Origin of the sequence: Kushneria phosphatilytica (genome assembly GCF_008247605.1) — a bacterium.
Lineage (GTDB): Bacteria > Pseudomonadota > Gammaproteobacteria > Pseudomonadales > Halomonadaceae > Kushneria > Kushneria phosphatilytica.
On sequence record NZ_CP043420.1, the window covers coordinates 56371 to 114041 of the forward strand.

53 protein-coding genes (2 of these 53 only partly in view) are annotated in these 57671 nt (G+C 61.6%); 34 read left to right on the forward strand and 19 right to left on the reverse strand.

Going from position 1 to position 57671, the window contains the following annotated elements; all coding sequences use genetic code 11:
* From gshB to ruvX, 3 genes are all read left to right on the forward strand, one after another.
* Nucleotides 1–577 carry the 3' portion of a glutathione synthase gene (gene gshB / locus FY550_RS00275; protein ID WP_070980336.1) on the forward strand. It extends 380 nt beyond the left edge of the window, so 577 of the gene's 957 nt are visible here — the last part of the coding sequence; the start codon falls outside the window, past its left edge; the stop codon is at nt 575–577.
* A gap of 193 nt (nt 578–770) precedes the next feature.
* Nucleotides 771–1328: a YqgE/AlgH family protein gene (locus tag FY550_RS00280; protein WP_070980338.1), complete on the forward strand. Its 558-nt coding sequence runs from the start codon at nt 771–773 to the stop codon at nt 1326–1328.
* Nucleotides 1329–1364: 36 nt separating this feature from the next.
* On the forward strand, nt 1365–1799 hold the full coding sequence (gene ruvX / locus FY550_RS00285; RefSeq protein WP_070980340.1) for a Holliday junction resolvase RuvX: 435 nt from the start codon (nt 1365–1367) through the stop codon (nt 1797–1799).
* A 136-nt stretch (nt 1800–1935) separates the two neighbouring features.
* Here ruvX and FY550_RS00290 read toward each other — a convergent pair whose 3' ends face one another.
* The gene (locus FY550_RS00290) at nt 1936–2979 is read right to left on the reverse strand and encodes an aspartate carbamoyltransferase (RefSeq protein WP_070980342.1); all 1044 of its coding nucleotides are present in this window, start codon (nt 2977–2979) and stop codon (nt 1936–1938) included.
* Nucleotides 2980–3181: 202 nt separating this feature from the next.
* Between FY550_RS00290 and FY550_RS00295 the strand changes: the two genes are divergently transcribed.
* The 4 genes from FY550_RS00295 (at nt 3182) to FY550_RS00310 (ending at nt 7456) form a co-directional block, all read left to right on the forward strand.
* A complete protein-coding gene (locus FY550_RS00295) occupies nt 3182–4030 on the forward strand; it encodes an SDR family oxidoreductase (RefSeq protein ID WP_070980344.1) in 849 nt (282 codons plus the stop codon).
* A gap of 359 nt (nt 4031–4389) precedes the next feature.
* Nucleotides 4390–5247, forward strand: a complete 858-nt coding sequence (locus tag FY550_RS00300; RefSeq protein ID WP_070980499.1) for an SDR family oxidoreductase — start codon at nt 4390–4392, stop codon at nt 5245–5247.
* A 126-nt stretch (nt 5248–5373) separates the two neighbouring features.
* Nucleotides 5374–6237 (forward strand): SDR family oxidoreductase, encoded by an 864-nt coding sequence (locus FY550_RS00305; protein ID WP_070980347.1) that lies wholly within the window; start codon nt 5374–5376, stop codon nt 6235–6237.
* Between the two features lie 412 nt (nt 6238–6649).
* Nucleotides 6650–7456, forward strand: coding sequence for a phosphatase PAP2 family protein (locus tag FY550_RS00310; RefSeq protein ID WP_070980349.1), 807 nt, complete (start codon nt 6650–6652; stop codon nt 7454–7456).
* Between the two features lie 191 nt (nt 7457–7647).
* On the opposite strand, the gene FY550_RS00315 is transcribed toward FY550_RS00310, so the two are convergent.
* From FY550_RS00315 to serA, 3 genes are all read right to left on the reverse strand, one after another.
* Complete coding sequence (locus FY550_RS00315) at nt 7648–8622, reverse strand: NAD(P)-dependent oxidoreductase (RefSeq protein ID WP_325062971.1); 975 nt, start codon at nt 8620–8622, stop codon at nt 7648–7650.
* An 88-nt stretch (nt 8623–8710) separates the two neighbouring features.
* The gene (locus FY550_RS00320; protein WP_070980352.1) at nt 8711–10195 is read right to left on the reverse strand and encodes a Na+/H+ antiporter NhaC family protein; all 1485 of its coding nucleotides are present in this window, start codon (nt 10193–10195) and stop codon (nt 8711–8713) included.
* Between the two features lie 341 nt (nt 10196–10536).
* Nucleotides 10537–11784: a phosphoglycerate dehydrogenase gene (serA, locus tag FY550_RS00325; protein WP_149054277.1), complete on the reverse strand. Its 1248-nt coding sequence runs from the start codon at nt 11782–11784 to the stop codon at nt 10537–10539.
* Between the two features lie 332 nt (nt 11785–12116).
* Here serA and FY550_RS00330 point away from each other — a divergent pair, with 332 nt between their 5' ends.
* The 6 genes from FY550_RS00330 to FY550_RS00355 all read left to right on the forward strand — a co-directional run bounded on the left by FY550_RS00330 (nt 12117) and on the right by FY550_RS00355 (nt 18469).
* Nucleotides 12117–12410, forward strand: coding sequence for an exodeoxyribonuclease VII small subunit (locus FY550_RS00330; RefSeq protein ID WP_070980355.1), 294 nt, complete (start codon nt 12117–12119; stop codon nt 12408–12410).
* A complete protein-coding gene (gene ispA / locus FY550_RS00335) occupies nt 12407–13306 on the forward strand; it encodes a (2E,6E)-farnesyl diphosphate synthase (protein ID WP_233350239.1) in 900 nt (299 codons plus the stop codon). The genes FY550_RS00330 and ispA overlap by 4 nt, the downstream gene beginning before the upstream one ends.
* Before the next feature lie 72 nt (nt 13307–13378).
* The gene (dxs, locus tag FY550_RS00340; protein WP_070980505.1) at nt 13379–15343 is read left to right on the forward strand and encodes a 1-deoxy-D-xylulose-5-phosphate synthase; all 1965 of its coding nucleotides are present in this window, start codon (nt 13379–13381) and stop codon (nt 15341–15343) included.
* Between the two features lie 66 nt (nt 15344–15409).
* The gene (djlA, locus tag FY550_RS00345) at nt 15410–16180 is read left to right on the forward strand and encodes a co-chaperone DjlA (protein ID WP_070980359.1); all 771 of its coding nucleotides are present in this window, start codon (nt 15410–15412) and stop codon (nt 16178–16180) included.
* Nucleotides 16181–16479: 299 nt separating this feature from the next.
* Entirely contained in the window at nt 16480–17682 is a 1203-nt protein-coding gene (locus tag FY550_RS00350) for an MFS transporter (RefSeq protein WP_070980362.1), read from the forward strand.
* 118 nt (nt 17683–17800) lie between these two features.
* Nucleotides 17801–18469 carry a class I SAM-dependent DNA methyltransferase gene (locus tag FY550_RS00355; protein WP_070980364.1) on the forward strand — a complete coding sequence of 223 codons (669 nt, stop codon included), beginning with the start codon at nt 17801–17803 and terminating at the stop codon, nt 18467–18469.
* A 48-nt stretch (nt 18470–18517) separates the two neighbouring features.
* Here the strand turns inward: FY550_RS00355 and ribA are convergent, their stop codons facing one another.
* Entirely contained in the window at nt 18518–19153 is a 636-nt protein-coding gene (ribA, locus tag FY550_RS00360) for a GTP cyclohydrolase II (RefSeq protein WP_070980366.1), read from the reverse strand.
* 195 nt (nt 19154–19348) lie between these two features.
* On the opposite strand from ribA, the gene hemE reads away from it, so the two are divergent.
* The 10 genes from hemE to FY550_RS00410 all read left to right on the forward strand — a co-directional run bounded on the left by hemE (nt 19349) and on the right by FY550_RS00410 (nt 31061).
* The gene (hemE, locus tag FY550_RS00365) at nt 19349–20410 is read left to right on the forward strand and encodes a uroporphyrinogen decarboxylase (protein WP_070980368.1); all 1062 of its coding nucleotides are present in this window, start codon (nt 19349–19351) and stop codon (nt 20408–20410) included.
* Nucleotides 20403–20903: a thiol-disulfide oxidoreductase DCC family protein gene (locus tag FY550_RS00370; RefSeq protein ID WP_070980371.1), complete on the forward strand. Its 501-nt coding sequence runs from the start codon at nt 20403–20405 to the stop codon at nt 20901–20903. Before hemE ends, FY550_RS00370 begins: the two co-directional genes overlap by 8 nt.
* 112 nt (nt 20904–21015) lie before the next feature.
* Nucleotides 21016–21879 carry a polyamine aminopropyltransferase gene (gene speE, locus FY550_RS00375; protein WP_070980373.1) on the forward strand — a complete coding sequence of 288 codons (864 nt, stop codon included), beginning with the start codon at nt 21016–21018 and terminating at the stop codon, nt 21877–21879.
* 357 nt (nt 21880–22236) lie between these two features.
* Complete coding sequence (locus FY550_RS00380; protein WP_149054278.1) at nt 22237–23268, forward strand: amino acid ABC transporter substrate-binding protein; 1032 nt, start codon at nt 22237–22239, stop codon at nt 23266–23268.
* Between the two features lie 123 nt (nt 23269–23391).
* Nucleotides 23392–24582, forward strand: coding sequence for an amino acid ABC transporter permease (locus FY550_RS00385; protein ID WP_070980375.1), 1191 nt, complete (start codon nt 23392–23394; stop codon nt 24580–24582).
* Between the two features lies 1 nt (nt 24583).
* Nucleotides 24584–25678: an amino acid ABC transporter permease gene (locus FY550_RS00390; protein ID WP_149054279.1), complete on the forward strand. Its 1095-nt coding sequence runs from the start codon at nt 24584–24586 to the stop codon at nt 25676–25678.
* 61 nt (nt 25679–25739) lie between these two features.
* Nucleotides 25740–26504: an amino acid ABC transporter ATP-binding protein gene (locus tag FY550_RS00395; protein WP_276204996.1), complete on the forward strand. Its 765-nt coding sequence runs from the start codon at nt 25740–25742 to the stop codon at nt 26502–26504.
* A 55-nt stretch (nt 26505–26559) separates the two neighbouring features.
* A complete protein-coding gene (locus tag FY550_RS00400; RefSeq protein ID WP_070980380.1) occupies nt 26560–26952 on the forward strand; it encodes a RidA family protein in 393 nt (130 codons plus the stop codon).
* Nucleotides 26953–27133: 181 nt separating this feature from the next.
* Nucleotides 27134–28990, forward strand: a complete 1857-nt coding sequence (locus FY550_RS00405) for a methyl-accepting chemotaxis protein (protein ID WP_070980383.1) — start codon at nt 27134–27136, stop codon at nt 28988–28990.
* On the forward strand, nt 28980–31061 hold the full coding sequence (locus tag FY550_RS00410) for a methyl-accepting chemotaxis protein (protein ID WP_149054280.1): 2082 nt from the start codon (nt 28980–28982) through the stop codon (nt 31059–31061). Before FY550_RS00405 ends, FY550_RS00410 begins: the two co-directional genes overlap by 11 nt.
* A gap of 13 nt (nt 31062–31074) precedes the next feature.
* On the opposite strand, the gene FY550_RS00415 is transcribed toward FY550_RS00410, so the two are convergent.
* Complete coding sequence (locus tag FY550_RS00415; RefSeq protein ID WP_070980511.1) at nt 31075–32115, reverse strand: hypothetical protein; 1041 nt, start codon at nt 32113–32115, stop codon at nt 31075–31077.
* Nucleotides 32116–32241: 126 nt separating this feature from the next.
* Between FY550_RS00415 and FY550_RS00420 the strand changes: the two genes are divergently transcribed.
* The 4 genes from FY550_RS00420 to nhaC all read left to right on the forward strand — a co-directional run bounded on the left by FY550_RS00420 (nt 32242) and on the right by nhaC (nt 35472).
* Nucleotides 32242–33021: a ferredoxin--NADP reductase gene (locus FY550_RS00420; protein ID WP_070980514.1), complete on the forward strand. Its 780-nt coding sequence runs from the start codon at nt 32242–32244 to the stop codon at nt 33019–33021.
* A 148-nt stretch (nt 33022–33169) separates the two neighbouring features.
* Nucleotides 33170–33772, forward strand: coding sequence for an FMN-dependent NADH-azoreductase (locus FY550_RS00425; RefSeq protein WP_070980922.1), 603 nt, complete (start codon nt 33170–33172; stop codon nt 33770–33772).
* Between the two features lie 60 nt (nt 33773–33832).
* Complete coding sequence (locus FY550_RS16815) at nt 33833–33985, forward strand: hypothetical protein (protein ID WP_168169348.1); 153 nt, start codon at nt 33833–33835, stop codon at nt 33983–33985.
* Nucleotides 33986–34068: 83 nt separating this feature from the next.
* A complete protein-coding gene (gene nhaC / locus FY550_RS00430) occupies nt 34069–35472 on the forward strand; it encodes a Na+/H+ antiporter NhaC (RefSeq protein ID WP_070980517.1) in 1404 nt (467 codons plus the stop codon).
* Between the two features lie 172 nt (nt 35473–35644).
* Here the strand turns inward: nhaC and FY550_RS00435 are convergent, their stop codons facing one another.
* From FY550_RS00435 to FY550_RS00445, 3 genes are all read right to left on the reverse strand, one after another.
* Nucleotides 35645–35983, reverse strand: a complete 339-nt coding sequence (locus tag FY550_RS00435) for a P-II family nitrogen regulator (RefSeq protein WP_070980519.1) — start codon at nt 35981–35983, stop codon at nt 35645–35647.
* 167 nt (nt 35984–36150) lie between these two features.
* A complete protein-coding gene (locus FY550_RS00440) occupies nt 36151–37398 on the reverse strand; it encodes an ammonium transporter (RefSeq protein WP_070980521.1) in 1248 nt (415 codons plus the stop codon).
* Nucleotides 37399–37421: 23 nt separating this feature from the next.
* Complete coding sequence (locus FY550_RS00445) at nt 37422–37760, reverse strand: P-II family nitrogen regulator (protein ID WP_070980523.1); 339 nt, start codon at nt 37758–37760, stop codon at nt 37422–37424.
* 411 nt (nt 37761–38171) lie between these two features.
* Between FY550_RS00445 and FY550_RS00450 the strand changes: the two genes are divergently transcribed.
* The 7 genes from FY550_RS00450 (at nt 38172) to FY550_RS00480 (ending at nt 47306) form a co-directional block, all read left to right on the forward strand.
* Nucleotides 38172–38540: an accessory factor UbiK family protein gene (locus tag FY550_RS00450; RefSeq protein WP_070980525.1), complete on the forward strand. Its 369-nt coding sequence runs from the start codon at nt 38172–38174 to the stop codon at nt 38538–38540.
* Between the two features lie 123 nt (nt 38541–38663).
* Entirely contained in the window at nt 38664–40733 is a 2070-nt protein-coding gene (locus FY550_RS00455; protein ID WP_070980528.1) for an OPT family oligopeptide transporter, read from the forward strand.
* Nucleotides 40734–40837: 104 nt separating this feature from the next.
* Nucleotides 40838–42349, forward strand: a complete 1512-nt coding sequence (locus FY550_RS00460) for a YifB family Mg chelatase-like AAA ATPase (RefSeq protein ID WP_070980924.1) — start codon at nt 40838–40840, stop codon at nt 42347–42349.
* A 259-nt stretch (nt 42350–42608) separates the two neighbouring features.
* Complete coding sequence (locus tag FY550_RS00465; RefSeq protein WP_070980530.1) at nt 42609–42812, forward strand: cold-shock protein; 204 nt, start codon at nt 42609–42611, stop codon at nt 42810–42812.
* A gap of 211 nt (nt 42813–43023) precedes the next feature.
* Nucleotides 43024–44691: an alpha,alpha-trehalase TreA gene (gene treA / locus FY550_RS00470; protein ID WP_084388223.1), complete on the forward strand. Its 1668-nt coding sequence runs from the start codon at nt 43024–43026 to the stop codon at nt 44689–44691.
* Nucleotides 44692–45016: 325 nt separating this feature from the next.
* A complete protein-coding gene (locus FY550_RS00475; protein WP_070980536.1) occupies nt 45017–46123 on the forward strand; it encodes an NADH:flavin oxidoreductase/NADH oxidase in 1107 nt (368 codons plus the stop codon).
* A gap of 145 nt (nt 46124–46268) precedes the next feature.
* The gene (locus FY550_RS00480; protein WP_199287826.1) at nt 46269–47306 is read left to right on the forward strand and encodes a sodium:calcium antiporter; all 1038 of its coding nucleotides are present in this window, start codon (nt 46269–46271) and stop codon (nt 47304–47306) included.
* A 139-nt stretch (nt 47307–47445) separates the two neighbouring features.
* On the opposite strand, the gene FY550_RS00485 is transcribed toward FY550_RS00480, so the two are convergent.
* From FY550_RS00485 to FY550_RS00530, 10 genes are all read right to left on the reverse strand, one after another.
* Complete coding sequence (locus FY550_RS00485; RefSeq protein WP_070980538.1) at nt 47446–48483, reverse strand: 2-keto-3-deoxygluconate permease; 1038 nt, start codon at nt 48481–48483, stop codon at nt 47446–47448.
* Nucleotides 48484–48636: 153 nt separating this feature from the next.
* A complete protein-coding gene (locus FY550_RS00490) occupies nt 48637–49569 on the reverse strand; it encodes a 3-hydroxyacyl-CoA dehydrogenase (RefSeq protein WP_070980540.1) in 933 nt (310 codons plus the stop codon).
* A 70-nt stretch (nt 49570–49639) separates the two neighbouring features.
* Nucleotides 49640–50284, reverse strand: coding sequence for a 3-oxo-tetronate 4-phosphate decarboxylase (gene otnC / locus FY550_RS00495; protein WP_070980542.1), 645 nt, complete (start codon nt 50282–50284; stop codon nt 49640–49642).
* The gene (gene otnK / locus FY550_RS00500) at nt 50277–51527 is read right to left on the reverse strand and encodes a 3-oxo-tetronate kinase (protein ID WP_070980545.1); all 1251 of its coding nucleotides are present in this window, start codon (nt 51525–51527) and stop codon (nt 50277–50279) included. The genes otnC and otnK overlap by 8 nt, the downstream gene beginning before the upstream one ends.
* A complete protein-coding gene (locus tag FY550_RS00505) occupies nt 51518–52330 on the reverse strand; it encodes a DeoR/GlpR family DNA-binding transcription regulator (protein ID WP_070980547.1) in 813 nt (270 codons plus the stop codon). Before FY550_RS00505 ends, otnK begins: the two co-directional genes overlap by 10 nt.
* A 256-nt stretch (nt 52331–52586) precedes the next feature.
* Entirely contained in the window at nt 52587–53534 is a 948-nt protein-coding gene (locus FY550_RS00510; protein ID WP_233350240.1) for a LysR substrate-binding domain-containing protein, read from the reverse strand.
* On the reverse strand, nt 53479–54552 hold the full coding sequence (locus FY550_RS00515) for a sulfite oxidase (protein WP_070980552.1): 1074 nt from the start codon (nt 54550–54552) through the stop codon (nt 53479–53481). Before FY550_RS00515 ends, FY550_RS00510 begins: the two co-directional genes overlap by 56 nt.
* 149 nt (nt 54553–54701) lie before the next feature.
* Nucleotides 54702–55682 carry a TDT family transporter gene (locus tag FY550_RS00520; RefSeq protein WP_070980554.1) on the reverse strand — a complete coding sequence of 327 codons (981 nt, stop codon included), beginning with the start codon at nt 55680–55682 and terminating at the stop codon, nt 54702–54704.
* A 161-nt stretch (nt 55683–55843) separates the two neighbouring features.
* Nucleotides 55844–57214 (reverse strand): alanine/glycine:cation symporter family protein, encoded by a 1371-nt coding sequence (locus FY550_RS00525; protein ID WP_149054281.1) that lies wholly within the window; start codon nt 57212–57214, stop codon nt 55844–55846.
* Between the two features lie 137 nt (nt 57215–57351).
* Nucleotides 57352–57671 carry the end of an aminotransferase class I/II-fold pyridoxal phosphate-dependent enzyme gene (locus tag FY550_RS00530; protein ID WP_070980556.1) on the reverse strand. 784 nt of this gene lie beyond the right edge of the window, so the window shows 320 of its 1104 coding nt (coding positions 785–1104); the start codon falls outside the window, past its right edge; the stop codon is at nt 57352–57354.

Consider the following 57671-nt stretch of genomic DNA (forward strand, 5'->3'; position numbering starts at 1 on the left):
CGAGAAGCTCTACGCCCAGCAGTTTCCGCAATGCCTGGTGCCCACCGTGGTGTCCTGTAACGAGGCCGTGTTGCGCGAGTTTCACGCCGAGCAGGGTGACACCATCTTCAAACCGCTTGATGGCATGGGCGGCAATGGCATCTTTCACGTCACCCCTGACGGGCGCAATATCGGCTCGATCATCGAACAGCTGACCGATCGTGGTGCCCGTCAGATCATGGCCCAGCGCTATATTCCCGAGATCAGTCGTGGTGACACCCGCATTCTGCTGATCGACGGCGAACCGGTGCCGCATGGACTGGCGCGTATCCCTACTGCCGGAGAGGTGCGCGGCAATCTGGCAGCCGGGGGCCGGGGTGAGGCGCGAGCACTGACCGAGCGTGACTACTGGCTGGTGGATCAGGTGAAGGACTCGATCCGCGAACAGGGCCTGATCTTCGTCGGGCTGGATGTCATCGGCGATTACATTACCGAAATCAACGTGACCAGTCCGACCTGCGTGCGTGAGATTGATGCCCAGACCGGCAGCGATATCGCCGGCATGCTGATGGATGCTATCGCCCGACGATTCGCATGATCTTCATCCACTGATGACAATGTCTCCAGCGTTGGTGAGTGCTCGCTTTTGAACAGATCCATGGGTAACGCCCCGGGTTGCCGACAAGTGTTACACTAGACGCATTAACCATGACGGCCAGGCAGCCCAGATGGCGCCGCGCCGTCCCGTGACTCCAACACTGCGTTGGCCTGACGCCACGTCCGGGAGATCTATGCAAACCCTGCGCGATCATTTCCTGATGGCGATGCCACATCTGGAAGATGAAAACTTCGCTGGCACCCTGAACTACATCTGTGATCACGATGAGACCGGCACGCTGGGTCTGATCGTCAATCGCCCGTTGTCACTGACGCTCGAAGGACTGTTCGAGCAGCTCGATATCGACGTCTCCGATTGCCCGCATCTCGAGATGCCGGTGCTTTACGGGGGACCGGTACATCGTGATCGCGGCTTCATCCTGCATCGGGGCAACGCCGATGAGTGGGACTCCAGCCTGCAGGTCTGTGAATCGCGTGCGCTGACGACTTCGATGGATGTTCTCCATGCGCTGGCCGAAGGGCGCGGACCGGAAGAGTTTCTGGTCTGTCTCGGCTGTGCCGGCTGGCAGCCCGATCAGCTGGCCGAGGAGATCAAGGAGAATACCTGGCTGAACGTGGCGGCAACGGATGAGATTCTCTTTCGTACGCCGCCGGAAACCCGGCTGGAGGCGGCCGCCAACCGGTTGGGCGTGGATCTGGCGCTGCTGTCACGCCATGCCGGTCATGGCTGAGCAGTCGCTGTTTTGCGCTCGCACCCGGAGGCGATCATGAGCCGCCCGGGCGAGCGGCTGATCATGGCCTTCGACTTCGGTTCACGTCGGATCGGGGTGGCGGTGGGCAACGAGCTGCTGGGCTCGGCTTCCGAGCTTGCGCCATTGCCCTGCCGTGATGGTATTCCTGACTGGGAGCGCGTCGCCCGACTGATCGATGAGTGGCAGCCGGCACTGTTTGTGGTCGGACTGCCGCTGCACATGGATGGCAGTGAATCCGAAATGAGCCTGCGGGCCCGCAAGTTTGCCCGTCGTCTGAACGGTCGTTTCGGCCGGCCATTCGAGATGTTCGATGAGCGGGGCTCCACCCGGGAAGCCAAGCGCATTGCGCATGAAGAGGGGCATGCGGGTAACTATCGCCAACATGGTGTCGATGGCATTGCAGCCGAACTGATCCTGAGCCAATACCTCTCCCACCTCGAGCACAACTGAAGCGCGCGGGCGCCCCGCCCTGCCGGGCGGATACCCGAGCCCTCTCCCGGATGTCCCTTTCCTGCTGTTCCTGCAGGCGCCGGTAGCGCCTGCCGACTCGTGTGTTCCCGGCTGTTGCCTCTTGACTCTGACAGGGTCAGGACAGGGCGTCGAAGGAGGCATCATCCGGACTCAGCTGGCTCGGCACTCGCCAGCTGACATCACGCATCGACTGCTCGATCAGATGATCAACGCCCATCAGCCAGGCAAAGATGGCCATGCGCACCGGAATACCGTTGTCAGTCTGACGGAAGATCGCCAGCCTCGGATCGCCGTTGAGATCGACATCCAGGTCATTGGCGCCGGGACGGCTATCGCGTGGCAGTGGGTGCATGACGATGGTGTCGGGTGGGCAGTAGCGGTCCAGAAAGGCCCGATTGACCCGGAATTCATCCGAGAGGGTCTGAAAACGTTCCAGCAACTCCTGCGTGAAGCGTTCCTTCTGGATGCGGGTGGTATAGACCACGTCGACCGATTCGAAATGTGTCTCGAGACTTTCCCGGCTTTCGATGCGATGTCCGCGGCTGGCCACCAGATCGACCAGTTCACCAGGCATTTCCAGGCCTGGCGGTGCCACCAGGGTAATGCGCAATGGCGGATGCAGGGACAGCAGGCGCATCAGTGAGTGCACCGTACGACCGTACTTGAGGTCGCCAGTCAACAGCAGGTGAGCGCCGGAGAGTGATTTGCCCAGCCGTTCGAATTCCTGACGAATGGTATAGAGATCGAGTAATGCCTGACTGGGGTGCTCGCCGGGGCCATCGCCGCCGTTGATCACCGGCACGTTGATGGCGCGGGCAAATTCGGCCACCGAGCCCTGATCAGGGTGGCGCAGCACAATGGCATCGACATAACCGGCCATCACACGGCTGGTGTCGTAGAGCGATTCACCCTTGGCCATCGAGGAGAAGGTGAACCCGGTGGTATCGCAGACGCTGCCGCCCAGCCGGCTGAAGGCGGCGTGGAAGCTCATGCGGGTACGGGTGCTGGCTTCAAAGAAAAGATTGCCGAGTACGGCGCCTTCCAGCACCCGGGTGATCTTCTGACGGCGCGCAACGGGTTCCATACGCCGGGCAATGGTGAACAGGTGCTCGACGGCTTCGAGCGAGAGGTCATCAACGGAGAGCAGGTGGGGACTCATGAGCAGTGCCTCGTGGTCGACAGGCGGGGCGACAAATGTCGGCAACGTCGGGCGGCAAGCGCCGAACGTTACCCGAATCGGGCGACAGTGTAACCGCAGCCGGGCCCTGCATCATCTCCGGTGAGATGACCGGCGCAGTACTCTTCTACGCTGAGTAGAGTGGGGACCAGCCCACATGGAAGACATTCAAAAGGAGTTTGAAATGAACGATCAACACGCTTCTCCGCCCCAGGCGCAGCCCGGGCGTGAGCATGAAATGGGCGACGAGCCGGAGTACATCCGGAAGAGTTATCGCGGTACCGACAAGCTGGCCGGCAAGACGGCAGTCATTACCGGCGGTGACAGCGGTATCGGCCGCTCGGTTGCCGTGCACTATGCGCGTGAAGGCGCCAATATTGTCATGGCTTATCTGGCCGAAGACCAGGATGCCGAGGACACTCGGGCGCTGGTAGAGGCCGAGGGCCAGCGCTGCGTGGTGCTCAAGGGCGATGTGGCCGAGCCGGCCTTCTGCCGCGAGCTCATCGAACGAGCCGTCAGCGAATTCGGCGCGATCAATATCCTTGTCAATAACGCTGCGGAGCAGCATGACTGGGATGACATCACCGATATCACCGATGAGCAGCTCGAGCGTACCTTTCGCACCAATATCTTCAGTCACTTCTACACCGTGAAGGCGGCGCTGCCACACATGAACAGGGGTGACACCATCATCGAGTCATCGTCGGTCAACGCCTTCAAGGGCAACAACTCGCTGATCGATTACACGGCCACCAAGGGGGCCATCCAGGGCTTCATGCGTTCGATCTCCAAGGTGCTGGTCGAACGTGGCATCCGGGTCAACGCGGTAGCCCCCGGGCCGGTGTGGACGCCCCTGATTCCTGCCACCCTGGATGAGGAAAAAGTGGAAGGTTTTGGTGAGCAGGTCCCGATGAAACGCGCTGGCCAGCCTGCCGAAATGGGGCCGGCTTACGTTTATCTGGCCAGTGAAGAGTCTTCCTACATGACCGGCCAAACCATCCATCTCAATGGGGGCGTCATCCTCAATACCTGATATCTGAATGTGATGGGCCTGTTTTCGGCGCTGTCGATCTCTTCGACAGCGCCTTTTTTGTTTTCCGTTTTTTCTCAGCCAGGGGTCGATTCTCGGGGCAGTTTTTTACGCTTTTCGAGCGTGTAGATAACCTGAATGAGTGTCAATTAATCGACAATACAAAATATGATAATTAGTTACGTAATATCCGGGAGCCGCTGATTACAGGCAGTGTAAAGAAATCAACATGCCATCATTACACCCGCAAGCGGTGCAGCGATACGACTTGAGACGAAAGTGGGTTGCACTACGCTTGATGAAGGAATGCAGACATGCCGGCGGGTTTGAATCCGTCGATTCGTGAAAGGGAGATTGACGATATGAGTAAACAGTTTCCGGCGCAGCACCAGGAACGGCAGCCCGGCATCGAGCAGGAGATGACGCCGAAGCCTGAAATCATTCGTGCGGATTATCGCGGCAGCGGTAAGCTCGAGGGCAAAAAGGCACTGATTACCGGCGGTGACAGCGGTATCGGACGTACCGCCGCCGTACATTTCGCCCGTGAGGGCGCCGATGTGGCCATCGTCTATCTGGACGAGCACGCTGATGCCGAAGAGACGAAACAACTGGTCGAGGCAGAAGGACGCCAGGCACTGCTGATCAGTGGTGATATCACCGATAGTGCCTTTTGCCAGCAGTCGGTCGAGCAGACCCTGAAGGCGTTCGGGGCGATCAATATTCTGGTCAACAACGCCGCTCAGCAGGTGGTGCGCGAGGATATTACCGAGATCCCGGATGATGAATGGCGGCATATCTTTGACGTCAACATCCATGGCTATTTCTACATGACCAAAGCGGTACGGCCACACCTGCAGGCCGGTGACACCATCATTAACACCACGTCGATCAATCCCTTCGTGGGTAACGCAAAGCTGATGGCCTATACCTCGACCAAGGGGGCGATCACCGGCTTTACGCGTTCGCTCTCGGAGGCATTGGTGGGCGAAGGCATCCGGGTCAACGAAGTGGCTCCGGGCCCCATCTGGACCCCCATTCAGCCTTCCACCATGGGGCGCTTCGATCCCACGCTGATGGAAACCCTGGGTGAAAAAATGCCGATGGGACGAGCGGGTCAGCCCAGTGAACTGGGGCCGGCCTATGTCTTTCTGGCCTCGAAGGATGCGTCCTATATCAGTGGTCACTCGCTGCACATCAATGGCGGCGCCATCATCAACTGATCACTGCCGGACAATCGACTCCCCGAGCCCGGTCTTCAAAGAGCGCCGTGTTGATCAGTTGCGGCGCTCTGCTGGCTGATCCGGGATGGGGAGAATCCAATTGAAAAGCTGCAAGAAGGCCCCGTCATGAGTGAGCAGATTCCACCTCAGCAACAGGATCGTCAGCCGGGCGTGGAAGGTGAAATGACGCCGCCGGCTGAATTCATCCGCGATGATTACCAGGGCAGTGGCAAGCTGCGTGGACGGGTCGCCATCGTCACGGGTGGGGATAGCGGCATCGGCCGGGCCGTGGCACTGCACTTCGCCCGTGAGGGGGCGGATGTCGTGATCCCCTATCTCGATGAGCATGAAGATGCCAGCGAGACGAAAAGACGGGTCGAGGCGGAAGGCCGGCACTGTCTGCTGCTCGATGGCGATCTGAGCCAGGCGGCATTCTGCCGCGATGTGGTGGCGCGTACCATCGATCAGTTCGACCGGCTTGATGTCCTGGTCAACAATGCAGCGCGTCAGGAGCTGCATGATGATCCCGAGGCGACTTCGGACGAAGAGTGGCTGACCACCTTCGATGTCAATATCCACGCCTACTTCTACATGGCGAAGGCAGCGCTGCCGCATTTGCGGCGCAGCGGCGGTACCATCATCAATTCCACCTCGGTCAACGCTTACGCCGGCCATCCGAAACTGCTGGCCTATACCACGACCAAGGGTGCGATTTCGGGCTTCACCCGGGCGTTGTCACAGATGACCGTGGGGGATGGTGTCAGGGTCAATCAGGTCGCCCCGGGACCGATCTGGACGCCGTTGATTCCTTCCACCATGGGGCAGTTCGATACTGATATGGTCGAGGATTTCGGCGCCCAGTCGCCGATGGGCCGCGCCGGCCAGCCCAGTGAACTGGGACCTGCTTATGTCTATCTCGCCAGCCGGGACAGCAGTTATGTCAGCGGTCAGACCATTCACGTCAATGGCGGCATGATCGTCAACGGCTGATATCCCGCCGATCCGGCCCCCGCGCCGGATCGCCTCCGGCACAGCAGCGTGCCTGCTGATGTTTCGATTCGCGCACTTGCCATCAGATGACCCATCCGAACGAGGCAGCCCACTCGGTTGCGTCTTGCGGCAGGGTGTCAGTACCCATCAGCTGAAGGAAGAAAGTGGCACGACCGGCAGGCAACGTCTCGCTATCTGCACTGATCAAGGCGTCTTTTGTGGTTTGGGTATGCCGGCCTGTCAGTCTCCAGGGGGAGAGGTTGGTACAGAAAAAGGGACCACACCAGCCACTTCAATATGCTGCGAGGAAACAAAATACTACCCGATGTGACAGGTCAGCGATTGAGCATAATGAGAAAATTAATAAAACTTTAATCTGTTTGTCACAAATCCACTGACAAGAGTTCGACCCATGTCGTCGATCACCCATATCAAGCATACGGTGAAGCGCCCAGCCGATTCTCGCGATTTACGTACTGGCTCCGTGGCACTGGCACTGGTGATCCTGACGACCTTTGTCACCGTCGCACTGCCGCTGTTGCCCGTTGAGCGTGATGCCATGCTCTTTATCAACCAGTTTGCCCATCGTAGCGTGCTGGTGGATCACTTTTTTGGCGTCCTTTCCGGCTACAGCTTTTTCTCCGGGGCACCGTTGCTGGCCCTGGTGTGCTGGGCCTGGTTCGATAATGAAGAGTTTGCTGAACGAACCCGGATATTGACCGGCATTGTGGCGGCTTTCGGCTCGGCAGCGCTGACGCGGCTGATGCAGATGTTCATGCCGCAGCATCCGCGCCCGATTCATACCGAGGGGCTGGATTTTACCCTGCCTTACACGGTACATGCCGATACGCTGCAGGGCTGGAGTTCGTTCCCCAGTGATCATGCTGCCGTGTACGCCGGGCTGGGGCTGGTACTGTGGCGCACTCTACCGCGATTGCCGGCGACATTTGCCGTACTGCTGGCGGCCCTTTTGTGCTTCACTCGCATCTATCTCGGCTACCACTTTATTACCGATATCATTGGTGGCGCGGCACTGGGCATGCTGACCGTCTGTATTGCGAGCTGGCAGGGCTTCCAGCAGATCGGAGGCTGGATTGCCCAATTCAGCCGCACCCGCCCCGGTGCCTTCTATGCGCTTGCCTTCATGATGGCCTATGGTATTGCCACCCTGTTCATCGGGCTGCGCTCGGTGATCTCCGGCCTGTTCGCACATCTCTGAACCGACGAGCCGGCCGGTTTACGTAATGGGTATACACCGCGTTTATGCTCGGGCTGCTATGCCGTGCATGATCATGAACTCTATCGGGAAGCCATGGCCGCAATCAGGGCGCGTCATTCCGACCTGAAGGTATTCCTGACCCGGCGCCTGAAGGGCGCCGGGCAATCAGGGGGGAGGCTGAAACGCCGCGCTCAGCCGCGGTTTTTCAGGTAGTGATAGATGATCGAGATATCGGCGTCACCATGGCCGGCATCGACGGCCTTCGACCAGGTCTCGCTGATGCGTCTGAGCGCAGGCATGTCGAGATCGCCGGCTGCTTCCAGGGCCAGTCGGGCGTCCTTGAGGCCCCACTCCAGCGCCATCTGAGCGTCGAAATTGCCGCTGTCGATCATGCCCAGCTTGACCTTCACGTAGGGTGCAGCCAGCGGCCCGCCGTCCAGGGTGTTCCAGAAATCATCGATGGAGAAGCCGAGCTGCTCGGCGAGCTGCGCGGTTTCGGCCACGCCTTCCATCATGTGGATCAGCCAGGCGTTGACGACCAGCTTCATGCGTGAGCCGGCACCGGCCTGACCCTGCCATTTGACGGCCTTGCTGATGGCTTCGAATACCGGTTCGATGCCGGGTGCAGCGTCGCGATCACCGCTGGCCAGCACCACCACCTGGCCCTGTTCGGCCGGTGCCTTGGTGCCCGACACGGGGGCATCAATGAACACTACATCCGGGCGCTTATCCTTGACCCGGCGAATCAGCTGTTCGGTGGGCTCAACGCCGATGGTGCCCATCTGGGCGACCACGCCCTGCTGTTTCAGACCCTCCAGGGCGCCGTTATCGCCCAGCAGCACTTCTTCAGTGGTAGGCGCGTCGGGGACCATGGTGATCACCACATCAGCGCTCTCAGCCGCTTCACGGGGGCTGTTGCAGACGGTGGCGCCGTTGCGCCCGAGGTTCTCCGCCTTGCTGCGGGTGCGATTCCAGACGCGAGTGGGCAGGCCGGCACTGATCAGGTTGGCAGCAAAGGCGTAGCCCATGGCGCCCAGGCCCAGTACGGCCACGGTGGGTTGTGTACTCATGAACTCCTCTCGGTAACGGTTCTCTCGCCGAACAGTCTGGCCCGCTCGGGGCAATTCGGCCAGTCCGGACAGAAAGGAGGGAGACATGATGATCATTGCAGCGGGGGCAGGCGGAGGCCTTGTGCGCACACTGCATGGCGAGGCCCGGCCTTTGGCCGCAGCCCCGCTCAAGGGTGGGGCTGCGTTATGAGTCGGTGACCGGACGTGTGCTCATCTCGTTGCCCTGGCGATCCTCGAACGTCAATCCCCAGCTGGTCAAAGCGGCAAACAGCATGATGAACAGCAAAAACCAGCCCTGAAAGACAAACGGGAAGACCGACGTCGGCGCAACCACCGGCAGCCAGTCATACTGTTGCTGCATGGTCTGGATCGTACTCCAGCCCAGCAGTACCGGTGCGCCCCAGGGGAAGATATAGCCGAGGGCCGAAGTCACGGCATCCAGCATGTTGGCACGCCGGTAGCGGTGAATGTTGTAGCGCTTGCCCAGTTCCCGAACGAAGGGGGCAGCAGCGATTTCGGCTGCGGTATTGATGGTGATGGCCGTATTGAGTAGCGCCACGATGGCCCAGTTGGCCAGTTCTGCCCGGCGTACCGAGGTTTTGATCCATTGGATCAGGCGCTGGGTCAAGGCTTCCATGGTGCCGCCCAGCTTCATCAGGTGCGATGCCGCCACGATCAGCAGGATCAGAATGGCCATGTTGACGTAGCCCGACACCCCCTGGACCAGGGCGCCGGTGATCATGCTGTCACTACTGCGATCAAAGGCCAGTATCCGGTCGGCGGCCCCGAAGTCCGGAAGGATGATGAGTGCCGAGGCAGCCAGAATGCCCCAGGTCAGCGAGGTGATCAGATGCTGCCCGGTCAGCGCCAGAGCCAGCACCAGTGCAAACGGTATCAGCATGATCAGGCCGGAGGGATCGACCGACTGCATGACATCCTGTAATGCGCCGGCTTCGGCAGCATTATTGTGACCCCCGCCACCCAGCAGCAGGAACAGCAGCAGGCTGGGCAGGGCGGCCATGATGGAATATTTGAAGCGGCTGCGAACCACGCCCGGGACATCAGCCTCCTGGGTGGCCGCGGAAACGATGGTGGTATCGGAGACGGGCGCCAGATTGTCCCCGAAAATGGCGCCGGCCAGAATCGCGCCGAACAGGATGACGGGATCGCAATTCAGTGCCACACCCGCCGGATACATGAGCGTGCAGAAGGCGACCGTGGTGCCGTAACCGGTACCCACGGCGGTCGAAAATATCGCGGCCAGCAGAAAGGTCAGCGCCGTGAACCAGCCACCGGTAGCCCCCGATATGCCGCCCAGCCAGACCAGACCGTCAACCAGTCCGCCGGCCTGCAGCACCTGGGCAAACATGCCGGCATAAAACCAGGCCACCACGGCCACGACACCGACTGATTGGGTCATACCGCTGAAAAGCCCCTGAGCGTAGGCTTCCCAGCGACTTTTACAGAAAAACAGCCCCAGGGTCAGGCCCAGAATGGCCCCCATGACCAGGCCGATTTCCGAGGAAAGTTTCAGGATACTGGTCGTAATGGCCCAGATGACAAAAAAGATCAGGGGGATGGCTGCACCAAGAGCGCCGAGTCGAAAACTCAGCGTCGGCAGCTCGGCGCCCTTGTCAGGATCGGCGCCGCGCTGTGCCTCTGGATTCATTCCGGTTCCTCGTCTGGATGATGGGGGGAGCGGGGCCGACGATATTATATGAGCTCATATGCAGCAAATGCCGCTGGCAGGGCGCCATCGGTCGTCAAAAGCACGATAGCGACGAGCGTGAATCGCGATATGTCGTCATGGTCGAATCGGCCGATGTCACATTCGGGATGCTTCAGGGCAGGGTAGGCCGTGAGTCAGCGATTGCCGATCCTCCAAACGTGGCATTCAGGCCTGCCAGAGGACAGCCAGTGCCTGGATAAAGGCTGCGGCGGCAGTCCATTGAAAAACGCCGCCCGGCCTGAACCGGACGGCGCTGTCGGATCGACGATCCTGTTACGGGATCAGTGGTGGTCGAGACCCGAGTAGAGCACCCGCGTGCGCAGGGTATGCTCGACCTCGCGCAGCGCATGCAGCGCCTGCTGACCATAGGCCTTGTCGACGTCGATGACGACATAGCCGACCTTCTCGTTGGTCTGCAGGTACTGGGCGGAGATGTTGATGCCCTCGTTGCCAAGCACCCGGTTGATCTCGGACAGTACGCCGGGCACGTTCTTGTGAATGTGCAGCAGGCGGTGCTTGTCGGGGTGGGAGGGCAGGGCCACCTCGGGGAAGTTGACCGAGGTAATGGTGGTGCCATTATCGGAGAAGGTGACCAGTTTTTCGGAGACTTCGACGCCGATATTCTCCTGGGCTTCTACTGTGGAACCACCGATGTGCGGCGTAATGATGACATTGTCGAAACGGCGCAACGGAGAGACGAACTCTTCGCCATTGCCCTTGGGCTCGACCGGAAAGACATCGACAGCGGCGCCCAGCAGCTGGCCGGAATCAAGCACTTCGGCGAGCGCTTCGATATCGACCACGGTGCCACGCGAGGCGTTGATGAAATAGCTGCCCTGCTTCATCAGTGCCAGTTGCTCGCGCCCGATCATCCACCGGGTGGAAGGTGTTTCCGGTACGTGCAGGGTGACAATATCGGCACGGGCCAGCAGCTCCTCGAGGCTACCAACCTGACGGGCATTACCCATGCCCAGTTTGGTCACCACGTCATAATAAATGACATTGAGGCCAACCGATTCTGCCATTACCGAGAGCTGGGCGCCGATGCTGCCATAGCCCACGATGCCCAGTGTCTTGCCGCGTGCCTCGAACGAGTTGCTGGCGGATTTCAGCCAGCCGCCCTCATGAGCGCGGGCATTCTTTTCGGGAATACCTCGCAGCATCATGATGCTTTCGGCGAGCACCAGTTCTGCTACCGAGCGGGTATTGGAGAAGGGGGCATTGAAGACCGGGATGCCGCGCTCCAGTGCTGCATCGAGATCGACCTGGTTGGTGCCGATGCAGAAGCAGCCGATGGCGGTCAGCTTGTCCGCCGCAGCAATGACGCGTTCGTTCAATTGCGTCCGCGAACGGATACCGATGAAATGAACATCGTGGATCTTCTCGATCAGATCCTCTTCGTTCAGTGACGTCGACAGTCGCTCGATGTTGGTATAACCGGCGTTGTGCAGGTTGTCCACGGCGGACTGGTGAATGCCCTCGAGCAGCAGAATCCGGATCTTGCTCTTGTCCAGAGACGTTTTAGCCATTGTGCATCAACCCTTGGGTCGGCAGGACCGACGGTGTCTTCGGTAACGGTGTGCTCGCAACACCCGTTGTCAGCGGCAGGTCGCGATAGTGAAGGCGTGTCATGCCGATACGGTGCGCGATGATTCGGGGGGCGTATCCTAACACAACCGGGCCGCGAGCGCCGCGCCTGCGTGCATGCCCTGTCATCCATGTGATGGCGGCGTCAAAGCCGGTTGTGACGTGTATACTGAGGCGTTCGGGAGCAGGGCGGTCGGCGCCGCCCACTGCCCGCCATTCATCAGCGTTGCAGGCCCTTGTGACGGCATTTGATGCAACGTGGAGGCGAGAGGCAATGACGGAGCAGGATCATACTACCGTCCCAGGCGATGAGCACTCCGGTGGGGATCGGGATTTTGCGGCCACGCTGGCCGAGCTCGAGCGACTGGTAGAACAACTGGAAGGTGGCGAACTGAGTCTCGAGGCCTCGCTGGGTGCCTTTGAGCGCGGCATCCGTCTGACGCGTGAGGCGCAGACCCGTCTTGATCAGGCCGAGTTGCGCGTCAGCCGATTGCTGGAGCGTAGTGACGCCACGCTTGAACAGGCGCCTGACAGCGCGACAGGGTACGAGGGAGAGTCGACGCCATGAGTCGGACGATGCAGGACCCTGCGGCGCGGCGCATCGAGGCGTTGGTGCAGCACTGCCGGGCACGCTGCGAGCGCGGCCTGGAGCAGCTGTTCGAGGATGCCGCGGGTCCGGCACAGCGGCTTGAGCAGGCCATGCGCTATGGCGTGCTGGGCGGTGGCAAGCGGTTGCGACCCGTGCTGGTTTATGCCGCCGGGCGGGCCCTTGGCGCCGATGATGAAGCGCTCGATGCGCCGGCGGTAGCGGTTGAGCTGATTCATGCCTATTCGCTGGTGCATGACGATCTGCCCAGCATGGATGATGACGACCTGCGCCGCGGGCAGCCAACCTGTCATCGGGCATTTGACGAGGCCACGGCGCTGCTGGCCGGCGATGCGTTGCAATCACTGGCCTTCGAGGTCCTGACGGCGGGCGACCCGCCCCGCGCTGGCGCCATGGTGGCCACACTTGCTCATGCTGCCGGCCGGGCCGGCATGGCGGGTGGCCAGGCGCTCGATCTGGCGGCGGTGGGTCGCCGTGCAGATGTCGAACAGCTGATGGCGATGCATCGTCACAAGACCGGGGCGCTGATTCGGGCCGCCGTCCGGCTGGGTGGCCTGACCGCGGCAGCCGATGACGATCCGCGCCTCGCGGCGCTGGATCGCTATGCGGCAGCCATTGGGCTGGCGTTTCAGATTCAGGACGACATTCTGGATGTCACCGGCGATGCCGCGGTGACCGGCAAGACCCAGGGCGCGGATGCCGCGCGCGACAAGCCGACCTATCCCGCTCTGCTGGGACTGGATGAAGCGAACCGCCAGGCGCAGGCGCTGGTTGATGAAGCCTGCTCGTCACTGGCCGGACTCGATGCACAACCGTTGATCGATCTGGCCCGCTACATGGTCGAGCGCAATCACTGACCGGCGTTCATTTACTGCAGTGTCCCGATGCCATGGGCATCGTGCGGACCATGGATGGATTTTCGAGCCAATATGAAGCTGTTTGATGATATCCCCACCACTCGCCCGCTGACGCCACTGCTGGATCGCGTTCGGGAACCCTCGGATCTGCGCAGTCTCAACGAGACCCAGTTGCTGACACTGGCCGATGAGCTGCGCGCCTATCTGCTGTATAGCGTGGGGCGTACCGGCGGCCACTTCGGTGCCGGTCTCGGGGTCGTCGAACTGACCGTGGCGCTGCATCAGCAGTACAACACACCGCATGATCGGCTGGTCTGGGATGTCGGTCACCAGACTTATCCGCACAAGATCCTTACCGGTCGGCGCGACGCCATGGACACCATGCGTCAGTACGGGGGCCTGGCGCCATTCCCGCGCCGGGCCGAATCCGAGTACGACACCTTTGGTGTCGGACACTCCAGCACTTCGCTGTCGGCAGCGCTGGGCATGGCACTGGCGGCGCGCGCCCGGGGGGATAACCGTCGGGTCTGCGCGGTGCTTGGTGACGGGGCGCTGACTGCCGGCATGGCGTTCGAGGCGCTGGCGCACGCCGGCCATGTCGATGCCAACATGCTGGTGGTCCTCAACGACAACGAGATGTCGATCTCGGAGAATGTCGGCGGGATCGCCACCTACCTGTCGCGCATCCTCACCAGCGGCCCTTACGTGGCGGCCCGCGAGGGCGGCAAACGGGTCCTGTCGCATCTGCCTGGTGCCCTCGATCTGGCCCGGCGTACCGAGGGGCACGTCAAGGGCATGTTCAGTCCGGCGACCCTGTTCGAGGAGATGGGCTTTAATTATGTCGGTCCCATCGATGGCCATGATCTGCCACTGCTGATTCGTACCCTGCGTGATCTGAAGAACCGTCAGGGCCCACAGTTCCTGCATATCGTGACCCGCAAGGGGAAGGGCTATCAGTCGGCCGAAGGCGATCCCATCGGCTACCATGCCATCACCAAGCTGGAAAGAGAGAAGCCCGCCGATCCTGCGCCCTCCGGTGCGGAGCAGCAGCAGTTCAGCGCGCCGCCGGCACCGAAGAAGCTCAAGTACTGCAATGTCTTCGGCGAGTGGATCTGCGATACCGCAGCTGCTGATCCGAGGTTGATCGGCATTACGCCTGCGATGCGCGAAGGCTCCGACCTGATCCGGTTTTCGAAGGAGTATCCCGAGCGTTATTACGATGTAGCGATTGCCGAGCAGCATGCCGTAACTCTGGCGGCAGGCATGGCGTGCGAAGGCGGCAAGCCGGTAGTGGCGATCTACTCCACCTTCCTGCAGCGTGGTTACGATCAGCTGGTTCACGATGTGGCGGTACAGGGGCTTGATGTCACTTTTGCCATCGATCGCGCCGGCCTGGTGGGCGAGGATGGCTCGACTCACCACGGTGCCTTTGATCTTTCCTATCTGCGCTGTCTGCCGGAGATGGTGATCATGGCCCCTTCAGACGAGCGTGAATGCTATCGCATGTTGACCACGGCCTACCGTCATCCAGGGCCGGCCGCCGTGCGCTATCCCCGGGGGACCGGCCCTGGCGCGGCCATTGATCGCTCGCTCGAACCGCTGGAGATTGGTCGTGCCGAGCTGCGACGCGAAGCCGGGAGCGACAGCAAACCGCGTGTGGCACTGCTGGCGTTTGGCAGCCTGGTGGGGCCGGCAATGGAAGTGGCCGATCGGCTTGATGCCACCGTCTACGACATGCGTTTCGTCAAACCGCTCGATCGCGAGGCGATACTTCAGGCAGCTGCCGGCCATGAGCTGCTGGTGACGCTGGAAGAGAGTGCGGTCTTGGGGGGTGCCGGCAGTGGTGTCAATGAGCTGCTGGCGGCCGAGCGGGTGCTGGTCGAGGTGCTCAACCTGGGTATTCCCGATCGGTTCATCGAACATGGCACACCGAAGGAACTGCTCACCGAGTGCGGGCTGGATGCTGATGGGATTGAAGCTTCCATTCAGGCACGCCTGACGGAAATGTCGCATCATGTGCCTCGAGTGACGCAGTAACCCACGTCGCATTGCCGGCCATCTCGGGTGAGAGGGTCGGCCCATTCATCGGGTAGTGGATATTTCATGCTGATTGTCATCATCATCACGGCGGGGCTCGGTTATCTGTTCGCGCGCCTGCCGGGACTCATCATTGGCGGGCTGCTGGGCTACTGGCTGGTACGCCGGTTGCAGCGGCTGGTGCGTGAGAAGATTGTCGACCGACAGGCGCAGTTTCTGGACGCCACCTTTGCTGTCATGGGCTGCCTGAGTCAGGTGGATGGTGAAGTATCCGATCATGAAGTCCGCACCGCCGAGGCCGTGTTCGATCGTCTCGGCCTGAATGACGCCCAGCGTGAGCGCTGCCGGGCCGCGTTCAATCGCGGCCAGCAGCCCGATTTCGATCTTGATGCCGAGCTGGCCCGGGTGCGCCAGGTGGCGGGCCTGCAGCGTGGTCTGTTGCAGGTTTTTCTGCAGGTGCAGCTCTCGGCGATTGCCGCCGATGGCGAACTCCACCAGGCCGAGCATGACATGCTGCTGCGTGTGGCGCGCGGGCTGGGCTTCTCCGAGGCGGAGATCCGTCAGATCGAAGCCATGCTGCGTGGCGGCGCCGGTCAGGCAGGCGCTGATACCTCCGGGCCATCACTCGAGGAGGCCTATGAGGTATTGGGTGTGGAGCAGAGCGCCAGCGATGCCGAGGTCAAGCGTGCCTATCGCCGGCTGATGAGCCAGAACCACCCCGACAAGCTGGCCGGCAAGGGACTGCCGGAGAACATGCGCGAAATGGCGGAAAAGCGTACCCGGGAGATCGGTAACGCCTATGAGCGCATTCGCAAGGCACGCGCCGAGCACGCCTGAGTTCGCAGTCAGCCTCTCTTGCATGAAGCCGGCTTGTGCGCCGGCTTCATTGTATTCGCACACTTGTGTCTGCGCGCTATGCTGTAGGCCCTTGTTATCGTCTCCCGAGCATTTTCCGGGACAGGAGCCTCATGCGCATGACGGCAATACCGACGTCGCTGCCGGTGCTGCAGTCTTTGGCATTGCCCTGGCAGAGGTCTGTTTCCTGTAACGCCGATGACCACTTCGTGACGCTGCCCACCGAGTTGCGGCGGTGTGCTGCGTCTGTTGTTCACCCCCTGCGCCCGTGGAGCGCCTTCATGACCGCTGTATCGACCAGCCATCAGCATTCTGCCCGTTATCTGTCACTCTATGTGCTGATCATGTGGGTAGGGCTGAATCTGCGTCCGTCGATTGCTGCGGTAGGCCCCTTGCTTGATCGCATCCAGCATTCGCTGGGGATGAGCTACAGTCAGGCATCGCTGTTGACGACCCTGCCATTCGTGGCCATGGGACTGGCCTGCTTCCAGGGCATGCGCCTGGTACGGCGTTTCAATCGCCACCGGCTGATCATGCTGGCCCTGGGGCTGATCACCCTGGCGAATCTGGCACGATTCTGGACTGACAGCCTGCTCGGGCTGGCGCTGACAGCACTCTCCGGGGGCGTCGGTATTGCCGTGATCCAGGCACTGATGCCTGCCCTGATCAAGGCGACCCTGCCTGATCGCGTCTCTTCGGCGACCGGGCTGTACATTGGCGCCATTCTCGGTGGCGGGGCGCTGGCGTCCATGATGGCAGCCCCTCTGACCAACCTGCTGGATAGCTGGCATGTGGGGCTGGCGGCATGGAGTCTGCTGGGGCCGCTGGCGCTCTGGCAGTGGCATCGCCATGGGGGCGCCATGCTTTCGCCGGTCCCGCGTGAGGGGCGGGGCAACAATACAGCGCTGCATCGGCTGCCTCGTGCCTGGTCGCTGACCCTGTTTTTCGGGTTCGGTACGGCCGGTTATGCCTGTGTCCTGGCCTGGCTGCCGCCGTACTATCTGACGCGAGGCTGGTCGGCAGGCGGTGTCGGCTGGCTGCTGGGGTATGCCACCCTGCTGCAGGTGCTGGCCAGCGTGGCACTGCCCTGGCTGATGCGCTATCGCATCGATCGGCGTCCGGCACTATATGGCGTGGTCGGGGCGTCACTGGCGGGCTTCATGGGGCTGCTGATGGCGCCTGCCGGCGCGGCAGCCTGGTTGTGGGCCACCCTGCTGGGCCTGGGGATCGGTGGCGTGTTTCCTCTGTCGGTACTCGTGCCCATGGATCACCATCGCGATCCGGCGCGGGCCGGCGATCTGGCCGCCTTTGTGCAGGGCTACGGCTATCTGATTGCTGCGGCCGGCACGATGGGGGCGGCCGTGGCGCGTGATCTGCTCTCGGGCTTTGGGCCCGCCTGGCTGGCGTTGATCATCCTGTTTGCCTGGATGCTGATGATCAGCACCCGTTTCGATCCCGCCCGTTATAGCCGTCTGATTGATTGAGGCGGCGCCATGCCCTCGTCAGCGTCGATCATCTCTTGCCAGGTGGCCGGCGCCCTTGGCACTGACGCCTGACGCACGCTACGCTCAGCAATTGCCTCCACCAAAATGAGGGCTACCGATGGTGGATCATCACTCTTTTACACCGGCCGAACGCACCGAGCGAGACGGCCGCAATCACGTTCAGCAGATGCTGGCGCTGGATGGCGAGGCCCAGAAGCTCAAGGCCCGTTATCGTCAGTGGGCCCAGGGTGGCGACGAGGCCTATCATGTGCCGGGCCTGCTGTGCGACTTCATGACGGCCCAGACCCAGCATTATTCAATGGGGGCCCCGGGCCGACTGCATATTCTGGATGCCGGCTGCGGGACCGGTCTGGTGGGCCAGATGCTGTCGACACATGGTTTCACATGGCTGGATGGCTTCGATCTCAACGATAGTGTCATCGTCGAAGCGCGCAAGTGCGAGGTCTATGACCAGCTGCGCGGTGGTGTGGACATGAATCAGGCACTGGATTATGACACCGGTACCTTTGATGTCGTGGTCTGCTGTGGGGTCTTTTGCGATGACAATGTGGATCCCGAAGCGCTCAGTGAGCTGCTGCGTATCACTCGACCGGGTGGGCTGGTCATGATCAGCACGCAGAAGGGCTACGATGAAAGCCATGGGTTTGAAGCCTGGCTACGCAAGCCCGAGTTCACCCGCATGGCCGAGCGCGTCCATCATCTCGTTGGCGCACCCTATAGCGGCCGGGTGACGGCCGACTATCATACCTTTCGCATTCACTCGTAACGTCGCGCTGCGACTGTCTGGCGTCTGCGGCGCGTAACGAGGCAGACGCTAGCGGCGCCGATTCTCATCCACGGGGCCGGCGAACGTAAACTGATCGAGCGCCATCATGTGACCCAGGCGGCCTGCCTTGGTCGTCAGGTACTGCTCGTTGTGCGCATTGAGGCCGGTGGTCAGTGGCAGTCGCTCGCTGATCTCGATGCCATCGGCGCGCAGTGCTTCGACCTTGCGTGGGTTGTTGGTCATCAGTTTGAGCGAGTGTACGCCGAGGTGTTCGAGCATCGGCAGACAGAGGTCGTAACGGCGCATGTCGGCCTCGAAGCCGAGTGCCTCGTTGGCTTCGACCGTATCGGCCCCTTCATCCTGCAGATGATAGGCGCGAATCTTGTTGAGCAGGCCGATGCCACGACCTTCCTGACGCAGGTAGAGCAACAGGCCACGCCCTTCGTCGGCAATACGCTTGAGGGCGGCCTGCAACTGATAGCCGCAGTCACAGCGCATTGAAAACAGGGCATCACCGGTCAGACACTCGGAGTGCACTCGGGCCAGTACCGGCGCGCCATCGTCGATGGTGCCCAGTGACAGAGCCACATGTTCCTTGCCGCTGCGGTCATCCTCGAATCCGTGGAGGGTGAAGGTGGCCCAGGGCGTTGGCAGGCGGGAAGCCGCAATGAATCGAATCGTCACGTCAGATCTCGTGATGGCGGTGCATCATCATTCGGGGGTGCCCAGTCTAGCAGGCCTGCGTGGATGGCTCATCCCGAGGTCGAATGTCTTTTTCCATCGCCTCCATTCGATTTCATCGATGCGCAGTGGGTGAGGGCAGTGCGGTCGATCCGCTACAATCGGGGGTACATTTTTTCGCGGTGAGACGGCAAGCGCATGGCTCTTCAAAATGATCGTTTTCTGCGGGCGCTGGCCCGCCAGCCCGTCGACCGTACTCCGGTCTGGATGATGCGTCAGGCGGGGCGCTATCTACCGGAGTATCGCGCCACGCGCGAACGTGCCGGCAGCTTCATGGATCTGTGTCGCAATGCCGAGATGGCCTGTGAGGTGACCCTGCAGCCGATTGACCGGTTCGATCTGGACGCTGCCATCCTGTTCTCCGATATTCTCACCATCCCTGATGCGATGGATATGGGGCTCTACTTCGTGCCGGGAGAGGGACCGATGTTCCGCAACCCGGTGCGCGATGCTGCGGCCATTGATCGCCTGAGTGCACCAGACGCGGAGCGCGATCTCGATTATGTCATGAATGCAGTGTCGACCATTCGTCGCGAGCTCAATGGGCGCATGCCGCTGATCGGTTTCTCCGGCAGCCCCTGGACGCTGGCGACCTACATGGTCGAGGGAGGGCCGAGCAAGGACTTCCGCCATGTGAAGGGGCTGCTCTACAGCGATCCCGAGGCGCTGCATCGTCTGCTATCAGTGCTGGCCGATGCGGTGACCGATTATCTCAATGCCCAGATTCGCGCCGGGGCCCAGGCGGTACAGATCTTCGATACCTGGGGCGGCGCGCTTACCACGCCGGCCTATCGCGACTTCTCGCTGGCGTACATGCAGCGCATCGTTGATGGCCTGATCCGCGAGCATGAAGGCCGCCGTGTACCGGTTATCCTGTTCACCAAGAATGGCGGGCAGTGGCTTGAGCAGATCGCTGCGACCGGCTGCGATGGCGTCGGGCTGGACTGGACCACCGAGCTTGGTGACGCCCGGGCACGCATCGGTAATCAGGTAGCGCTGCAGGGCAATCTCGATCCCAGTGCGCTGTTCGGCGCCCCGGCCACCATCCGTGCCGAGGTGGCTCGTATTCTGGAGAGCTTTGGCGCCGGTTCCGGCCATGTCTTCAACCTCGGTCATGGCATCTCCCAGTTCACCCCACCGGAAAACGTGACGGCCTTCATCGAGGCTCTGCATGAGCTGAGTCCGCAGTGGCATGAATGAAACGCCGCCTCTTCGCGGTCACAAGGCGGGGCGCAAGGCTGAGCCCCTCTTCACACAGCTGATCGTATTCGATGGCGGCTGCCCGCTCTGTCGCCGGTCGGTGGCCTGGCTATTGCGTCATGAGCGCGCTCCCATCACCGCGCTGGTGACGCTGCAATCCACGCTGGGGCATCGGCTCGGGGAACATTTCGGCGAGAACGCCGATGCGCTCGACAGTGTCTGGCTGATCCGGGCGGGGCGACTGCATCGTGACAGCGAAGCGCTGTGGCGCACGGCGCAGGTGCTGAAGTCGCCGCTGCAGCTGCTGGCATACCTGCGCTGGTTGCCCCAGGGGCTGCGTGATGGCTGCTATACCCTGATCGGACGCTATCGTCATCGACTGGCGCGTGACCCGGGGCTGGATGAGGCCGTACAGGCACGGCTGCTGGCCGGGCTGAGCCCGGCACAGTGCCGGGCTATCGACCTGCCCGAGGCCCTGGCAGCATGCGTCTGAACGGGGTGCTTTTCATCCTGTCGCTGGCAGGCTATGTTGCCCGCCCCGGCGGGTCATCCGGCCCGTTATCGCCAGCAGTAGTGACCGGTAGCGACCGGCAGGAGAGAGTGAGATGAGTGAACAGCCCCTTGATGGCTGGTTCATCGAGCGATTCGATCGTGAGGGCAGTGCCATCGGTCTGAAGGTGCATGAAAAACTGCACGATGAAGTCACGCCCTGGCAGCATCTCGAAGTCTACGCAACCGAGACCTACGGCAATCTGATGGTGCTCGATGGCTGCGTGATGCTTACTGATCGGGATAATTTCCTCTATCACGAGATGATCGCTCATCCGGCGCTGTTCACGCATGCCGATCCGAAGCGGGTCGTGATCATCGGCGGCGGTGATTGCGGTACGCTACGTGAGGTACTGCGCCATCCCGGGGTCGAAAAGGTCACCCAGATCGATATCGACGAAGCCGTGACCCGTGCGGCCGAACGCTTCTTTCCCCAATTGACCGAATCCAATCATGATCCGCGCGCCGAGTTGCTGTTTGCTGATGGTGTCCAGTGGGTCGATGATTGTCCGGAAGGCAGTGTCGATGTCCTGATCATCGATTCCACGGACCCGGTGGGGCCCGCGGAAGGGCTTTTTCAGCAGGATTTCCTGGCGCGCTGTCAGCGCCTGCTGCGTGAAGGCGGCGTAATGGTGCAGCAGAGTGAATCGCCGCTCTATCACAGCGGCTCGATCATTCGCGATCTGCGCACCGCCATGACGCAGGCCGGATTCGACAGTGTGGCGACTCTGGTCTTTCCGCAGCCGACTTATCCCTCCGGTTGGTGGAGTGTAACCCTGGCCGGCAAACACTGCCCGGCCGATCGCTTCCGCGAAGCCGCCGCGCGTGACCGCGCCTTCGCGACCGAGTATTACAGCGAGGCCCAGCACTTTGCTGCACTGACCCTCCCTCCTTTCATGACCCGTTTGCTCGCTGATTGATCCTCTCTGACCCGGTGATTGCCGGGTCATCTTTCACTCTCCAAAGATGATTTCCGCTCGGCCTTTTACATGCCGTTACGCTTTGCGCCGAACTGGTGCGCCAGCGTATCGCCGCACGTCCTCATGCGCTTTAACAGTGCAGATTCATGCCCAAAGCAGCATTTTCCTGGCTGTTAAAAGTTATTAAATAATTGAGCAAAAAGGCTTTTTATAGTCATGAGCCTTTCTGGAACACTCCTTGCAACTTTCGACCAGTGGCAGGGCATGCTGCTGCTCGATCATGATAAGTCGTCGCAGTGAGCAGGCGACATGCTTTTCCCGAACCTCCACAAACATGAACAATCAGGGAAATTTTCCATGGGAACTTACAAGTCCGCCTTGATGGCGCTGGCCGCTGGCACCACGCTTGCCTTCACCCTGACGCACGCCGCCCAGGCAGCTACCCTGGATGACGTCAAGAGCCGTGGGCAACTGCGCTGCGGGGTCAGTGATGGCCTCCCCGGTTTCTCCAACCCCGATGCCAACGGCAAATGGCAGGGCATCGATGTCGAAACATGTCGCGCCGTGGCCGCCGCCGTGCTCGACGATCCCGGTAAGGTGGCCTTTTCGCCGTTGACGGCCAAGGAGCGTTTTACCGCGGTGCAGTCCGGCGAGGTCGATATGCTTTCGCGTAACACTACCTGGACCGCCTCGCGTGACAACTCCATGGGGCTGAACTTCACCGGCGTGAATTTCTATGACGGCCAGGGCTTCATGATCCGCAAGGATCTCGGCATCAACAGTGCCAAGGAGCTGGATGGTGCTTCGGTTTGTGTGAATTCCGGTACCACCACCGAGCTCAATCTGGCGGATTACTTCCGCGCCAACAACATGCAGTATCAGGCGGTCAGCTTCGATGAGATGAATCAGACTGCGGCCGGCTTTGATAGCGGGCGCTGTGATGTATTGACCTCGGACTCCTCGCAGCTGGCAGCGCTGCGCCTGCAGCTTTCCGATCCCGACAGCGTCAAGATCCTGCCCGAGCGAATCTCCAAGGAACCGCTGGGTCCGGTGGTGCGCCAGGGCGATGACCAGTGGTTCGATATCGTCAAATGGACCCTGTTCGCCATGGTCAACGCCGAGGAACTGGGCGTGACCAGCCAGAACGTCGATCAGATGCGTGACAACCCGCCCAACCCCAACGTGGCGCGCCTGCTCGGCAAGGATGGCAACTTCGGTCAGCAGATGGGCCTGACCAATGACTGGGCCTACAACATCGTCAAGAAGGTCGGCAACTACGGTGAAGTCTACGCCAAAACCGTTGGTGCCCAATCTCCGCTCAAGATCGACCGCGGTATCAATGCACTGTGGAACCAGGGCGGCGTCATGTATGCCCCGCCAGTGCGCTGAGCGCGTCTGAACGATCGACTTGCTGGCGCCGCATCGCCAATGCGGCGTTTCGAGTCGCAAGCTTCGTGACCTGTCGGGCCAAGTCCGACAGGTTGCCGGATCGATCCAGGCGGAGAACCGTCAATGCTGCGTCCTTCCACGTCCATTCCCCGCCGCGGTCACGGACCGCTGTGGCGTAACCCGGCCGTACGGGCACTGGCCACCCAGGTGATCCTGCTGATCGCGCTGGTGGTGGTGATCGGACTGCTGATTCATAACACCCTGATCAATCTTGATGCCCGCGGCATCAATACCGGCTTCGATTTCCTGGACAGGCGCGCGGGATTTCCCATTTCGCAGACACTGATTCAATACACCAGTGACAGCACCTATGGCCGCACCTTTGTGGTCGGCTTGCTCAATACCCTGCTGGTATCGGCGCTCGGTATTGTGGCGGCGACCATTATCGGCTTTCTGGTCGGCATTGCCCGACTGTCACCGAACTGGCTGCTGGCAAGGCTGGCCGCCTGTTATGTCGAAATCTTCCGCAATATTCCGCTGCTGTTGCAGATCCTCTTCTGGTACTTCGCGGTACTGCGTTCACTGCCCTCACCCCGCCAGAGTATCTCCCTGTTCGATGCCTTCTTTTTCAACGTGCGTGGACTGATCATGCCGGCCCCCGACACTCAGCCTGCTTTTGTCGCCGTGTGGGGCGCGCTGCTGGCGGCGATTGTCGCCACCGTGGGGCTGGTTGTTTACGGTCGGCGTCGCCAGGCCGCCACCGGCAAGGCACTCCCGAGTGGCAGGATCGGGATGGTGCTGATCATTGGTCTGCCGATCGTGGTCTACTTCCTGGCTGGTCGCCCGCTGAGCTGGTCCATGCCCGAACTGGGCGGTTTCAACTTCCGCGGTGGGATGAATGTAGTACCGGAGTTGCTGGCGCTGTGGCTGGCCCTGTCGATTTACACCGCGTCGTTCATTGCCGAGATCGTCCGCTCGGGCATTCAGTCGGTACCGGGCGGGCAGACGGAAGCGGCCCGCTCACTGTCGCTGCCGGGGGGGCTGACCCTGCGCAAGATCGTGTTGCCTCAGGCGATGCGGGTGATTATTCCGCAGATGACCAGTCAGTATCTCAACCTGATCAAGAACTCCTCGCTGGCTACGGCCATTGGCTACCCCGATCTGGTAGCGGTCTTTGCCGGTACCACGCTCAACCAGACCGGTCAGTCGATCGAGATCATCGCCATGACCATGGCGGTCTATCTGGTCATCAGTCTGCTGATTTCGCTGTTGATGAACATCTACAACGCGCGTGTCGCGATCAGGGAGCGCTGAGATGAGTTCTTCACGGGACATGATTGCTGCGCGTCCGGCACCCGATCAGCGCCATGGCGTCATCGGCTGGCTACGCATCAACCTCTTCTCCGGACCGATCAACTCGGTGGTGACCCTCGTAGTGCTGGTGCTGCTGGTGCGGTTGCTGTGGCCGGTCATTGACTGGGCGCTGATAGAGGCCGACTGGGTCGGGAGCACGCGTCAGGCCTGCACCGGTGATGGTGCCTGCTGGGTCTTCATTTCGGTGCGACTCAACCAGATCGTCTATGGCTTCTATCCGGAGGCGATGCGCTGGCGGGTCGATATCGTGTTTGCGCTGTTTGCATTGCTGGTGGCCTGGCTGGCGATCCCGCGGCTGCCGTTCAAGCGCTTTGTGGGACTGTTTGCGCTGATCGGTTTTCCCATCGTGGCCTGGATTCTGCTGCTGGGCGGCATGTTCGGACTCACGCCGGTGCCTACGCGCCAGTGGGGCGGGTTGATGCTGACGCTGACCATTGCCGCGGTCGGCATCGTCGGCTCGCTGCCGATTGGCGTGTTATTGGCGCTGGGCCGACGCTCGAAGATGCCGCTGGTCAGGGGCGTCTGCGTGGTATTCATCGAGTTCTGGCGGGGCGTGCCACTGATTACTGTGCTGTTCATGGCCTCGGTGATGCTGCCGCTGTTCGCGCCTGCCGGTGCCGAGTTCGACAAGCTGCTGCGCGCCCTGATCGGCATCATGCTGTTCTGGAGCGCCTACATGGCCGAGGTCGTGCGAAGCGGGTTGCAGGCGATCCCGAGAGGCCAGGGGGAGGCCGGTGCCGCGCTTGGGCTGAGCTACTGGCAGCGGATGGGGCTGATCATCCTGCCCCAGGCGCTCAAGCTGGTCATTCCCGGCATCGTCAACACCTTCATCGCGCTGTTCAAGGATACCTCGCTGGTGCTGATCATCGGCCTCTTCGACCTGCTGGCGGTGATCCAGTCAGGACTGAACGATGCCGACTGGCTGGGTTTCGCCATCGAGGGCTATGTCTTCGCGGCACTGATCTACTGGGTCTTCTGCTTCTCGATGTCGCGCTACAGCCAGTACATCGAACGGCGGCTGCATACCGGTCACTGATGAACCCGCGGCGGGCAGCTCGCATGGCTACCGCCGCATTGATAACAACAGGAGTGCTGTGATGAGTGAAGCCAGCGCAACCGCCACCGATCAATCGATGATCACCATCAACCGGCTCAACAAGTGGTACGGCGACTTTCATGTCCTGCGCGATATCGATCTCGAGGTGGCAAAGGGCGAGCGTATCGTCATCTGCGGCCCATCGGGGTCGGGCAAATCAACGCTGATCCGCTGCATCAATCATCTGGAACGCCATCAGCAGGGCGACATTACGGTGGGTGGCGTCCACATGACCAACGATATCAAACGCATCGAGCAGATCCGGCGCAACGTCGGCATGGTGTTCCAGCACTTCAATCTGTTTCCCCATCTGACCGTGCTGGAGAACTGCTGCCTGTCGCCCATCTGGGTGCAGAAGAAGCCGCGCCGTGAAGCCGAGAAGACCGCCATGGAGTACCTGGAGCGGGTACGCATCGCCAACCAGGCGCAGAAGTATCCCGGTCAGCTCTCGGGTGGTCAGCAGCAGCGCGTAGCGATTGCCCGGGCGCTGTGCATGCATCCCCAGGTGATGCTGTTCGACGAACCGACCTCGGCGCTCGACCCCGAAATGATCAAGGAAGTGCTCGATGTCATGATCGAACTGGCCCGCGAAGGCATGACCATGCTCTGCGTGACCCATGAGATGGGCTTTGCCAAAACGGTCGCCGACCGGGTGATCTTCATGGACGAGGGGCAGATCGTGGAATCGGCACCGCCGCAGGAGCTCTTCAACAATCCGCAGTCGCCGCGCACGAAGGAATTTCTCAGCCAGATTCTGGGCCACTGATCGATACCACTGCGCTGCCGTCCCCTGACGGCAGCGCTCTGTCACGGGAATCCTCATGATTCAGAAGATGATGTGTGCCGGCGCGCCACAGCCGATTGCGCCCTTTTCCCACGCCTGCCGGGTCAACGACCTGGTATTCATTACCGGCCAGATGCCGACCGTACCGGAGACCAACGAGATGCTGCTGGGTACCTTTACCGAGCAGACGCATCGAGTGATGCAGAATCTCGCCATTGTGCTGGCTGAAGTGGGCACTCACTTCGATTATGTGGTGCAGGCGCGGGTGTTTATTACCAATATGGGGCACTTCGATGAGGTCAATGCCATCTACCGCAGCTACTTCAGTGATTCCCTGCCCACCCGCACCTGCATCGGTGTGACCGGCCTGGCCGGTGGCGCCGATGTGGAAGTCGACATGATTGCCTGGATTCCGCCTGCCTCCCTGTAATCCCGATATATGCGCGCTTGCCGGGTGGTCGCAGATATGAAGTGCATGTTCGGCAGCCGGCCCACCGCCTCTGGCGCGTCCGATTCATTCCTTGAGAGCAGAGGGCAGAACGCCCTCAAGCTGCCTCGGTTGCGGTCGTTAACAGGATCAAACCCCCGTTGTCTGTCGGTCCGAGGCTCTCATGCTGCACTCTCTTCGTGCCCGTATTCTGGCGATCTGTATCGCTATCATTGTGCTGTCGCTGGTGATGACCGGTGCGGCGACCTGGTGGGTGACCGCCCGTTATAACGATCAGAGCATTGCCAGCAATCTGAAGGCGATTGCCAACGGTCACGTGATGGCGATAGCCGATTGGAGTGATAACCAGAAACGACTGGTTGAATCGATCGGCGAGCGCGCACTGGGTGTCGATGCCGCCTCGGCCATGGCGCTGATCCAGCAGGCCAGCCGTTTCTCGATGGTTTATGCCGGCTACCCTGATGATAGCTTCGTGTCGGGCAGTGACTGGACGCCGCCGGATGACTTCCGCCCCACCCAGCGCATCTGGTACCAGCAGGCCGCCGAGGCTGGCCATACCGTGGCAACCGAGCCCTACATGGACGCGGCCACGCACGCCCTGGCGGTGCCCTTTGCCACGCCCGTGATGCAGTCCGGCCGGGTGGCGGCCGTGGTGGCCGGTGACATGCCGCTGGATCAGGTGGTGGCCAATGTCACCTCGATTGCGCCAACCGAACACAGCTACGCCTTTCTGGTGGATGACCAGGGCACGCTGATTGCGCATCCGAATACCGAACTGGCGCTCAAGCCGGCCACTGAGGTCGACAGCAAGCTCACCGCGCAGTGGCTTGCCCAGGCGGCGCAGAGTGGCCGGGTGCAGGATGTCACGCTGAATGGCACTGATGAGCGGGTGCTGGCAGAGCAGATTCCCGAGACCAATTGGACGCTGGTGATCGCGCTCAACGAGCGTGAGGCGCTGGCCGGGCTCTATAGCGCTGCTTCCACCATGCTAGTGGCGCTGTTGATTACCGCACTGATCGCTGCTGGTGTGCTGTGGGCGGCGCTCACTCCGAGCTTTCGCCGGCTTTCCCGGGTGCGTGATGCCCTTGACGATATCGCCTCCGGTGAAGGGGATCTCTCCCGACGCCTGACCATTCACGGTCGCGATGAGATCGCCGGGATTGCCAACGCCTTCAATGCCTTTGCCGAGCGCATCAACGAGGTGCTGCTGCGTGTGCGTCGCAGCAGTGAGTCGGTGCGCATGGCGTCCGATGAAATCACCCAGGGCAGTCAGGATCTGTCGCGGCGTACCGAACAGACAGCGGCGAGCCTCGAGGAATCGGCCGCGGCAGTCGAGGAGCTGGCCGGCACCACCGATCAGTCAGCGCACTCGGCGCGACGTGCCAGCGAAGTCGCCAGCGAGACGACGGCCATGGCGCGCCAGGGGGGCGAGCGCATGGCGGCGGTCAGTCAGGCCATGCAGCGCATGCGTGACTCTGCCCAGCAGATCGAGGGCATCGTCGAGATGATCGATACGATTGCCTTTCAGACCAACCTGCTGGCCCTTAACGCCTCTGTCGAAGCGGCGCGAGCCGGGGAGCACGGGCGCGGGTTTGCCGTGGTGGCAGAAGAGGTGCGGGGGCTGGCCAATCGCAGCACCGAAGCCGCCCGCGATATCAAGTCGCTGATCGCCCGCTCCGGTGAGCAGACCCAGGCTGGTGCTGGCGAAGTGGCAGCGGCAGACAAGGCGATGGGAGAGATCGTGAGCCGTATCGAGGAGGTCAGCGGCATGCTGGCCGAGCTCAGTGGTGCGGCCGAAGAGCAGGCCACCGGTATCGGCCAGGTCAACCAGGCGGTCTCTCAGCTCGATGGCATGACCCAGCAGAATGCGGCACTGGTCGAACAGTCGGCGGCGGCCAGTGAAGCCCTGCATCAGCAGGCCCTGGAGCTGGCCGATAGCGTGGCCGCCTTCCGCCTGCGTGAAGAAGGCGCTGACAGGACTTTGTCCCGGAAGCAGCCGGAGGCCGAAGATGTCGTTTAAATCGATTCGTACCTTTGTGGTGGTGACCGCTGGCACCTGTCTGCTGGCGGTCGTGGTGGCGCTGGTGTTGTACGCCCTGATGGCGATGAATCGCATGCAATCGACCTCGGCCGAGCGTACCGGTGAGGTCATGGAGCAGGCCATCGGTGATCGTCTGGATGCCCTGGTCAACGACCAGGCCAGTCGCATTCAGCGCAAGCTTGATCATGCCATGACCGTGGCTGCTCAGCTGGCGGCGCTCAATGAGCTGATGGGCAAGAAGGATGCCGATGGGTGGCCGCAGTTGATGATGACCCGCAAGGAGCTTTCGGCGATGGTGCGCCAGACCCTGGCGACCAACCCGGAGCTGCTCGATGTCTTCATCGGCTGGGAGCCCGATGCCTTCGGCAGTGATGCCGAATATACCGGTCGCGAAGAAGACGGCTATGACGGTAGCGGCCGCTTCATGCCGTGGTGGTATCGCAAGGCTGATGGCAGTCTCGCCGTACTGCCACTGGGTGACACCATGGAGAGTACCAAACGCGACGATGCCGGTATTCGCGAGGGCGAGTACTATCTCTGCCCGAAGGAGACCGGCAAGCGCTGCGTGATCGATCCGAAGATGTATGACTACAACGGGGTCGAGCAGATGGTGACCTCGTTCAATGTACCCATCATGGTGAATGGCGAGTTCCGGGGGAGTGCCGGCACCGATCTGTCACTGGCGTTCATCCAGCAGATGCTCGGCGATGCCAATCAGTCTCTCTATGATGGCGCTGGCAGCCTGGCACTGGTCGCCGGAAATGGACGGATCGTCGCCAACAGTGCCGATGCTGCTTCGCTGGGCAAGCCGGCTGAGGCGGTCATGGGCCACCAGGTGGCGCAGATGCTGGCTCATGCTGATTCCGGCAAGGTGGTCGCGCCGGAGAGTGGCGAGCAGTCGGACTTCGCCCGTTATCTTTCCTTCCCCGTAGCGGGAACCGATAGCCACTGGACACTGGTGGCGCGTATTCCACGTGCTGCGGCACTGGCGCCGCTGATGAAGCTGGAACAGACCATGACCGCACAGCGCAATCAGGCGGTCACCGCCATGAGTGTGGTGGGGCTGATCATTGCAGCACTGGGGCTGATGGCGATTGCCTGGGTAGGGCATCGTATCGCTCGGCCGCTGCGTCACCTGGCCGAACGGATGCGCGAGATTGCCTCGGGCGATGGCGATCTCACCCAGCGGCTGCCGGTACACGGTCGCGACGAGTCGGCGCTGCTGGCGGAACATTTCAACGCCTTCGTGGAGCGCATGCGCGAGCTGCTGGTGGGCATTCGCGCCAGCAGTGAGTCGGTACGTCGCTCGGCCGGCGAAATTGCCTCGGGCGGCCAGGAGCTCTCGAAGCGCACCGAGCAGACCGCTGCCAGTCTGGAGGAGTCGGCGGCAGCAATGGAGCAGCTCAGTGGCACGGTCAGTCAGGCGGCAGATTCGGCGCGTCAGGCCAACGAGATGGCCGATCAGGCTGCGACGGCCGCCCGCGGTGGCGGTGAGGAAATCCAGCAGGTGGTCAGCACCATGGATGAAATCCGCGACGCGTCACGTCGGATTGCCGGTATCGTCGAGATGATCGATTCGATTGCCTTCCAGACCAATCTGCTGGCGCTCAACGCGTCGGTTGAAGCGGCGCGGGCGGGTGAGCACGGGCGCGGGTTTGCCGTGGTGGCAGAAGAGGTGCGGGGGCTGGCAGGGCGCAGCAAGCAGGCAGCCGCCGAGATCAAGACCCTGATCAACGATGCCGAATCCCGCACCGAAACGGGTGTCGAGCGAGTGGGGCGGGCCGAGGCGTCGATGCGGGAGATCGTCGCCCGGGTCGAGCAGGTCAGTGCATCGCTGGCGGAAATCAGTACGGCAGCCGGTGAGCAGGCCGATGGCGTCGGTCAGGTCAACCAGGCCGTTTCCCAGCTGGACAGCATGACCCAGCAGAACGCGGCACTGGTCGAGCAGTCGACGGCTGCCAGCGAATCGCTCAGCGATGAGTCCGACCGCCTGGCCGAGGCGGTCAGTACCTTCCGGCTGGACAGGCAGCCCGACACCGCCGGGGCGTAACGCCCCGGTGGGCTCAGTCAACGGAGAGCAGTGTCCAGGGCGCTTCACTGGTATAGCGTTCCTCGCGCTCCCCTTCGAGGCTGCCCAGCGCCATCTCCCGGTCGTTGTCGTAGGCGACCAGCAATCGATGGGCATCCAGCACGGCCAGACCCTCGGCCTTGTGTTCGAAGATTCTGGGGGCGCCTTCATCATCGCCGACCAGGCCTGGTGCCCGGCGAGCATGGAAATCCTCGAGCGTCATCACCCAGAGGTAGCCGCCGATGGCGTGCAGCCCTTCCTCTTCGGTCTCGAAGCTGGTCAGCAGATACAGCCGTCCGTTGTAGGGGTCATACTCCAGGCTCGACAGCCCGCAGACATGACGGACCCCTTCATGAGCGCCCGGGTCGAAGGCCAGCAGCTCACGGATATCATCAATGAATGTCAGGCGATCCTGCTCATCAACGCGATAGTGAGCACCCACTACACGACTGACATAATCGAAGTCTTCGTGGGACTGACCCTGTTCGCGGATGCCGAACAGCAGCAGACCGTCACCCTGATCGGCAGGAATGGCTGCGAGCCCTTCGATCTTGTAATAGGGCAGACCGATGGCTTCATCGAGCCGGCGGCGCAGCTCCAGTGAGCCGGTGACATCATCTCGCGGATCGGGGTCTACCACACTGATCCGTTCCGGCTGGCCCAGCGGCCAGATCAGCAGGTGATTCCAGGCATTGAGTTCATGGCTGTCTTCGTCGATACGATCAAAGCCGGTGGTCGCCAGTACATGACGGCCATTCGCGGTGAGGGCGAAGTCTTCGTACTTGGTGGCCCGCTTGATGGCATCGCCGGTAAAATACTCCAGCCCCTCTTCCTGTGGGCCGTTTTCACCCATGGGAACGGCAAACACTGCCGAACGCGACTCACCGGGGATCGGCTTGTCGCTGGCAAGAATCAATCTCTCGCCATCAAAGACAGCCGCTGAAATCTCGGCGTTGACCAGGCGGCCCTGCTCATCACGCAGGCCGGTGGGAAAACAGTGCAGCGTGCCTTCATTGAGGATGCGCGTGCGAATCATGGCGCAGTTTCCTTTCGCCGAGTCACGACCGGTTGCGGCAGGGCGGTTCCCCCCCTGCGCCGTGACGATTAGAATGTGTACATTGGATTATTTCGCAAATGCGAGTCATTTTTGGGGGTTACATCCGTGTCCAGCAAGTTTGCCACTGCCGAAGTGCTCAGTGTTCATCACTGGAACGAGTCGCTGTTCAGTTTCCGCACTACCCGTGAAGATAGCCTGCGGTTCAAAAACGGCCAGTTCGTGATGATCGGCCTCGAGGTCGATGGCAAGCCGTTGACACGTGCCTATTCGATCGCCAGTCCCAACTGGGCGGAAGAGCTCGAATTCTTTTCCATCAAGGTGCCGGACGGACCGCTGACCTCGCGTCTGCAGCATCTTGAGGTCGGCGATCAGATTCTGGTCAGCCGCAAGCCGACCGGTACGCTGGTACTGGATGATCTCAAGGCCGGCCGTCATCTCTATCTGCTCTCCACCGGTACGGGTCTGGCGCCGTTTCTGAGCCTGATTCAGGATCCCGAAGCCTATGAGCGCTTCGACAGGATTGTGGTGGTGCATGGGGTGCGTACCGTCAGCGAGCTGGCCTATCACCATTTCATCACCGAAGAACTGCCGGCGCATGAGCTGCTCGGCGAGGAGATCAGCGAGAAACTGATCTACTACCCGACGGTGACGCGCGAGGCGTTCCACACCACCGGTCGACTCACCGATCACATTCGCTCCGGCAAGCTGGCGGCCGATATCGGTCTGCCGCAGCTCGACCCCGAGCATGATCGCGCCATGCTCTGTGGTAGCCCGGCCATGCTGGATGAGACCAGCACCGTACTCGATGAGCTGGGCTTTGCCATCTCGCCACGCATGGGCGAGCCGGGGGATTACGTCATCGAGCGCGCCTTCGTCGAAAAATAAGGCAGGTGCCAAAAGTGCCGGGACTGCCCGCCGGATGTTCGAAGAAATCGAATGCCGGCGGCCAATCTATTCGCTTTGGTAGCTCCTCTGGCCGGAGTACAGTGCTGCTTTTCGCCAGATGGCGTATGACCTTCAGATGGAGATTTTCATGAGCAGCGCCCTGATTCTCAAATCCAGCATACTGGGTGACGCCTCCCAATCGACGGCACTGGCCGAACGGCTGGGGGATCGCTTTCGCGCCGAATACGGTGACGATAGCGTGACCGTTCGCGATCTGGCGATCACCCCGGTGGACGTGCTCGATGGTGAGCTGATGGCGGCCTTGCGGGGCAGCGTCAGTGAGCCGACGCCGGCGCAGCTTGAAGCGCTGGCCCTGTCCGACCGGCTGATCGATGAGATTCACGCGCACGATACGCTGATCGTGACTGCGCCGATGTACAACTTCAATATTCCTACCCAGCTCAAGACCTGGTGCGATTTCATCGCCCGGGCGGGACTGACCTTCCGCTACACCGAAAACGGTCCTGAAGGGCTGATTCACGGCAAGCGGGTGTTCGTGATCACCACGCGCGGCGGACTGCACCGCAATAGTGAAACCGACCTGGTCACGCCGTATCTGACTACCTTCTTCGGGTTTTTGGGTATGCGCGATATCGAGTTCATCTATGCCGAGGGCTTTGGCATGGGTGAGGAGGCTGTGGCCAGCGCGCAGGCACAGGCCTCTGCCGAAGTGGATGCAGTGGCGCTATAGGTTTACACCAGCCAGGGGCGCCGTTGTGATGGCAGTTGCCTTGAATTCGGGATGATCGACATGATGGATGGCAGGACGCTCATCACTCGCGACTCGCCTCGGCGGATGAGCGCCTGCCTGCGCCAGTTGCGCCATGGACTGACGACCACCGAGCTGCTGAAACAGCGCCCTCTCAATACGCTCATGCCTGACAATCTGCTGCCCGTCCACTGAATAAACCGATCTTTGGTAACCCACGGCATTGAGCCATGCCGTGGATTGCTTCCCAGGCATAATAGCGACAGGACAACGTGAACATGGCGGAAGAAAGACAACACGTTCCTTTATATCTGGCGGCCATTCCCTTTGTCGTGATGATGATTGCGATGATGGTCACCATCATCGTCTTTGAAGGCAGTCCCCATATACCGCTGCTGATCGGCGCAGTAACGGCCGGTCTCTTGGCCTGGTGTCGGGGTTTTTCATGGGGCGAGATCGAGGAGTCCATTTATACGGGGATCAGGAAGGTGCTGCCGGCCGTGGTCATCCTGATGCTGGTCGGCATGCTGATCAGTGCCTGGGTCGGCGGCGGTATTGTGGGCGCCATGATCTATTACGGACTCGAATTCCTGTCACCCGACTGGTTTCTGCCGGCGCTGATGGTGATCTGTGCCATCAGTACGCTGATGATGGGCAGCTCGTGGTCGACCATTGGCACGCTGGGGATTGCAGGCATGGCCGCGGGAACCAGTATGGGAATTGCCCCCGCGGCCATAGCCGGCGTGGTGGTATCGGGTGCCTTTTTCGGCGACAAGATGTCGCCGCTATCGGATACCACCGTGCTGGCCTCGGGCATTGCCGGTGCCAACATCTTCGAGCATATCCGCCACATGCTGTATACCACCCTCCCCGGGCTCGCCCTCGCCCTGGTGATCTACGTGCTGATGGCGGGTGATCACTCCGCCAGCGACATGAGTCAATCGATCGGGACGGTAACGAACGCGCTGCAGACGAACTACGTGATCTCACCGTGGCTCTTCGTCGTGCCACTGATGATCCCGCTGCTCGCCATCAGCAGGGTACCGGCCATTCCCACGCTGGTTGTGGGGATCATACTGGGCAGCCTGGCCTGCCTGTGGGTGCAGGGCAGTGATATCGCCACGCTGTTTGATATCCTGCAGAGCGGCTATGTCGCGCATACCGGGAACGAGACCGTGGATGGTCTGCTCAGCCAGGGCGGGCTGGAGTCGATGATGTATACGGTCTCGCTGGCGATCATTGCCATGATCTTCGGCGGCATCATGGAGAGCACCGGCATGCTGAACGCTATTGTCGGCGGCGTGCTGAAACTGGCCAGCAGCGGTCGGCGATTGTGTGCCGCGACCGTGGTGTCTTCGTTTCTGACCAATATCCTGACGGCCGAGCAGTACATCTCCATTATTCTTCCGGGCAGAATGTACGCCAGGGCCTATCAGCAGCGAGAATTGCATCCGAAGAACCTGTCCCGGGCGCTCGAGGATGGCGGTACCATTACCTCGGCACTGGTGCCATGGAGCACTGATGCGGTGTTCGTCTACAGTGCGCTGGGCGTGAGTGCCTGGGCTTATGCGCCCTATGCCGTGCTGAACTACAGCGTGCCGATCATCTCCATTCTGATGTCACTGGCCGGCATCGCCATCGTTGGTCGACGCGAACAGGCGACCGTGTCGACTGCCGGTTGAGGCCGGGGACAGCGGTTTTCCGATCATGGGCAGCCCCCGGGGCGGTGCAACTCGCCCTTTGGTCAGGTGAGCCACGGCCGATGTGGCCGCGCGGTTACTGCAGCGTTCCCTCATTGAAACGAAAACCGCCGATCGGCTCTGCCGGTCGGCGGGTGTAGGTGGCTGCCGGTGCTCAGACGGCATCCTTGCCGGTTTCACCGGTTCGGATACGAATGACCTGGTCGAGCGGCGAGACAAAGATCTTGCCGTCACCGATCTTGCCGGTGTTGGCGACCGAGGTAATGGCTTCGATTACCTCGTCGACCATCGACTCGTCGACCGCGACTTCCAGCTTGACCTTGGGCAGGAAATCCACCACGTATTCTGCCCCGCGATAGAGCTCGGTATGCCCTTTCTGTCGTCCGAACCCCTTTACCTCGGTAACGGTAATACCCTGTACGCCCACTTCTGAGAGTGATTCGCGCACATCGTCGAGCTTGAACGGCTTGATGATAGCGGAGACCAGTTTCATGACTTGTATCCTTGCCTGTGATGAGTGCGGTTTGACCGAGCGTCTCGGAGTGATGCTGTGTATCTTCAGCATACAATGCGTGCCGAAGGAATGAAAAAGCGCTACCGAGACAAAAAAGGCACCCCCGAGGGGTGCCAGGGAGCACGCCAGCTCACAACGGGGGGCGGTTACTTCTTGCCGCCGGTGAACTCGGGGTAGGCCTCCATGCCGCATTCGGCAACGTCGACGCCTTCGTATTCTTCCTCTTCAGTGACCCGCAGCCCCATGACCGCCTTGATGATGCCCCATACGACCAGGCTGGCGACAAAGGTCCAGATGAAGATGGAGACGATGCCCAGCAGCTGTGCGCCGAAACTGGCGTCGCCGTTGGAGAGCGGTACCGCCAGCAGACCCCAGATACCGGCCACGCCGTGCACCGAAATGGCACCGACCGGATCGTCGATGCGCAGTTTATCGATCGCGACGATGGCAAACACCACCAGCAGGCCGCCCACGGCACCGATCAGTGTGGCACCCAGCGCAGAGGGCGCCAGTGGCTCGGCAGTAATCGCCACCAGCCCGGCCAGCGCCCCATTGAGGGCCATGGTCAGGTCGGCCTTGCGGAACCACAGCTTGGCGAGGATCAGCGCGGCGATCACGCCCCCGGCTGCCGCCGCATTGGTGTTGACGAATACCTGAGCGACCGCGTTGGCTTCGGTGATATTGGAGACCTTCAGCTCGGAGCCGCCGTTGAAGCCGAACCAGCCCAGCCAGAGGATGAAGGTGCCCAGCGTAGCCAGTGGCAGATTGGCACCCGGGATGGCGTAGATGGCACCGTTCTTGCCGTATTTGCCCTTGCGCGCGCCCAGCAGCATGACGCCGGCCAGTGCGGCAGTCGCACCGCACAGGTGCACAACGCCGGAGCCGGCGAAATCCTGGAAGCCGGCTGCATCGAGAAAACCACCACCCCACTTCCAGTAGCCCTGAACGGGATAGATGAAGCCGGTCATGATGACGGCAAAGACCATGAAGGCCCAGAGCTTCATGCGCTCGGCGACGGCGCCGGAGACGATCGACATGGCCGTGGCGACGAAGACGACCTGGAAGAAGAAGTCCGAACGGGCGGAGTAGTAGACATCGCCGTTGCTGCCCAGCACATCATCCACCGAGTGCTCACTGCCCAGCAAAAAGCCGAAACTCGGGAAGAAGCCACCCGATGAGCTGGAGTACATGATGTGGTAGCCGATCAGCAGATACATGGTGCAGGCGATGGCGAACAGCACCACGTTCTTGGTCAGGATTTCGGTGGTGTTCTTGGCACGCACCAGACCGGCCTCGAGCATGGCGAAACCGGCCGCCATCCACATGACCAGTGCACCCATGACCAGAAAGTAAAAGGTATCGAGAGCGTATTGGACTTGAATCAGATCATTCATGATTGGTTCCTTGACCCTGGGCGTTATACCGCGTCGACGCCGCGTTCACCGGTGCGAATACGGATGACATCTTCCAGTGGGGTGACGAACAGCTTGCCGTCGCCGATCTTGCCGCTGTTGGCCGCCTGACGAATGGCATCGAGTACGCCATCGACGCGCTCGTCATCGACGGCCACTTCGAGCTTCACCTTGGGCAGGAAGTCGACCACGTATTCCGCGCCCCGATAGAGTTCGGTATGGCCCTTCTGACGACCGAAGCCCTTGACCTCGGTCACCGTGATCCCTTGCACACCGTGATCCGCCAGGGCCTCTCTGACGTCATCGAGCTTGAATGGCTTGATGATGGCGGTGATGAGTTTCATGTCGTGTTATCTCCCTTGTGGCTGGCGCCTGCCCTATCTCAGGGCAGAAGCTGTGCCATCAGCCTCACAAGTGAGCAAAATCAGCGACTTGGAAAGTAAAAAAGTGTTGCCGACGCGGTTCGCCCGATGGCGACGGTGCGCTCGGTGCACCATTTTCGACCCTTTTGGCGCAGGCCAAGGGCCGCTGGCGCGCTCTTTTGGTGCGCCGGTCAGGTGGGTATGGGTTGCCCGGGCGTTCATGGGCGTGTTCTGCACAGATTTGCATCAGCCATGCACTGCACCGGGACATCCAGGGTTTTTCATGTCGGGATCAATGCGTAACTGCGCGGGCTTGCGTATCCTTGTAGGTAGCAGTCGGGTGGCAGGTCAGTGCTGTCCGGCAGATTGGTCACGAACTCGTGAGGTAGCTTCATGGCACGACAGGATGTTTTCGGCCGTCTGGCGCAGCAGATCGGAGAGCGGCTTCAGGACGCTTCGCATGCACCGGAAGAGATTCAGCGCACGGTGCACGGCGCCATGCGGGGTGCCTTCGACCGGCTCGAGCTGGTCTCGCGCGAGGATTTCGACGTCATGATGGAAGTGTTGCAGCGCACCCGTTCGCGCGTTGAAGCGCTCGAGAAGCAGGTCGCCGATCTCGAAGCAGCACTGGATGAACGGGGGGATCACACCGCCTCCACGACGACCGCCCAGGCCGAACAGACCAATACGCCGGCGGATGCGCCCGAGAAAAACGCCTCTGCGTCTCCTCATCCGGGCAAGGACGGCGACGACACGCGCTGATTGCCTGCCTCCCGAGCCGATGCCGAATCCGCTGGCATCGGCTCGTTATCGCGTTGATAACCCGAATATTCGTTACCCGGCCTCCACCGGGCCCGCTCGCCTGTCAGGATCTTTCGCAAGACCATGCCGCAATACATTCCCGATGAGACCTCCCTGCCCGAGCTGACGCTGCGTGGCGTACTGCTGGGTGCCCTGATCACGGTGTTGTTCACCGCCTCCAATGTCTATCTCGGCCTCAAGGTGGGGCTGACCTTCGCCTCTTCGATTCCGGCAGCCGTCATTTCCATGGCGGTGCTGCGCTATTGTCGTGGTGCCAACGTACTCGAAAACAACATGGTGCAGACCCAGGCCTCGGCGGCGGGGACCCTGTCAGCCATCATCTTCATCCTGCCGGGGCTTCTGATGGTGGGCTACTGGCAGGGCTTCCCGTTCTGGCAGACCGCCGCCATCTGCGCCATTGGCGGCATTCTCGGGGTGCTCTATACCATTCCCCTGCGCCGGGTGATGGTGGTGCAGAGCTCGCTGCCCTATCCCGAAGGCGTGGCCGCCGCCGAGATACTCGATGTCGGCAGCCGGCACGCCGCTGAAGATCCCTCGCCAACAGATGAACGATCCGCCCCGCAGGCGGCTTCCGGCAGCGAGCCGGGTGCTCGTGAAATTGCGCTGGGTGGCCTCGTGGCGGCGCTGTTCTCGCTGTGCAGCGGTGGCTTTCGGGTGTTGGCCGAGAGCATCAGTGTCTGGTTCAGCGTCGGGCGCAGTGCCTTTCAGCTCTCTACCGGATTTTCGCTGGCACTGGTGGGTGCCGGCTACCTGGTCGGCATTGTCGGAGGCATGGCGATTCTGATCGGTACCCTGCTCGCCTGGGGTGTGGCGGTGCCCTGGCTGACGGCCATTGCGCCGGATCAGGGCGAGTCGCTCAAGGCGCTGGCGATGGCACGCTGGTCCAGCGATGTGCGTTTCATCGGTGCCGGCACCATCGGTATCGCGGCTGTCTGGACGCTGATCTCGCTGTTTGGCCCCATGGTGACCGGCATCCGTGCCTCATTGGGCGCGATGCGCAACGATGCGGGCCGCAAGGCGCCGGGGCGTACCGAGCAGGATCTCTCGCCCCGTATCATTCTGGCACTGCTGGGCGTACTGCTGGTGGCCCTGATTGCGGTCTTCGCCGACTTCCTCGGGGATGCAGCGCCTGCCATGGCCGCGTTACCGTTCTGGACGCTGGTCGGCGGCTGTGTGCTGTTCGCCTTTGCCTTCGGGTTTCTGATTGCGGCCGCCTGTGGCTATATGGCCGGGCTGGTAGGCTCGTCCAGCAGTCCCATTTCCGGCATCGGCATCATGGCAGTGATCCTGGTGTCGCTGCTGATTCTGGCCTTTACCGGCGTCAGCGATGCGCTGAGCCAGCTTGAAGGTTCGGTGGCAGCCAAACTGCCCACCGCCCTGGCGCTGTTCACCACTTCGGTGGTCGTGGCGGTGGCCGCCATCTCCAATGACAACCTGCAGGATCTCAAGACCGGGTGGCTGCTCGGGGCAACGCCGCGGCGCCAACAGATCGCGCTGATCATTGGCTGTATCGTCGGTGCGCTGGTGATTCCACCGGTGCTGTCACTGCTGTATCACGCCTATGGCTTTACCGGAGCGCTGCCGAGCCCCGACATGGACCCGAATCAGGCGCTGGGCGCGCCGCAGGCGACCCTGATGACCGCCATCGTGCAGGGCATCTTCTCCCATGACCTCAACTGGCCGATGGTGCTCACCGGCGTGGCACTGGGTGTGGGGCTGATCGTGATCGATGAGCTGCTGCGTCGTCGCGGTGGGGTGGCCCGACTGCCGGTACTGGCCGTGGGAATCGGGATTTATCTGCCGCCCTCGATCAACATGCCGCTGGTGATTGGTGCCGTACTCAGCTGGTTCATTGATCGGCAACTGAAGCGTCGCGCCGCGCGCCAGGGCGAGGTATTCGAATCGGTAGCCGAACAGCCGCGGCGGCGTGGCGTGCTGCTGGCCTCGGGGCTGATCGTGGGTGAGAGTCTGATGGGCGTGCTGATGGCCGGCATTATCGGCGCGACCGGTGAGAGTGCCCCGCTGGCACTGGTCGGCGACGGTTTCGAATCGGTGGCGCAGTGGCTCGGTCTGATCGTCTTCGTGCTACTGGGCTTGGCCTTCTATCGACGCATTCTGCGGACCGGGGGCTGAGGCGCAGGCGGGCACGATGCTCAAGCATTTCCATCGGCAGCCGATTCAACAGGAAATGCCGATGGAACATCGGTGCCCGCCCAATGCTGCCCACAGGAGCCGTCGTGACGCTTGCCATCATTCCCACTCGCGCCAGTGTGGGGCTCGATGCCCCGGAAGTGCTGGTCGAGGTGCATCTCTCCAATGGTCTGCCGGGGCTGGCGATTGTCGGATTGCCGGAAACCGCGGTAAAGGAGAGCCGGGAGCGGGTACGCAGCGCGCTGATCAACGCCAACTTCGAGTTTCCCACCAAACGCATCACCCTCAATCTGGCGCCGGCCGATCTGCCCAAGGAGGGTGGCCGCTTCGATCTGCCGATCGCCCTGGGCATTCTGGTCGCATCGGGACAGATTCCTCATGAGGCGGTAGACCGGCTGGAGTGTCTGGGAGAGCTGGCACTTGATGGTCACCTGCGTCCGGTGCCCGGGGTGCTGCCGGCGGCGATGGCCGCCAGGCGAGCCGGTCGTGCACTGATGGTGCCCGCGGCCTGTGCCGATGAAGCGGCGCTGGCGGGTGAGCTGACGGTACTGCCGGTGACTCATCTGCTGGATGTGGTGGCGCATCTGCTGGGGCAGCAGCGTATCGAGCCGCATGTGCTGAGCGAGCCGCCCGCAGCGGCATTACCCCCGTTCGACCTTTGTGAGGTACGCGGCCAGCATCAGGCGCGGCGGGCACTGGAGATCGCCGCGGCGGGGGGGCACAACCTGCTGTTTGCCGGCCCTCCCGGGACCGGCAAGACCATGCTGGCCAGTCGCCTGGCCGGCATTCTGCCACCGCTGCGGGAGAACGAGTGCCTGGAAGTGGCAGCCATTCGTTCGGTCTGCGGGCTGGATATTCTCGAGCGCTGGGGGCAGCGGCCGTTTCGTGCGCCACACCATGGCGCCAGTGCCGCCGCACTGGTCGGGGGTGGGTCGAAACCCAGGCCCGGCGAGATCTCGCTGGCGCATCACGGCGTGCTGTTTCTCGATGAGTTGCCGGAGTTCGATCGCAAGGTGCTGGAGGTATTGAGAGAACCGCTGGAGTCCGGTCGAATTCATATCGCTCGTGCCAGCCATCAGCGCCAGTATCCGGCGCGCTTCCAGCTGGTGGCCGCCATGAATCCGTGTCCCTGCGGCCATCTCGGTGATCCGCGCCAACCCTGTCACTGCACGCCGCAGCAAGTGCAGCGCTATCAGGCGCGTCTCTCCGGGCCGCTGCTCGATCGTATCGATCTGCAGGTCGAGGTGCCGGCGCTGCCCGCCGAACAGCTCACTGCTCGCGAGCGTGGCGAGGATTCGGCGACGGTGCGACAACGTGTGCTTGCCGCACGACAAAGACAGCATGCCCGGGGCGGGCTCAACGCCCATATCGATACGTCCACGCTGGAGACGGCGTGTGCGCTGGGTGATGACGAGCGGGCCTGGCTCTCCGACGTACTCAATCGACTCAATCTCTCGGCGCGGGCGTATCATCGGGTGCTACGAGTGGCACTGACCATTGCCGATCTCAGCGAGGCGCCCCGGGTCATGCGCACCCAGTTGATGGAGGCCATCGGCTATCGACAGCTTGATCGCATGATGGGGCGCGGCGGGGCGTGAGCTGACATCCGTCAGGGCAGAAGTTCATGCAGTATCGAGCGGAATTTCGGGGGCAGGCCCTTTTTTTTGCAAAACAATGATTGACTACTGGCCAGCGCCAGCGCAGACTGCCGCCAGTAGGTTGGCAAGTCGCATATCGTCAGTTGTAATCGAATTATTCGATAGCCTGGTTATATCCCCCTTGTTTTACCCACTATCATCGGGTGTTACCCGGCAATCGTAATGTAATAAAGCGCATAGCGCTCAAGGAATTCGAAAGATGGCAACTGGCACGGTCAAGTGGTTCAACGACGCCAAGGGTTTTGGTTTTATCGCACCTTCTGATGGTGGCGATGATCTGTTCGCGCACTTCTCTGAAATTCAGGCTGATGGCTTCAAGTCCCTTCAGGAAGGTCAGGAAGTTTCCTTCGAAGTGACCCAGGGCAAGAAGGGTCTGCAGGCTTCGAGCATCAAGCCGCTCTGAGTTTGATCGGATAGCTGCCTCGGGCAGCGTCCCTTCGACACCCGGGCCCGCTTCGGCGGGCCCGGGTGTTTTCGTGTGTGCCCATCATGACCGGTGCTTGCCTTCACCCAAAGACTACATGTCACCCGCGGCGTGGCTGACTACCCTCGACTGAAACGGGCAGACCGAATGACTGCTCCGAGATATCAAAAAAGCGTCGAGGGAACAGAGCATGTATCACCATCGCATCCAGGGCCTGCGACAGGGCCATGTGGCACTGCTGTTATCGCTATGGCTGGCACTGGCCGGCTGTGCCAGCTCCGGCACACTGACGACCAAAACCGCTGCCGATTCGCCCGAGCCTACCTGGCAGCCGCTGCTGGCGGATGCGGCGCTGCACCATGTTTATGAAGATGGCAAGACGCTGGTCGACATGATTCCCGAGCGGCCCATGCCGGAGGTACTGGCTGATTACCGCGCACTGCCCTGCCAGCCCGAGTGCAACACCGAAGAGATTCGGGCCTTCATGCAGCAGAACTTTCGCAAGCCGCCCACGCCCGATGAGAAACTCAGTGAGCCGGAGAATACGCCGGTCGCGCAGCATATTCGCAATCTCTGGCCGATACTGACTCGCTCTTCGGAAGACAGTCAGCAGGGCCCACTCAGTACCATGGTGGCGCTGCCGCATCGTTATGTCGTGCCGGGTGGCCGCTTCAACGAGATGTTCTACTGGGACAGCTACTTCACCATGCTCGGCCTGGCGGCAAGCGATCGCTATGACCTGGTGCGCGACATGGTGGCCAATTTCGCGTGGCTGATCGACACCTACGGTTTTATCCCCAACGGTACCCGTACCTACTTTCTGAGCCGTTCACAGCCGCCGTTCTTCTCCGCCATGGTCAATCTGCTTGCCGAGCATGATGGGGATGAGGTCTATACCCGTTATCTGCCTGAACTGCAAAAGGAGTATGCATTCTGGATGCGCGGTGCCGATCAGCTGGCACCCGGTCAGGCCGGCGAACGCGTGGTGCGGCTTCCCGATGGCACACTGCTCAACCGATACTTTGGCGGAGAGAATCGGCCTCGCCCGGAAGCCTATGCGGCTGAAATCGACACCGCGGCACAGAGTGATCGGCCGGCCCCGGTGGTATATGGCAACCTGCGGGCGGCCGCCGAGAGTGGCTGGGATTTCAGTTCCCGCTGGATGGCCGATGGTGAGCATCTGTCTACCATCGAGACGCGCGATATCCTGCCGGTGGATCTCAACAGTCTGATGGCCAATCTGGAAAATACGCTGGCACAGGCCTGGCAGGTCGCGGGCAATAATGAGCGCGCGGCCTTCTACCGTGATCGGGTACAGGCACGCCAGCAGGCGCTCAATACGGTGTTCTGGTCAGACGCCGGCTTTTACAGCGACTACGACTGGTCGCAGCAGACACTTACCGGCGAGTTGACGGCCGCGACCAGCTTCCCGCTGTTTCTCGGTCTGGCCACGCCATCGCATGCCGATGCCGTGGCGCAGACCCTGCAAGCCCGGCTGCTGAAGCCCGGGGGGATTGTCACGACGACTCGCAATACCGGGGAGCAGTGGGATGCGCCCAATGGTTGGGCGCCACTGCAGTGGGCAGCCATCCGCGGCCTGCAGCGCTACGGTCATGATGCGCTGGCCGGTGAGATCGCGCGGCGCTGGATCGATACCAATGTGTCGGTCTACCGTCAGACCGGCAAGCTGGTGGAGAAATATAATGTGGTGTCGCCCGGTGTCGGCGGGGGCGGCGAATACGATGTGGTCGATGGTTTTGGCTGGACCAATGGCGTACTGATGCAGCTGCTGGAGCTTTATCCGCAGGCGGCGCAGAACAGTCGACCACGATCGGCTGCTCAGGAAACCATTCACTGATGATCATCCGGTAACAGGCACGCAAAAAAAGGGCCTGCCGGGGGACCGGCAGGCCTGCAGAATGCAAGGAATCATTCAAGGGAACACTGACTTTGAAAGATGCCGCGGGAATAAGTTCCCGTCAGTCGCCAAAAAAGGGTAAGCAAGTGCAAGCAAGCGTAACGTGATGAACGCGGCCGTCCCGAGCATCATCATTTGTCTCAATGATGCTCTTCGAAAATCATGATGCCGGCGCAGGCCGTTAGTCTGCAAAACAATATACACTGTGTCCCACTCAACCCGCTGCGGCTGGCAGCGGATCAACGGTAGATCAGAGGACACATACATGTCTGCTCCCCGATTGTTCGAGCCACTACAGCTTGATGATCTCGAACTGCCCAATCGCATCATTATCGCGCCGATGTGCCAGTACTCCGCACAGAATGGCAATGCCACCGACTGGCATCTTATCCATCTGGGGCACATGGCGCTTTCCGGTGCCGGCCTGCTGATTCTGGAAGCGACCGCCGTGGCCCCGGAAGGGCGTATCAGCCCCGAGGACCTCGGCCTTTACAGCGATGACAACGAGCAGGCGCTGGCACGGACCCTGAAGGCTATCCGTGCCAACTCCGATATGCCGATCGGCATTCAGCTTGGTCATGCCGGTCGCAAGGCTTCCACAACTGCCCCCTGGCAAGGCGGCGAGCAGATCCCACCCGGCGCTGATAATGGCTGGCAGACGCTGGCGCCTTCGGCACTGCCGCATGGCGAGGCGGATCATCCGCCGAGTGCGCTGTCGCTTGAAGAGATCGAACGGATCAAGGGGGATTTCGTTGCAGCGGCAGAACGGTCGGCTCGCCTGGGTTTGGACGCCATCGAGTTGCACGCGGCGCACGGTTATCTGCTGCATCAGTTTCTGTCGCCACTCTCCAACCGACGTGATGACGAATATGGTGGCAGTCTGGAAAATCGACTGCGCCTGGTGCTGGAGGTCTTCGACGCGGTACGTGAGGTGTTTCCGAAAGGCAGGCCGGTGGGCGTACGTGTCTCGGCCAGTGACTGGGCCGAAGGCGGCTGGGATATCGAGGGGACGCTGGCGCTGGCCAGGGCACTCGACGAGCGGGGCTGCAGCTATATCCATGTTTCCAGTGGCGGCCTGACCCCGGTACAACAGATTCCGGTGGGACCCAACTACCAGGTGCCGTTTGCTCGTCAGGTGCGTGAGGTGGTCAACATGCCGGTCATCGCCGTGGGGCTGATCAACGAGCCCGAGCAGGCCGAAGCCATTGTTGGCACCGGCGAGGCCGATGCTGTCGCGCTGGCTCGGGCGATGCTCTACGACCCCCGCTGGCCATGGCACGCTGCGGCGTCACTGGGCGCGACGGTGAAAGCACCGAACCAGTATCTGCGCTGCCAGCCGCGACAGTATCGTCATCTTTTCGACAATAACTGATAAAGTTCATCAACTGCTCATCAAAAGCCGCCCTGAAGAGGCGGCTTTTTTCCGTCCGGCACGCACGGGTTAACATGGCAACGCATCGTCTGGGTGGCTAGTCTCTGCATCGGGGCTGGTCGATCAATTGCTGCCGGAGGCGCTCTTGTCCATTGATTTTACCGCGTTTCCCCTGGCGGTCACGCTGGGGCTGTTTGCCGTTTGTGCGGTCGTCATCGGTACCATTGGTACCTGGTTGACCGGGGTCGTAGACCGGCTGGCCGACCGAACCGGACTGGGCGAGGCCATTGCCGGCTCGGTCATGCTGGGTGCCGTGACGTCACTGGCCGGCATCATGGTGTCGATTTCTGCTGCCGCCCGCGATCAACCGGGCCTGGCGATGAGCAACGCCCTGGGCGGCATTGCGGTACAAACCGCTTTTCTGGCACTGGCGGATATTACCTACCGACGGGCCAATCTCGAGCACGCTGCGCCCTCGATCGGCAATCTGATGCAGAGCGCACTGCTGATCTGTCTGCTCTCGCTGTTGCTGATCGGCGCCTGGACACCGCCCTTTACCCTATATGGCATTCATCCGGTGACACCGTTGCTGCTGGGTGGCTATCTCTATGGCCTGGTCAAGGTGCGGGGGGCCCAGAATGATCCCATGTGGCGTCCGAAAAAGACCTTCGAGACCTTCGAGGATGTCCCCGCGGAGGATGACGGCAAGCGCAGTCTGACGTCGCTGTGGATTCGGTTTCTGCTGCTGGCAGCAGTGCTCGGCCTCACCGGCCTAGTGCTTGAGCGGGTTGCCTCGGCGCTCACCCAGCAGACCGGGCTTTCTGCCACAGCGGTCGGTGCGCTGCTGACGGCGGTGGCGACCTCGCTGCCGGAGCTGGTGACCTCGATTGCGGCAGTCCGCCGGGGGGCACTGACACTGGCGATCAGTGGCATTATCGGTGGCAATGCCTTCGATACCCTGTTCGCGGCGACGTCCGATATCGCCTATCGCAAGGGGTCGATCTATCACGCCATGCCGGACTCGATCCTGCTGTGGACGGCCATCACCCTGCTGATGACCGGCATCCTGCTGATGGGACTGATCCGCCGCGAACGGCATAACTGGGGCGGTATCGGCTTCGAGAGTGTCATTGTGCTGGTGCTTTATGGACTGGGCGCCGCCCTGACGCTGGTTCGTCCGTAAGCGCGTGGGCTCCGGGCAGGCTTTTACCTGGCGCAGGGTTCAGCAACACCCGACAACAGCCCCCGGAGATTCAGGAAGGTCCTGCCGGGAACCTGTAATGCTCCCGGCGTTAATGGAGTCTGATACCCGGTTCAGGCTTTCATGATCGCGTAGCGGGCTCGGCTACTGCACTGTCATCCAGCATGGGCTCATCTTCGAACTCCTGCTGCGGGTCGATACCCCGCTTCATCTGCCAGCGATAGATCAGTAGTGCCAGCACCGGGGTGAGAATGGCGGTCGTGACCGTGGAACCGGCTACCTGTGCCGTGGCCGTCGCCTCGATGGCCTTGTAGGCAGGATCGGCTGCTGCGACGACTGCGGGTGTGGCTACCGCTGCACCAGCCGTGGAGGATTCACAGGCGCCCGAAATGATATTGCGCCGATAGTGCGGCCGCCGGCGGATACGGTGCACCAGCGCAAGTAGCAGCATGGCGCCGCCGCCGGATACCACCAGCGTCAGCAGCCCCAGCAGCACGCCCGGCAGCCCCGCTTCGATCAGGGTTTTGAAATCGATACCGGCCCCGAGCGGGAAGGCGAAGAAAGGAATCAGAATGCGCTGACCGGGGGCCAGGAAACGGCGCAGATTCTCATCCAGATTGCCGAGGATAAAGCCCAGCAGTACCGGCGCGACCACGCCGATGAAGGTCAACAGTGGAATCGAGGCCAGCCCGGCGGCCCCCAGCACCAGCAGGGTGAGAAAGGGACCATCATTGAGCGAGATCACCGAGACGGCGCCGGTGTCGGTCTTGTTGCCGAACTGTTCGGTCAGGGCCACATACATGCCGCTGTTGGAGTTGGTCATGGCTGCCACGATGGCCAGTGGCGACAGTGCCAGCAGGGTGCCCGAAGGCATCAGGAAGGCGGCAATCAGCGCCACGATCACCCCGGCCAACAGTTTGCCGATCAGAATGGCGAAGCCCTTTTCGGCGATCGGGCCGGTGGCCCGGATAGGAATCTGGGCGCCCATGCAGAACAGGAAGGCACCAATGACCGGCAGGGCTCCCTCCTTGAACAGGGCCTGGGTAAAACCACCGATCTCGAGCAGACCGGGAAGAAAGGTATTGACGGTAGCGCCCAGCAGCAGCGGAATGACCATGATCCCGCCGGGGACCTTTTCGATTGCGCCGAGAATGTTCATGGCGGACCTCGGGTTGTAGTGAGGCGAAAAATGCCGAATGAACCGAGCCACGGGCACAGCTTCCCCGGGGCCACGGAAAATGTCTTTTCCGGACCTGTGGTCTGTCGGTTCACCATTGGGTAGCCGGCCCGTGCAGGCGCGCCGGCGGATGGGTCAGGTGGACTGACGCTTTTTCAGAGCGGCCAGAGTGACCAGGTAGCGGTCGCGCCAGGCCATGCGCTCATCGCGCTGGTCGGCGGGCAGTGTTTCGCGCCGCGCCTGTTCGAGCTGGTCCAGCAGCTGTTCGCTATAGCCATGACGGGGGCGAGCGGAATCGGCGATCTGCTGATACATCGGCCCGAGTCGGGTCATATAGTCGCGTACACCTTCCGGCGCATTGAGATCGATGGTCTCGATCGGGCCCATGAAGAACCAGCGTGCGCCCAGGCCATCGCTGACCACCCGGTCGAGGTCATCGACGCTGAGATAGCCATCCTCGATCAGATTGAAGGCTTCATTGAGCAGCGCGCCCTGCAGGCGATTGACGGCAAATCCCGGAATCTCGCCGCCGAGGGTGATTGGTGACTGACCAATGTCTGCCATCAGTTGCCGGGTACGCTGGAGTACCGCATCAGCAGTCCAGGGTGCGGGAATCAGTTCGACCAGCGGGATCAGGGCCGGCGGATTGACCGGATGTGCGACCAGGCAGCGTTCACGGTGGGTGAGGGTCTCGGTGAAATCCGAGGCCGGGATGCCCGAAGTTGAACTGGCCAGCGTGATTTCCGGGGCGGCCAGCTCATCGAGTTGAGCAAACAGCGTCTGCTTGAGTTCCACCCTTTCGGGGATATTCTCCTGGACGTGAATGGCGCCCTCGAGTGCCTGCGCCAGGTCGCTGCTGGTCCGTACCCGGTCCAGCACGCGCTGCGGTGGCTCGTCGAGCAGCTCATTGGCGGCCAGCTCTTCGAGGGTCTGTCTGATCAGCTCGCGGGCCTGGGGCAGCACTTCGGCCTGGTTATCGAACAGCACCACATCGTGGCCGCCGCGGGCGAAAACCACCGACCAGCTGCGCCCGATCAGGCCTGATCCGATAATGGCAACATGACTCATCTTCTACCTCCTGGTTGACGGTGCGCGAACGCACCGGGCCGATCCCTGTGCCGGCCAGTGATATGGGCGCTCAGCTCTCCCACCGGGCGCCGTGGTGTTCGCAGAGTTCGCCGATCTGATCGGCATCAAGGGTGCGATATTCGTGGCCATGCAGTAGCAGAAAGAGTTTGGCGGTCTCTTCCAGCTCTTCGGCGGCGCTGACGGTCGCGTCGAGATCCCGCCCGGTGACGATCGGGCCGTGATTGGCCAGCATCAGTGCGCTGTAGTGCGGTGCCAGCCGGGCCACATCGTCGCCGAGTCGTTCGTCCCCCGGGCGGCGATAGGGCACCAGAGGCAGCCGGCCGATGCGCATGACGAAGTAGGGGGTGATCGGTGGCAGCACACTCGCTTCGTCGACGTTTTTCAGACATGACACGGCGCTGGAATAGCTCGAGTGCAGATGAACGATCGCCTGCGCCTCGGGGCGATTCTTGTAGTAGGCGAGGTGAAAGAAGTACTCCTTGCTGGGCTTGCTGCCGGAGAGAACATTGCCTTCCCAGTCGAGCCTGGAGATCTCGTCGGCGTTGAGTTCGCCCATGCAGGAGTTGGTGGGTGTGGTCAGCCAGCCATCGTCCAGCCGCACACTGAGATTGCCACTGGTACCGGGACTGAGGCCGCGGTCATAGAGTCGCTTGCCGAGCGTGACCAGACGCTGGCGCAGGGTGTGTTCATTCATCGATAACCTCCCAGGCGCGGGTAAACATGTCGGGAGCGCCGAAGTTGCCGGATTTCAGCGCCAGATGCAGGGGACCATGCACTGATTCGGTCCAGGTCCAGGGAACGCCGGGGTCGATTTCCGGGCCGATGCGCAGACTCTCGATGCCCAGCGCACCGACGATGGCGCCTGCCGTTTCACCTCCGGCCACAATCAGACGACCGATGTCCCGGACGATCAGCCGTCTGGCGAGTTCGGCCAGAGCGCGTTCGACCAGCGCGCCAGCGGCTTCAACACCCAGCTGCTGCTGAGCCTCGCGCACCACTTCGGGGCGGGTGTCGCTGTGAATCAGCAGCGGCTTGCCCAGCTGTGGCAGGGCCCACTGCTCGATCGCATCGAGTGTGGCGTCAAACTCATGATGCAGTTCGAGCGGTGTCAGTGCCCGGCTTGGCATGTGGGCGCTGGCATGGTCGATCTGTTCGCGGGTCCGTTTCGAGGCACTGCCCGCCAGAATCAGCGCGCCACCTGCAGGGGGCGGCAGTGCGGCAGCCTGTCCGCTGGGTGATGAGTAGAGTGCGCCCAGTCCGAGTGCCAGTCCGGAACCCCCGGTAACCAGCGGCATGTCGCGACTGGCCAGCGCTATGGTGGTCAGATGCGCATCGCGCAGGGTATCGGTCACGATCAATCGATACCCTTCCGAACGCAGCGCTTCGAGCTGGCGGCGGGCAGCTTCCTCGCCCCGTTCAATGACATCGGCCGGCAGCAGACCAACACGTTGTTCGCTCTGGGTATCGAGCCAGCGCACGAGATTGGCATCCGTCATCGGATTGAGCGGGTGGTGCTCCATGCCGCTCTCGTTGAGCAGACTGCCGCCCACGAACAGATGGCCCTGATAGACGGTGCGACCGGTGGCCGGGAAGGCCGGGCAGAACAGGGTGCTGTCACAGTCGAGCGCCCCCATCAGCGCTTCTGCCACCGGGCCGATGTTGCCCTGTGGGGTGGAGTCGAAGGTTGAGCAGTACTTGAAATAGAACTTTTCGCAGCCTTGCGTCTGTAGCCATGTCAGCGCTTCAAGCGACTGGCGTACCGCGTCGGCGGCCGGAATGCTGCGCGACTTCAACGCCACCACAATGGCATCGACGTCTTCGGGGGCTGTGTCCGGTATCCCGATGGTCTGGACGGTACGAAAGCCGCTTTTGACCAGGTTGTTGGCCAGGTCCGTGCCGCCGGTGAAATCGTCGGCAATACATCCGATCAGGGCCATGGGACCTCCTTCGGCTCATCGGTCATCTGTGGGGCGGTAATCGGCACCGTTTCGAGTGCGATGTCGCGCTCGACGATGGCTTCGCGGTCGAAAGCGGCCAGGCCGTCGTCGGTGATGATCAGATCGACATCCTCCAGCGCACAGGCACGGAACATGCCGAAACGGCCGTATTTGGTGCTGTCGGCCACCAGCACGCTTTTGGAAGCGATCTGTAACAGCTGCTGCTTGATCAGAATCTTTGACTCATCCGGCGTGGTGACGCCGCGCTCGAGATGCCAGGAGCTGCTGCTGAGGAAGGCGATGTCGACGTTGACCTGACGCAGAAATTCCACCACCGATGGGCCGACAGCCGAGTAATTCTCGTGGTTGACCCGACCCCCGGTATGGAAGAGGTCAATATGGGGGTACTGCGCCAGTAGCGCCGAGATATGGAAGTTGTTGGTGACGACCGACAGATCGTTGTGTTCGGTAAGCAGGCGGGCCATGGCGAAAGTGGTGGTGCCGGCATCAAGATAGATCGACATGCCATCGTGGATCATGGCTGCCGCTCGTTGGGCAATCGCTTCCTTGTGACCGATATGAGCGGATGCCTTCTCCTGCCATGCAGGCTCATGCCTAAATCGGGCAGCCAGCCGCACGCCACCGGAGACGGAGAGCACTTGCCCTTCCTGTTCGAGCTGGGCGATATCGCGGCGCACCGTCATGTGGGACACCCCGAGCAGCTCGGTCAGCTCGTTGATGGTCAGCACGGTCTGCTGATCAAGCAGTTCCAGCAGATAGTCGCGTCTTTGCGTGGGTATCACGATGGCTTCCCGACATTGATAACACGGTAAATTTGATAAATAACGTTAAAAATTCACGCTAATTACCATGTGAGCCATGGTTGATGGTCCGGCCGAGAAAGTCAAAGCAGTAGCCGTTAGCTTTTGGTATAAGGAGAAGTAGTAAAAATATCGGGTTTTTGCAGGAATGAGGGCAGATCAGGAAGGAGAAGGTTGGGGTTCCGCAATGATGTGGCAAGGTGTGAATTGATGTGAAGTTCGCCGTGCACAAGATGGTTTACAGGGTGGGTTCCGGTTGCTGACAGAATTCGAGAAAACGGGCCAGCAACGGACTGATGTACTTGTCGCGATGGGTGATCAGATGAAACTGACGGGGCATCGCCAGATCAATCCCGAGCTCCCTCAACCGGCCATCCGCCAGTGCATGGCGGGCTTCCAGTTCGGAGACACAGGTCAGCCCCATACCGGCGGCAGTCGCATTGATGATCGCTTCGGTCGCGTTGAGTTCGAGCGCGGTCTGCCAGTGCTCTAGCCGAGCAGCCAGAAAGTGCATGAACTGTTCCCGGGTGCCGGAACCGGGTTCGCGCAGCACCCACTGCTGATGTTCGAGGTCGGTCACTGTGGCAACACGTCCGACCAGCGGATGATCCGGAGCCGCCGCCACCAGCATACGATCGTGGCGCCAGGGTCGGGCCATCAGAGGGGCGTGATCGATGCGTCCCTCGACCATACCGATATCGAGTTCGAAGGCGTTGAGGGCCTCACCAATGGTGGCGCTGTTGACAATGGTGACCTGCTGATCGGTATGGCCGGTAAGACGGCGAAATCCCTGCAACAGCGCCGGGAGCAACTGGTGACCGATGGTATAGCTGGCACCGATGCGCAACTGACCGGACAGCTGCGTGTTGCGATCGAACAGTTGCTCAACGGTGGCGGCGCGGCCGAGTAGCTCATCGGCCAGTGGCAACAGCTGGCGCCCCAGATCGTTGATGAACAGCCGGTTGTGGTGGCGGTCGAATACCCGGTGGCCGTAGCGCTTCTCGAGTTCGGCCAGGGCTGCGCTCACCGCCGGTTTGGTCAGATGAAGGGATTGCGCGGCAGCGGTCAGCGAGCCCTCGTGCACAATGGTCACAAAGACACGCAGCTGGCGCAGGGTAATCGCCATCGTTTCAACGGTCTCCGACGTGAAGCGGCCAGGCGATGACGGCATTGTAGAGACAGCCATGATCGTTCCATGGCACCTGATCGGGCTGCACATTACCGGCCTCGTCGATGGCGCGCACGCGTAGCTTATGCTCGCCGGGTGCCAGCTCGGTGCTCACCGACCAGCGTACCCAGGCAGCGGGCAGGTTGGGCGTCTCCAGCCGGGCTGGTTGCCACTCGCCGTCATCGAGGCGATATTCGACCCGATTGACTCGCCCCTCACCGGAGAAGGCTCGGCCGCGTATCACCTGGCGGCCGGGGCTGAGTTCAGCCGGCCAGTCGAGTTCGGGCATGCTCATCACCGGCATCATCGTAATGGGGATGCCATCGGCCTCGCCTTCGGCAGGGTAGTCCGGACCGGCGAGGGTGTAATCCCGGGTGTTCCAGTACGTATTCTGTTCATGGGTCGCCACGCTGATGCGTCCCAGCCACTTGATGCTGGCTGCGCCCAGCCAGCCGGAGACCACCAGTCGGGCAGGAGCGCCGTGGTCGAGCGGCAGCGGTTCGCCGTTCATCGCCAATGCGATCAGGGTGTCATCGGCCAGCGCCTTGTCCAGCGGGAGCGGCCGGGCGAAGCGCCCCTCGTCGAGCCCTTCCGGCAGTACGCTGATGGCCTCTGCCCGCACGCCGGCCTGCTCGAGTACCTCGCGCAGACGTACGCCGCTCCATTCCGCGACACCGATCGCGCCGCTGCGCCACTGGGCGCCTTCGGCCGGCTCCCCGAAGTCATGTGCGAAAAAGGCCCGGGCGTTGCCGGCGCACTCGATGGCGCGGATTACCGACACCTGCGGCAGCGCCTGCAGGGCCGCCAGATCAAGCGTCACCGAGCGCTTGAGTCCATCGCCCTCGAGTTGCAGCGTCCATGTCTGAAGGTCGATCTCGGGTGTGGCGGTATGGTTGCGGATATAGAACAGGGCAGTAGGCGTCAGATAGCCCGCCAGCTGCGATAAACGGGTTTCGGCATTGGACTCGCCGCCCTGTGGTGGCTGGGTGAAATATCGTGTGGACAGCGACTTGTAAATGGCGGGACGTTGCGACATGCCGGTCGGCTCCTGTTGTCCTCGGGAAGGCTTGCGAGGCTCACCCTGAGCAGTGTAGTGCCGTAATCGCGATGATGCGTCTGTGCGGACCCACCACCGCGCCCTGTTGCGCTCTGGCACTTGCATGCTTCGGCGGCAGCAGGATGACATCAGCCCGGATGGCCGGAGAGATCGACCATTGCAAGACGTTGTCCGTAGTAGGTGGCATAGCGCAGTACGACATAACCCACGACAGCCGTGGCCACAGTGATTTCAATATCGGCCAGGGTCTGCACCTGCGTGACCAGCGAGGCTGGTACCCCCTGGCTTGCCAGCCATTCGGCGGTCTTCGACATCGCCGTGGCGCCGATCACCATCGGGAAGGTGAAGGCGGCATAACCCGGACTGTACGGCAGGCGCAGCAGCCGGAAGAAGGCGAGATAGATCACAACGGTCATCAGCAGCGCGATGCCCCCCAGCAGGGCCACCAGCAGGGGGGATGGCTCGGCAGAGACGGTCAGATAGCCGGCCAGACTGAGACTCGCCGGGGCGGCCATGATGGCGATGGTGGGCTTGGCGGCATCCGGGATTTCGGCGGCAAAGATCAACCGATGCACCATCACGGGCAGCAGCAGAGCGTACATGATCATGCCGAACCACAGCAGACCCAGGGCGAGCGGCTGCAGCGCTGGCACGCCGGGAAAGGCGACATCGGCAACGATGATCCCGACCGGGGGTACGAACCAGCCCGGCACCATATGGTGCAGTTCGAACTCGCGCAGGCGATGAATGACGAAGGCACACAGAAAAATCAGGTGCAGCCCCACCGCCAATAGCCAGAGCGCCGTACCGAGGGTGGGTTCCCAGTGACCGAAGGCTTTCGAAACCACCATGAGGGCCATGGCGAAGGTGGGCACCACACTGCCGACCACCGGGTGAGCCAGGTCCTGGCGCAGTGACTGCGGATGGCGGATGAAGCGGATGGCCAGGATCAGTAGCAGTACTGCGCCGATGGCAGCCCCGGCTTGCTGGGCAACACCCTCCAGGTCAGCAAAGCTCTCCCAGCTCCACCCGAGACTGGCGATGCCCAGGGCCAGTCCGGCCATGGGGGTCGGGGCACCACGGATGGCGTCTTCAAGTCGAAGGGACATGGCAAACTCCTGCTGACTGATCAAGGATCGCCATGTTAGGTCGCCAGCTGCGGTAATTATATTGGAACGTTTTTTACTGCCCGTTCACTGAAATCGAACATCAGTGGGACCATATCGGACACTTGTGGCGCGGCGGTGTCAGTCCGCCGCGCGCCTGGGGGTCAGTCTCGGCCGCCGGAGGTGTTCGAGCTTTCGAGCCCGGCGAAGTGATCGCGTGTCAGCTTGAAGATCAGCGGTGATAGCAGCGCCAGAGCGATCAGGTTGGGAATGGCCATCAGCGCATTGAAGGTGTCTGCCAATAGCCAGATGAAGTCCAGGTGCGCCATGGCGCCTATCGGAATCATCAGTACGAAGGCGATGCGATAGAAATGCGCCGCCCGGGTCCCGAAGAGATACTGAAAGCAGCGTTCGCCATAGTAGGACCAGCCGAGAATGGTGGTAAAGGCGAAGATCGCCAGTGCGGCGGCCACGATATAGTCGCCCGGTCCGGGCAGCGCGGTGCGAAAGGCCAGTGAGGTCAGTGCCGCACCGGATTCACCCTCGAGCCACTGGCCGGAAGTGATGATGGCCAGTGCCGTGATCGAGCAGACCACAATGGTATCAATGAAGGTGCCCAGCATGGCGATCATGCCCTGACGTACCGGGCTGTTGGTCTGCGCTGCAGCATGAGCGATGGGCGCGCTGCCCAGGCCGGCCTCGTTGGAGAACACGCCGCGGGCGACACCGAAGCGAATGGCGGCTGCCACTGCCGCGCCGGCAAAGCCGCCAGCCGCCGAGACGGGGGTAAAGGCGTGCGTGAAAATCAGGCCGAACGCATCGGGGATGGCCGCAATATTGATGATCAGCACGACCAGTCCGCCCAGCAGGTAGGCAATGGCCATCAGCGGTACCAGGCGGCCGGCGACACTGGAAATACGCTTGATGCCACCAATGATGACAGCGCCTGCCAGCACCATGATGACCAGACCGGTCAGCCAGGCGGGTATGGCAAAGGACGTCGACAGTGCATCGGCCACCGAGTTGGCCTGCACGGTATTGCCGATACCGAAGGAGGCCAGGGTGCCGAACAGCGCAAAGAGCACGCCCAGCCAGGCGAAGCGTTTACCCAGCCCATTGCGGATGTAATACATCGGCCCGCCGACGAAGTTGCCTTCGCTGTCGCGTTCGCGAAAACGTACGGCACAGACCGCCTCGGCATATTTGGTGGCCATGCCGACCAGCGCCGTAATCCACATCCAGAACACGGCCCCTGGTCCGCCCAGTGCGATGGCAGTGGCGACCCCCGCGATATTGCCGGTACCGATGGTGGCTGAAAGCGAGGTCATCAACGCATTGAACGAGGAGATTTCACCGCTTTCGCGATCGCCGCTGCGCCCCTGCCAGAGCAGCGCAAAGGCGCGGCCGATATTACGAATCGGCATGGCCTTCAGACCGATCTGCAGATAAAGCCCCACACCCAGCAGCAGAATGAGCATCAGCGGGCCCCAGACCACGCCATTGATGCTCTTGACAAGACTTGTTACGACTTCCATGCCCTGCTCCGATATTGTTGATCGTTTATGAAGTCACGCGGCACTTTCTTCCGACGCCTGTCGGCAATGTACCGCCTGTGACGACAGGTGTCATGGCAGTGTTCGGTTGCCGGGTCGGACACGGGATCATGTCGGGCTCAGAGCGCTGCTTCCAGCGCCGCCAGCCGACCGGGCTCCAGCGCATCCTCGACGGTACTGATGCGCAGCACGTGGCCCAGTGCGGGGTGGGGCGGACGATGAACAATCACTCCTTCGGTGAGCAGGGCGCGATGCACTTCGGCGGCCTGGTCACTGTCTGCCATGACCACGGCGATGAAATTGGTCGTACTGGGCACAACCTGAGCCCCCAGGCGGCGCAGATGATCGGAGAGTCGCTCGCGTCGCTCGGTCACATCGCGGATATGTTCGTTGACTTCCTCTTCGTGCTCGAGCAGTACCGTGGCCGCTTCCAGCGCTA

Bases quoted from the DNA above. Each gene is read 5' to 3' on its own strand.
- hemE (WP_070980368.1), top strand. From the start codon at position 19,349: ATGGCTCTTCAAAATGATCGTTTTCTGCGGGCGCTGGCCCGCCAGCCC.
- FY550_RS00455 (WP_070980528.1), top strand. From the start codon at position 38,664: ATGCCGCAATACATTCCCGATGAGACCTCCCTGCCCGAGCTGACGCTG.
- speE (WP_070980373.1), top strand. From the start codon at position 21,016: ATGAGTGAACAGCCCCTTGATGGCTGGTTCATCGAGCGATTCGATCGT.
- FY550_RS00410 (WP_149054280.1), top strand. From the start codon at position 28,980: ATGTCGTTTAAATCGATTCGTACCTTTGTGGTGGTGACCGCTGGCACC.
- FY550_RS00395 (WP_276204996.1), top strand. From the start codon at position 25,740: ATGAGTGAAGCCAGCGCAACCGCCACCGATCAATCGATGATCACCATC.
- FY550_RS00330 (WP_070980355.1), top strand. From the start codon at position 12,117: ATGACGGAGCAGGATCATACTACCGTCCCAGGCGATGAGCACTCCGGT.
- FY550_RS00300 (WP_070980499.1), top strand. From the start codon at position 4,390: ATGAGTAAACAGTTTCCGGCGCAGCACCAGGAACGGCAGCCCGGCATC.
- FY550_RS00280 (WP_070980338.1), top strand. From the start codon at position 771: ATGCAAACCCTGCGCGATCATTTCCTGATGGCGATGCCACATCTGGAA.
- treA (WP_084388223.1), top strand. From the start codon at position 43,024: ATGTATCACCATCGCATCCAGGGCCTGCGACAGGGCCATGTGGCACTG.
- otnK (WP_070980545.1), bottom strand. From the start codon at position 51,527: ATGGCCCTGATCGGATGTATTGCCGACGATTTCACCGGCGGCACGGAC.
- ruvX (WP_070980340.1), top strand. From the start codon at position 1,365: ATGAGCCGCCCGGGCGAGCGGCTGATCATGGCCTTCGACTTCGGTTCA.
- FY550_RS00415 (WP_070980511.1), bottom strand. From the start codon at position 32,115: ATGATTCGCACGCGCATCCTCAATGAAGGCACGCTGCACTGTTTTCCC.
- FY550_RS00380 (WP_149054278.1), top strand. From the start codon at position 22,237: ATGGGAACTTACAAGTCCGCCTTGATGGCGCTGGCCGCTGGCACCACG.
- FY550_RS00295 (WP_070980344.1), top strand. From the start codon at position 3,182: ATGAACGATCAACACGCTTCTCCGCCCCAGGCGCAGCCCGGGCGTGAG.
- FY550_RS00515 (WP_070980552.1), bottom strand. From the start codon at position 54,552: ATGTCGCAACGTCCCGCCATTTACAAGTCGCTGTCCACACGATATTTC.
- FY550_RS00355 (WP_070980364.1), top strand. From the start codon at position 17,801: ATGGTGGATCATCACTCTTTTACACCGGCCGAACGCACCGAGCGAGAC.
- djlA (WP_070980359.1), top strand. From the start codon at position 15,410: ATGCTGATTGTCATCATCATCACGGCGGGGCTCGGTTATCTGTTCGCG.
- FY550_RS00450 (WP_070980525.1), top strand. From the start codon at position 38,172: ATGGCACGACAGGATGTTTTCGGCCGTCTGGCGCAGCAGATCGGAGAG.
- FY550_RS00385 (WP_070980375.1), top strand. From the start codon at position 23,392: ATGCTGCGTCCTTCCACGTCCATTCCCCGCCGCGGTCACGGACCGCTG.
- FY550_RS00520 (WP_070980554.1), bottom strand. From the start codon at position 55,682: ATGTCCCTTCGACTTGAAGACGCCATCCGTGGTGCCCCGACCCCCATG.
- FY550_RS00400 (WP_070980380.1), top strand. From the start codon at position 26,560: ATGATTCAGAAGATGATGTGTGCCGGCGCGCCACAGCCGATTGCGCCC.
- dxs (WP_070980505.1), top strand. From the start codon at position 13,379: ATGAAGCTGTTTGATGATATCCCCACCACTCGCCCGCTGACGCCACTG.
- FY550_RS00305 (WP_070980347.1), top strand. From the start codon at position 5,374: ATGAGTGAGCAGATTCCACCTCAGCAACAGGATCGTCAGCCGGGCGTG.
- FY550_RS00465 (WP_070980530.1), top strand. From the start codon at position 42,609: ATGGCAACTGGCACGGTCAAGTGGTTCAACGACGCCAAGGGTTTTGGT.
- FY550_RS00525 (WP_149054281.1), bottom strand. From the start codon at position 57,214: ATGGAAGTCGTAACAAGTCTTGTCAAGAGCATCAATGGCGTGGTCTGG.
- otnC (WP_070980542.1), bottom strand. From the start codon at position 50,284: ATGAATGAACACACCCTGCGCCAGCGTCTGGTCACGCTCGGCAAGCGA.
- FY550_RS00405 (WP_070980383.1), top strand. From the start codon at position 27,134: ATGCTGCACTCTCTTCGTGCCCGTATTCTGGCGATCTGTATCGCTATC.
- FY550_RS00370 (WP_070980371.1), top strand. From the start codon at position 20,403: ATGAATGAAACGCCGCCTCTTCGCGGTCACAAGGCGGGGCGCAAGGCT.
- FY550_RS00475 (WP_070980536.1), top strand. From the start codon at position 45,017: ATGTCTGCTCCCCGATTGTTCGAGCCACTACAGCTTGATGATCTCGAA.
- FY550_RS00310 (WP_070980349.1), top strand. From the start codon at position 6,650: ATGTCGTCGATCACCCATATCAAGCATACGGTGAAGCGCCCAGCCGAT.
- FY550_RS00315 (WP_325062971.1), bottom strand. From the start codon at position 8,622: ATGATCATCATGTCTCCCTCCTTTCTGTCCGGACTGGCCGAATTGCCC.
- FY550_RS00290 (WP_070980342.1), bottom strand. From the start codon at position 2,979: ATGAGTCCCCACCTGCTCTCCGTTGATGACCTCTCGCTCGAAGCCGTC.
- FY550_RS00350 (WP_070980362.1), top strand. From the start codon at position 16,480: ATGACCGCTGTATCGACCAGCCATCAGCATTCTGCCCGTTATCTGTCA.
- nhaC (WP_070980517.1), top strand. From the start codon at position 34,069: ATGGCGGAAGAAAGACAACACGTTCCTTTATATCTGGCGGCCATTCCC.
- FY550_RS00440 (WP_070980521.1), bottom strand. From the start codon at position 37,398: ATGAATGATCTGATTCAAGTCCAATACGCTCTCGATACCTTTTACTTT.
- serA (WP_149054277.1), bottom strand. From the start codon at position 11,784: ATGGCTAAAACGTCTCTGGACAAGAGCAAGATCCGGATTCTGCTGCTC.
- FY550_RS00485 (WP_070980538.1), bottom strand. From the start codon at position 48,483: ATGAACATTCTCGGCGCAATCGAAAAGGTCCCCGGCGGGATCATGGTC.
- FY550_RS00320 (WP_070980352.1), bottom strand. From the start codon at position 10,195: ATGAATCCAGAGGCACAGCGCGGCGCCGATCCTGACAAGGGCGCCGAG.
- FY550_RS00435 (WP_070980519.1), bottom strand. From the start codon at position 35,983: ATGAAACTGGTCTCCGCTATCATCAAGCCGTTCAAGCTCGACGATGTG.
- FY550_RS00490 (WP_070980540.1), bottom strand. From the start codon at position 49,569: ATGAGTCATGTTGCCATTATCGGATCAGGCCTGATCGGGCGCAGCTGG.
- ispA (WP_233350239.1), top strand. From the start codon at position 12,407: ATGAGTCGGACGATGCAGGACCCTGCGGCGCGGCGCATCGAGGCGTTG.
- FY550_RS00425 (WP_070980922.1), top strand. From the start codon at position 33,170: ATGAGCAGCGCCCTGATTCTCAAATCCAGCATACTGGGTGACGCCTCC.
- FY550_RS00445 (WP_070980523.1), bottom strand. From the start codon at position 37,760: ATGAAACTCATCACCGCCATCATCAAGCCATTCAAGCTCGATGACGTC.
- FY550_RS00390 (WP_149054279.1), top strand. From the start codon at position 24,584: ATGAGTTCTTCACGGGACATGATTGCTGCGCGTCCGGCACCCGATCAG.
- FY550_RS16815 (WP_168169348.1), top strand. From the start codon at position 33,833: ATGATGGATGGCAGGACGCTCATCACTCGCGACTCGCCTCGGCGGATG.
- FY550_RS00510 (WP_233350240.1), bottom strand. From the start codon at position 53,534: ATGGCTGTCTCTACAATGCCGTCATCGCCTGGCCGCTTCACGTCGGAG.